Consider the following 54946-nt stretch of genomic DNA (forward strand, 5'->3'; position numbering starts at 1 on the left):
TCGGCGACGAGCACATCGACCCCCGCGTCGACGAGCCGGGTCGCGCGGTCCCAGGCGTCACCGAAGTAGCCGACCGCGGCACCGACCATCAACCGGCCGTGTGCGTCCTTCGAGGCGTGCGGGAACTGCTCGGACTTGACGAAGTCCTTCACCGTGATCAGGCCCGCCAGGCGTCCGTGCTCGTCGACGAGCGGCAACCGCTCGCGCTTGTGCTGGCGCAGGATCCGAGCGGCGTCGTCGTGCCCGATCCCGATCGGTGCCGTGATGAGCGGCATCGGCGTCATGACCTCGTCGACCTTGGTCGTGGCCCAGTCGCCCACCGGCACGAAGCGCAGGTCGCGGTTGGTGATGATGCCGAGCAGCTTCTGGTCCGCATCGACGACGGGCGCGCCCGAGATGCGGTACTCGCCGCACACCTCGTCGAGCTGCTCGAGGGTGGCGTCCCGGGAGATCGTCACCGGGTTCGCGATCATGCCCGTCTGGGTGCGCTTGACGAGGTCGACCTGGTACGCCTGGTCCTCGATGGACAGGTTGCGGTGCAGCACGCCGAGACCACCCTGGCGAGCGATGGCGATAGCCATCCGCGACTCGGTGACGGTGTCCATGGCCGCGGACAGCAGCGGCACCGCGATGTCGAGCTCGCGGGTCAGTCGGGTGCGGGTATCGACCTCGGCCGGGACGACGTCGGTCTCACCCGGGAGCAGCAGCACGTCGTCGAAGGTGAGCCCGATCGACGCGAACTTCGCCGGCAGGCCGTCGGAGAAGAACTCGTCGGACACTGCGGCTCCAAGCTGTAGGCGAGCTGCCATCGTACGTCCGTCGCGCTCACATGTTGGCGCAGTGGTGGGCGTCGTTTACCGTGGGGGTCGTGACGCACACGGCGGGGGTTCGATGAATCTCGACGACGGCCCGCTCGACCCGTTCCGCGGCGATCCGAATGACCCGGCCGCCGCCCTCGACGATGCTGCCGACACCTACGCCGCGCCGCCACTCACCGACGAGGAGCGCGAGGACGTTCTGGCCGACCTCACCGAATTGCAGTCGTTCCGCGCGATCCTCGCGCCCCAGGGTGTCGACGGAATCACCGTCGACTGCGCCGATTGCGGCGAGCAGCATTTCTTCGGCTGGGCCCTGATGGCGGCGAACCTGCAGGCCCTGCTCGGCGAGGGCCGTACGCACGTGCACGAGCCTGCCTACGCTCCTGACCCGGACGCCTACGTCAGTTGGGACTACGCCCGCGGCTACAACGACGCGGTGCAAGAGCTCTCGCAGCGTCCCTGAGCTACCGCAGCGCCGCGACGTTCCTGACAAAATCGGACGAGTCGTACCTCCAGCAAGAATTTCTTGCTGAATTCGTGTAATGCCGCGTCACCTTTCGTCGATTCAGTCTTTGGACCTCCTAACGACCACAGCCGAGTGGTCCCGGTCCCGAAAGGTCAGGACATGGCCGACGAACGACGGCTCCCCACTCCGCGTGAGGGCGACTGGGATTGGCAGATGGACGCCGCGTGCCGCGGCCAGGACACGTCGAACTTCTATCACCCCGAGAACGAGCGCGGGCCGTCGCGCGTGCGCCGCGAGATGCGCGCCAAGGCCGTCTGCGCAACCTGCCCGGTCGTCCAGAACTGCCTGCACTGGGCCTTGGCCGCCCGCGAGCCGTACGGCGTCTGGGGCGGGCTGTCGACCGAGGAACGCGAGACGCTGCTGATCGGCAAGTCCGCCTGAGCTCCTGCGCAACCCAACACGCGAACGGGGCCCGCAGCATGCGCTGCGGGCCCCGTTGCGTTGGTCGTGCTAGTGGCTGTGCCCGTGCCCGCCGTGGCTGTGACCGGCCTCGTCCTCGGACTCGGCCGGCTTCTCGACGATGGCGCTCTGCGTCGAGAGCACCAGCGAGGCCACCGACGCGGCGTTGGCGAGCGCGGCCTTGGTGACCTTGACCGGGTCGACGACGCCTGCCTGGAGCAGGTCGACATATTCGCCGGTCGCGGCGTTCAGGCCGTGGTTCTCGGCGAGTCCGGCCACCTTGGCCGTGACGACGTAACCCTCGAGGCCGGCATTGCTGGCGATCCAGCGCAGCGGTTCGACGAGCCCGCTGCGCACGATCGCGACGCCCGTCGCCTCGTCGCCGGACAGCCCGAGGTCACCGTCGAGTGCGGATGACGCGTGCACGAGAGCGGCACCGCCACCGGCGATGATGCCCTCCTCGACCGCCGCCCGGGTGGCCGAGATCGCGTCCTCGATGCGGTGCTTGCGCTCCTTCATCTCGACCTCGGTGGCCGCGCCGACCTTGATAACGCCGACCCCGCCGGCCAGCTTGGCCAGCCGCTCCTGCAGCTTCTCGCGGTCCCAGTCGGAGTCGGTGTCCTCGATCTCCTTGCGGATCTGGCCGACCCGCGCGTCGATGTCACTCTGCGACGCCGACCCGTGGGTGACCGTCGTCGTGTCCTTCGTGACCGTGACGTGCCCGGCGGTGCCCAGCGAGTCGAGCTGGACCTGGTCGAGCTTGAGGCCGACCTCGGGCGCGATGACCTCGGCGCCGGTGACGATCGCGAGGTCCTGCAGGAACGCCTTGCGGCGGTCACCGAAGAACGGCGCCTTGACCGCGACGGCCTGGAAGGTCTTGCGGATCGAGTTGACGACGAGCGTGGACAGCGCTTCGCCGTCGACGTCCTCGGCGATGACCACGAGCGGCTTGCCCGCCTGGGCGACCTTCTCGAGCACCGGCAGCAGGTCGGCGACAGCCGAGATCTTCTGCGTGGTGATGAGCAGGTACGGATTGTCGAAGCTCGTCTCGCCGGACTCAGGGTCGGTGACGAAGTACGGGCTGATGTAACCCTTGTCGAACTGCATACCCTCGGTGAACTCGAGCTCGGTGCTCATCGTCTGGGCTTCCTCGACGGTGATCACACCGTCCTTGCCGACCTGGGTGAACGCCTCGGCGATGAGCTTGCCGATGGTGGCGTCCTGCGCGGAGATGGTCGCTACGTGCGCCACCTCCTGCTCGCCGTTGACGGGCTGCGCGGCCTTGTCGAGGGCCTCGGTGACGGCCGTGACAGCAGCGTCGATGCCTCGCTTGAGCGCAACGGGGTTGGCGCCGGCCGCGACGTTCTTGAGGCCGGCGTTGACCAGGGCCTGGGCGAGCACGGTGGCCGTGGTCGTGCCGTCGCCGGCTACGTCGTTGGTCTTGGTGGCGACGGACTTCGCCAGCTGCGCGCCGAGATTCTCGAACGGGTCGTCGAGCTCGATGTCGCGGGCGATGGTCACGCCGTCGTTGGTGATCGTCGGCGCGCCGTAGGACTTCGCCAGCACGACGTTGCGGCCCTTGGGGCCGAGGGTGACCTTGACGGCGTTGGCCAGCTTGTCGACGCCGCGCTCGAGCGCACGCCGGGCCTCCTCATCGAAGGTGAGGGTCTTGGCCATGATGTTCCTTTCACAAGTGTGGTCCGGTGATTGATCCGGGGAAAAAGCCGAACGCCCCGGTCACGCAGAGCGCGCCGGGGCGGATCGGGTCGTGCTCGGTGTGCTCGGTCGAACTACTTCTCGATGACGGCGAGAACGTCGCGCGCCGAGAGCACGAGGTACTCCTCGCCGGCGTACTTGACCTCGGTGCCGCCGTACTTGCTGTACAGGACGGTATCGCCGACGGCGACGTCGATCGGGACGCGGTTGCCCGAGTCGTCGATGCGGCCGGGGCCGACGGCAAGGACGGTGCCCTCCTGGGGCTTCTCCTTGGCCGTGTCCGGGATGACGATGCCGGAAGCGGTGGTCGTCTCGGCCTCGTTGGCCTGCACGACGATGCGGTCCTCGAGCGGCTTGATGCTGACCTTGGTGGCGGTCACGATGTGACTCCCCTTCTGCAGGTGATGACTGGTTCAGTCAACTGGCGTATGAGCGGAGCCGGCTGCCGTCGCGGGGGTCAACCGATCCTCCTAGACTGGCACTCTAACGCGGTGAGTGCCAGCTGTCGACGGCGGGGTGGTCCGCTGGCGCTGTGGACAACCGTCGGGTGACGTCCTGCAGCCACCATGCTCGCAACCGTGGGCTGGGCAGAGATTGCGCGGGCGCAGGACGGCGCGATCACCCACCGGCAACTTGCGACGGCGGGGTTCAGCCCGTCGGCAACCCACCGACTGACGCGGGCGGGCGCGATCGAACGGCAGGAACGCGGGGTCTACCTGGTCCGCGGCGCCCCGTACACCTACCGCGCCAGGCTCTGGGTGGCCGTGTTGTGCACCGGAGGCGTCCTCGGGTTCGGTACGGCCGGTCATCTGTGGGGCACGGTCGACGAACCGCCGCCGCTGATCGACATCGTGCTGCCGCCGACCCGGCACGTGAGTCGCCCGCACGGCGTGCGGATTCACCGCGTGTACACGCCGACCTCGAGGATCACCACCCGCGAAGGTCTGCCGGTGACCACCCGGGCGGCAGACCTTGCTCGACCACCTGGGCCGTCTGCGGTCAGGCGAGGCACAGCGGTTGGCCGATCGGGCGCTACAGCGGGGATGGCTCACGCTTTCCGATGTCGAGCACCGCCTGACCGAGCACCCGGGACGTACCGGCAACACCCGACTGCGCGAGGTCGCGACCACCTGTGGGGACGGCGCGGCCGCACACTCCGAGCGGCTTCTGCACCGGTTGCTGCGTCAGGCCGGCATCGACGATTGGCTGCCGAATCATCCGGTGTGGTTCGAGGGAGAACTCGTCGCAGTGGTCGATGTCGCGATCCGATCGGCCCGGCTCGCCATCGAGGTCGACGGCCGGGCGTTTCACACCGACGTCGACCGCTTCCAACGCGACCGGCAACGGCAGAACGCCCTGGTTGCACTGGGGTGGACCGTGCTGCGCTTCACCTGGGCCGACCTGATCGAGCGACCTGGGTACGTGGTGGCCACGATCCAGGGTCACCTCCCCTGATCGTGGAGTGTTCCGCCCGGTTACCGCACTCAACACTCCACGATCGGTCAGGGATCGGCCCTGGTCCAGGTAGCACCCGCGTCGCGCGTCGTCCAGATGGTCCGCCCACCGTCGGTGACCAATCGCCCAACCGTCGTGGTCTCGAACCCGGCGAAGGTGATGCCGGCCGAGATGTCGACCGACGCGTCCGCAGTCCACGACGCGCCGCTGTCGGTGGTGCGGTAGAGCGTTGTCCCGCCGGCAATGAAGGTCGTCCTCGAAACGGCAGCCACGAAGGGGGCGGCCTGTGCTGCGGCCGGCAGCAGGCGATCGACCGACAGCGATCCGGTAGGCGTCCCGAGGACGAGGGCCGGACGCCCGCCGGACGTGGGCGTGCAAACCAGCGCCACCAGGTCGTTCGAGGCGGCCGCAACGCCGGTGCTGCTGATCACGCCGGCGCCGGACGGGCACGGCACGCCGCGGTTAGTCCAGTTATCGCCGTCGTCGCCGGAGGTGAACAGTTGCGACGCGCTGGGTTTTGCCGGGTTGTCGAGGCCCACGATATAGGCGGCCTCGCGCGTGCGGACCAGCACCGCAGCGGTCAGCAGGCTGCCTGGGCCGGACAGCGTGCGTACCGTCCACAACGGGCTGCCGATGGCGGCCGTCGAGACGGAGATGACATCCCGCCTCAGGCTCAGCCGGATGACGTTGCCGTTCAGGGTCTCCAGCGCGTCGGCGCCGCCGGCGAGCTGCGTCCAGTGCACGGCGCCGTCGCGGGTCATGAACAACGCGTTCGGACCGTAGGCGTAACCGACCGAGTCGGTGGCGAAGCGGATGTCGGTGACGCACTTGTCGGGCGGGCAGCCGGCGCTCACGCCGGACACGTCGAACGGGGTGTCGGCGCGGCCCGCCCACGTCGTGCCGTCGGTGCTGCGTAGCAGCGCGGTGCACCGTCCGGAGCCGCTGAGGCAGTCGGCCGAGGCCAGGGCCCAGCCGGAGTCTGCGCTGGTGAAGGTCAGGTCGACGATCCGGACGTTGCGCAGCGCCGGCGTCGACCCGGTGGCCGTGGGGCTCGGGGTCGGGGAGCTGTTGCGCGGCGTGGGAGCCGGGGTCAGCACGGACGGCACCGGCACCGGCAACGAGTCACTGCTGTCCGGCGCGTGGTCGGAGCGGCCGGGCTGCACGATCGCCAGCACGACGGCAACGATCGCCGCCACGCAGGCCGCGGCCAGCAACGGCGTGCCGAAGGTCGTCCAGGGGTGGCGGACCCGGCGCTGCTCGCCGACGGCCAGCAAGCGCTGAGTCAACGCGTGCGCGTCCGGAGCGTCGTCTGCCCGTGCCGAGAGCGAACGCCGCAGCCCGCGTTCGAGCGGATCGGTGTCGTGGGGTTCGGTCATGGTGCCATCTCCGCGCGAAGCGTCGCGAGCCCGCGACTGATGAGGCTGCGCACCGTGCCGACGCGGGCGCCCAGGGCGGCGGCGATGTCGGTGTCGCTGAGGTCTTCAAAGTAGCGCAGCACGAGAGCGGCGCGCTGGCGTTCGGGCAGGTGAGTGAGGCCGGCCCAGATCTCGTCGCGGTCGGCGACCTGCGCGACCGGGTCGTGGTCGTCGGCGCGCTCGGGCACGTCGGCGTAGGCGAACTCGCGGCGTGCCGCCCGGCGTCGCTGGTTGATGTACTGGTTGGCCAGCGATCGGCGGACGTAGGCGATCGGCACCTCGGCCGCCTCGACCTTCGTCCACCGTGGCAGCAGCCGGACCATCGTGTCCTGGACCAGCTCCTCGGCCGCGAGCGCGTTGCCGGTCAAGACGTAGGCCATCCGCAGCAGGGCTGGTGTGTGCAGGCGGACGAACGCCGCGTACCCGGTGTCCGGATCGGGCACAGCGAGGTCACGGGCGCCTGGGTCGGTCGGGCGGATCACCAGCACCTCCATGCCCAACAGACAGTGCGGAGTGCCGAAACGTTGCGTTGCGGTCAGTCCAGCGGTCGGTAATGCGTCCCGTCGTCGTCCAGGCGCCATACCTGCCGGGTGCGCGACGGCGTGGGCACGCCCTTGGCCTGCAGCGTGCGCCAGAGCGGGCGGTGCCAGGTGGTCATCGGGATCGACGGCACGACCTGGACGTACCGGGGGCGGTGCACGAGCGGCAGCTTGCCGAGCGGTTGCTCGAGGTCGGCGCTGGTCAGCTGGGCACCCGAGCGGACCGTGACGGCCACGACGACGACGTCACGCACGTCGTCATCGTCGCCCTCGGGGACGCCATAGGCCACGATCAGGTCGACGGCCGGGACAGTGGCCAACGCATAGCGGGCGGCGGACGGCAGCGCGGGGCCGTGGGCGGTGTCGACGATCTCGGACAATGAGCCGGCGAGCCACAGATCGCCCTGACCGTCGCGTAGGAACAGATCGCCCGACGATTGCCACGCGTCGCCGCTCTCGAACACCCCACGCATCGGCGTCCCGGCGCTGGACTCGGCCGAGTGCACGCGGGCCAGCAGCAGGCCGATCTCGTCCACCAGGCACTCCCGGGCCAGGCCGTCGGAACCCAGGCGCAACCGTTTGGTCGCGAGGTCGAAGGACGCCACCCGCACCTCAGCGGTGCCGGGCAGCGGCTTGCCCATCGAGCCGGCCGTGCGGCCCTTGACGTTGGCCAGGATCGCCTCGCCCTCGGCGGAGGCGTAGAACTCGACGATCTTCGTCGTCGGGAACCGCTCCGCGACGCGGCGCCCGAGATTGCGGGGCATGCCCGAGCCGATGAACATCCGGATCGGGTGGTGCTGCTCGGCCGGGTTGGGCGGCGCGTCGACGATGTCGTGCAGCGACGTCCAGGTGTAGGCGACGTGGGTGGCGCCGTAGCGGCGCACCTCTTCCCAGAACGTGTCGGGGTCGTCGTGGCTCGCCAGCGCGAACCGCGCGCCCGAGGCCACCGCCCCGCCGATGCTCATCAGCAGCGCGGACGAGTGGTGGATCGGCGTCGTGCTGAACACCGTGTCGCCGGGGCGCAGCGAGGCAGCAGACGCGGTCCCGAGTGCCGACAGCGCCCACCGGCGGTTGGTGATCTGCAACGCCTTCGTGCCGGCGCCCTCGCCGGTGAACAGCACGAAGGCGACATCGGTGGCCTTGTGCGGGTTGGGGCTGAACCACCCGGGCAAGGGCACCTGGTCGGGGTCGATGCGCTCCATGTCCAGGGCGCGGGGGTGCAGCTTTCGCCCCTCGCCCCCGCCCCCCAGCACGGCCCACTCGACGTCGGCGAGCTCATCCAGGGGATCGAGGTGCTCGGGGTCGGAGATCACCCGGCCGACGCGGCCCAGCGCGATCTCCCGCTTGGTGTCGCCGTCGGGCCGCAGCAGCACCGCGGTGGCGCCGAGCCGGCTGACCGCCGCGATGACGGTGAACGCGCTGGGGCGGGTGGCCATCAGCACCCCGACGCGGTCGCCGTGCCGCACCCCGATGTCGATCAGCCCGCGCACGACGTTGTCGACGCGACGCTTGAGGTCGTGCTGGCGGTACGCGCGATCGCCGAACAGGAAGGAGATGTCCTCGGGCGCGCGCCGGGTCTGTTCGTCCAACAGCAGCCCGAGCGAGATCTGGGTGTGCGGCTCGAGCTGCTCGATGCGGCTGAGCCGCGGCAACTGCTGGGGTGCGTCGCGGACGATGCCGCGCACGAGCCGGGTGACCCGCTTGCCCTGCTGGACGGCGATGCGTCCGGCGCCGACGCCGAGCTCGATGGCCTGACCCACCGCGGCCATGCTCGCGTCTGGGCGCGGGCCGCGTCCGGGTGTGACGGTGTCTGCGAGGACGATCTCGTCGGGAAGCGGGGCCTGCTCCTGGCGCCAGCGCACCCACGACGAGACGTCCGGCCAGGTGCGTTCGTTCGCGGTGGAGCCGACGACGAGCCCGAAGTGCCCCACCGGTAGCGACACCTCGTAGACGGTCGCCCGCGGCGCCGCGCGCCTGATCGCGCGCACCGAGTCCGGGTGGCCGATGGTGTCGCGGCTGCCCAGGAAGGTGAGCACGGGCAGCTCGATGTCGGCCAGCGTGACGAGCCGGTCGTCGATGACGAAGCCGCCCTCGAGCATCCGGTTGTGCGTCACGAACTGCTCGAGCAGCTCGGCGATCGCCGGCCCCGAGTAGGCCGTCCACCCATCGCCGTCGAGGAAGCGGCGCTGCCGCTCACGGGGCAGCAGCGAGTCCCGGTCGGTGAGGGCGAGCAGAAACTGGACGCGGTCCTGCAGCGACTTGGCCGGCGTCAGCATCTTGAAGGCCGAGCGCGAGAACCAGCCGGGGACGGCGATCTTGCGCAGCAGGCCCGACTCGACGATGTCGTTCGCCAGGCGTGACACCACGTCCGGCGAGATCGGGATGGGCAGCGGCGCGCGGGTGTCGACGGGCGAGCCGAAGGTGACGAGGCTGTCGATGTCGCGCCCGCGCCGGTAGGCCGCGGCCTGGTAGGCGAACATGCCGCCCTGCGAGTACCCGGCGAGCACGACCGGCCGGTCGGTGGCTTTGACGACGCGATCGATCGCGTCGCTGACCGCGAGGACGTGGTCGGTGAGTGTTCGCTCGAGGCCGCCGGGCTCGCGGTCGGGATGGCCGAAGTCGACGACCCAGGTGTCGAGGCCCTCGGCGTGCAGCGAGCCGACCGCGGTCGTGTTCGGTGAGACGTCCCAGACCTCCGTGGTGACCATCAGCGGCGGGATCATCAGCAACGGAGTGGCGCCGGGCGGGACGTCGTCGGCGAAGTAGTGCCGTAGCCGGTAGTTCTGCTGCTCGGCCTCGACGGTGAAGGGCGACTGCTCCTCACCGGTGTCCAGCCCGCCGAACCGGACGAACTCGGCGACGTTGCGGGCCGTGTGCTGCACCCGCTGGGCATAGCGCACCACGGCGCTACCGGTTTCCGCGCTGTGGCCCGTTGCGTCCGTCATCTGGTGAAGGGTGGTCTGTACCGGCGCCAGGTGCAAGCGGTGATCATCGGTGCACGCGTTCGAAGGGCCAGGCGTGGGGTGACCGGGCCAGCAGTTCGGGCGGGACGTCGTCGAGCCCACGCCCGGTCGGGTCGATGACCACCACCCGGCCGTCGCGGCTGCGGTACACATCGGCGCTCGGGTCGGCGGCCGTTCGGACGTAGTCGATCAATTCCTCGAGGCGACCGTCGGCGGCCTCCGCCTCCCACATGATCGTCATCAGCTGAGCTGGGCGGAGCTGAGCTCGACGGTGGGGATGGCCGAGAAGTCCGACGGCGACGGCCGGGCGCCGTCGCGCACGAGCAGGTCGCCGATGGCGGCGATCATGGCGCCGTTGTCGGTGCACAGCCGCATCGGCGGGATGCGCAGCTCGACGCCCGCCGCCGCACAGCGCTCCTGCGCGAGGCTGCGGATCCGGCTGTTGGCGGCCACTCCCCCGACGATCACCAACGTGTCGACAACCTGGTCGCGGCAGGCTCGCAACGCCTTGCGGGTCAGGGTGTCGGCGACCGCCTCCTGGAAGCTCGCCGCGATGTCCTGCGTCGTCACGGCCGGGTCGTGAACGCCTTCGACGTAGCGCGCGACGGCCGTCTTCAACCCGCTGAACGAGAACCCGAGCGGCGGGTCGTTGGGGCCGGTGAGCGGGCGCGGAAATCTCACGGCAGTGGGGTCGCCCTCGCGGGCGGCGCGGTCGATCGACGGGCCGCCGGGGTAGGGCAGCCCGAGCAGCCGAGCCACCTTGTCGAAGGCCTCGCCGGCGGCGTCGTCGAAGGTGTCGGACAGGTGCACGATCGGCGTGCGGACGAGGTCTCGGACAAACAACAGCGACGTGTGCCCGCCGCTGACGATCAGCCCGATCGAGCGGTCGGGCAGCGGGCCGTGCTCGAGGGTGTCGGCAGCGGCGTGCCCGGCCAGATGATGCACGCCATACAGCGGGACATCGAGGGCGAGGGCGTACGCCTTGGCCGCCGCGACGCCGACGTGCAGCGCCGTGGCCAGGCCCGGGCCGGCGGTGACAGCGATCGCCCCGACCTCGCCGAGGCCGAGGCCGGCGTTCTCGAGCGCCGCGCGCACCGTCGGCACCATGGCCTGGACGTGCGCGCGCGCCGCGATCTCGGGCACCACGCCGCCGAAGCGCGCGTGCTCGGCCATGCTCGAGGCCAGCGCGTCGCCGAGCAGCACGCCGTCGCGCACCAGGCCGACGCCCGTCTCGTCGCAGGACGTCTCGATCCCCAGCACGATCGTCATGGGGCCAGCTTGAGCTGCATGACGACGGCGTCGACGCGGCCGTGCTCGTAATAGCCGCGCCGCACGCCGACGTCGTCGAAGCCCTCGCTGCGGTACAGGCTGCGGGCGGCGACGTTGTCGACCCGGACCTCGAGGTAGACGTCCTTGGCGCCCTTCGCGGCGGCGGCGTCGAGCAGGCCGGCGAGCAGGCGGCGGGCCAGGCCGGTGCGGCGGGCGCCGGGGACGACACCGACAGTGAGCACCTCGGCCTCGTCGGCGACCACCCGAACGCCGGCCCATCCGAGCAGCGCCGCATCGTCCGACTCGGCGACCAGATACGTGCGGTGCCGGTGGTCCGCGAGCTCGTCGCGGTAGCCGCCGCGCGTCCAGGCCTCGGGCCCGAACATGCCGCGTTCGAAAGGCATGAGCAGGTCGATGTGGGCGGGCGTCATGGCCACGATGCGGACGGAGTCGATCACTGCCGCACCGCCTTCGGGGCGCCCGGCACGACGGCGTCCGGGCGGCGCAGGTAGAGCGGCGGCAGCGGATCGGCCGGCGCGCCCGACTCGATGCGCGGCTGCGCGAGCCGCACCAGGGCGACAGGGTCGGGGTGGTGCGCCGGGCGGCGCTCGAGACCGGGCCAGTCGTACAGCTCGGGACCGGCCACCGAAGTGACGCCGTCGAGCGGAACGTCCTCGGGCCGGGCCACGCCGGGCTCTCCGACCCGGACGCCGTGTTCGTAGCGCGCCCAGTAGACCTCCTTGCGCCGCGCGTCGGTGGCGACGAGCAGCGCCGGGTCGTCGGGGTACAGCGCGCCGATGGCGTCCAACGAGCAGACGCCGTAGGCCGGGACGTCGAGCGCGTGGGCGAGCGCGGCGGCGGTGACGAGGCCGACGCGCAGCCCGGTGAACGGGCCCGGTCCGGTGCCGACCACGATCACGTCCAGCTCGGCGGGGGTGAGGCCGGCGTCGACGAGCACCTCGGCGATGGACGGGCTCAGCAGCTCACCGTGCCCGCGGGCGGCGATCGGGGTTCGCGAAACGACGAGCTCGAGATCGGTCGTCACGACGGCTGCCGTCACGGCGGGCGAGGAGGTATCGATGGCCAGGGCAAACATTGCGCCGGTCAGCCTAATTGCTGCAAGCGCTGCGCCCAGTCGCCGCCGTGCGGGCGGAGCAGGGCCGTGCGCTGGTCGGTGTCGGCGGCCCGGGCGAGCTCGATGAGCAGGTGCGCGTCGGCGAGCCGCTCGGCGACGCCGGCGCCCCACTCGACCGCGGTCACGGTGTTGCCGGCCTCGACGTCGAGATCGAGATCATCGACCTCGGCAAGCGAACCGAGGCGGTAGGCGTCGACGTGCACCAGCGCCAGGCCGTCCGGGCGTCCGGGCTCGTGGACGCGGGCGATGACGAAGGTGGGCGAGGCGACGCGACCCTGCACGCCGAGCCCGGCGCCGATGCCCTGCACGAGCGCCGTCTTGCCCGCGCCGAGTGGGCCGCTGAGCACGAGCAGGTCACCGGCGCGAAGCAGCGCAGCGAGCCGCACGCCGAGGTCGTGGGTGTCCTGCGCGGTGGGCAGCACGAAGCGTCGGGCGCCGGTGGCCAGGTTCAGCTCGGGCCCGGGCCGGCGGCCGGGGCCAAGCATGGGTCCGAGTGTCATCGTGGTCCGAGAGTCATGCGTAGACGCGGGCCACGCGGGGGCCGATGCGCGTGACGATCTCGTAGTGGATCGTGCCGACCGCGTCGGCCCAGTCCTGGGCCGTGGGCTCGCCGTCGGCGCCGCTGCCGAACAGGACGACCGGGTCGCCGGGCGCGACGTCGAGGTCGCCCACGTCGATGATGATCTGGTCCATGCACACCCGTCCGGCGAGGGTGAACCGCTCGCCGTTCACCCACACCGGGCCGACCCGCGACGCGTGCCGCGGCACTCCGTCGGCGTAACCCAGCGGCACTAGCACCAGCGTGGTGTCGCGGTCCGTGACGTACTCGTGGCCGTACGAGACGCCCTCGCCGGCACGCACCCGCTTCACGCTCGCGGCCGCGGCGCGCAGCGTCATGGCCGGGGTGAGGCCGAAGTCGCCCTCGACCGGCGACAACCCGTAGACCGCAATGCCGGGACGGACGAGGTCGTAGTGCGTGGCGGGCAGCGTCAGCGTCGCGGCCGAGTTGGCGATGTGCCGCAGCTGCGGTTCGACGCCGAGGTTCTTGGCCGTGGTCAGCGCGTCGTCGAACACCGTCAGCTGTTTGGCGATGGTCGGGTGACCGGGCTCGTCGGCGTAGGCGAAGTGGCTCCAGACGCCGACGACCTCGGCTTCGCCGCCGGCGCGCGCCTTGGCCGCGGCGGTGACGAGTTCGGGCCAGTCGTCGGGATAGCAGCCGTTGCGTGACAACCCCGTGTCGATCTTGAGGTGGACGCGGGCGGGTCGGCCGAGTTTGCGAGCGGCCGCCCTGACGACGTCGAGCTGCCAGAGGCTGCTGACCGACAGGTCGACGTCCGCGGCCAGCGCCCGGGCGATCGTCGGCGCCTCGTCGGGCGTCCACAGCCAGGACAGCACGGGCACCGTGATGCCGCCGGCGCGCAGGACCAACGCCTCATCGACGATGGCGGTGCCCAGCCACGTCGCCCCGCCCGCGAGCGCGGCCTGAGCGCTAGGCAGCAGCCCGTGTCCATAGCCGTCGGCCTTGACTACCGCCATCACCTCGGCGGACGTGCCCGACGCCATCTTCGCGACATTGTCGGTGATCGCGCGCAGGTCGATCACGGCCTCGGTCCGTTGCATGGGCCCATTGTCCGACACCCGGGCCATCCGGAAGCACCGGGCTGAGTCAGGTCATCCGACGCGGTCCGCGAGCCTGCGCGCCGCGGTCAGGCCGGCCGCGAGCAGGGTCCGCCCGTTGTACTGACCGAGCACGACCCCGGTGATCTCGATGCGCCTCCCGTGCACGCTGCGCCGAGTGCGGAAGACGAAGCACCCACCCGCCGCCCTGGTCGAGCCGGTCTTGACGCCGACGAAACCGTCGGTGCCGAGCAACGTGTCGGTGTTGTGGACGGTGCCGGCCACCGGCAGGCGAAATCTCGTGAGCCTCACCAGGCCGGCGAAAGCGCGCACGCGGAGCGCGACGATCGACAGCTTGAGCTGATCGACCGCGGTCGAGACCGTGCCGGCGTCGAAGCCGCTGGGATCGGTGTAGACCGTGTGCGTCATGCCCAGCGCGCGGGCGGTGCGGTTCATGGTCCGGACGAAAGCACGTACGCTGCCGCCGACCCGTCGGGCCAGCATGACGGCAACGTTGTTGGCGGACGGCAGCAGAACGGCAGCCAACGCCTGCCGCTCGGTCAGACGCTCGTGTTCAGCGACCGGCACGAGCGATTGGTTCTGACTGCGTCGCCGGGCGGTGTCAGCCACGTCGGCAAGCGTCACCGTCATCGAGAACCCCGGCGCGGCGGCGGGCAGCGGCCACGCACGGAGGACCAGGTAGGCCGTCATCACCTTGGCCACGCTGGCGACGGGTCGCGCCCGCTGGTGGGGGCCGGCATGGACCACCTCGCCAGTCAGCACGTAGGCCGCCTGGCCGTGAGCTGGCCAGATGCTGGCGTCGCGAGCACCCGCGCCCGCCGGGGTCGCGGCGACGACCAGCATCGCCGCGATCAGCGTGACGATCAGGCCCAGCGTGACCCCGGCACACGTTCTCACCGCGACACGGTGACGCCGGTGCCGATCGGAGCCCAGCGGTAGAACCACGCCATCGTGGCGCCCGGCAGGTGGATGCAACCGTGCGATCCCTGCGTGCGGTAGCGGGCGCTGCCGTAGGCGAAGCGCTGCCACGGCGAGTCGTGCAGGCCGTAGGCACCGCTGTACGGCATCCAGTAGTGCACGAAGTAGACGCCCCCGGCGGCCGGGCGCAGGTGGGTGTCGCGGGTCTTTGCATAGATGCGCCAGCTGCCGGTCGGGGTGCCGTCGCCCTTCGCGGTGGCACCCGTCGTGACGAAGGACGTGCGGATCAACTGGCGGTACCTGCACATCCAGGCGAGCTGTCGGTGCAGCACGATCCGGATGCGATGTGCCGAACGGTTGCCCCCGCAGGCATTGCCCGACGAGCTCGCCCACACCAGCGCTGCGTGATTGCTGATCCGCAGCACACCGTCCGACCCCAGCCACAACACATTGGCCCCGCCCGAGCCGTAGGTTCCGCTGCGCCACAACGCACGCGAGCCGGACCACAGCACGACGTCGCCGTTGGACTGCACCCGCAGCCGGGCCGACGCGCCCCGCGTCCTCGTGCTCCACACCCGGCCGGTCGGTCCGGTGACAACGAGGTTCCCGCCGCTCGTCACCTGCGCGCGGAACCGGTGATCATGCGAGAACAGGGTGGTGCCCAGTTGCAGCCCCTGGCCCGCGGCGACCGACGTCACGGGCTTTGCGGCCGCGGCGGCCGGCGGCGCGCCGACGAGGCATACCAGCGACGCTGCGATGCAAGCGAGCAGGGCGACGTTGATAACCGCTGCGTTGCCTTGGCGCAACGCGCGCTGGGCGATCGCCGTCAACATGACAGCACCGTAGCCAACGGAACCGCCGCGGGGGTGGGCTAGCTGGTGCGGATCGTGTGGAGGGCGTGGCGGACCGCATGCAGGACGTCCATGGACGACGGCGGGCCGTCGGCAGCTGCGAGCTGTCCAGCCACCCCGTGCACATATGCGCCCACTGCAGCAGCGAGCGGCGGCTCGAGGCCGGCCGCAAGCAGCGAGCCGATCAGCCCGCTGAGCACGTCACCGCTGCCAGCGGTGCCGAGCCACGGCGTCCCGGTCGGGTTCACCCAGGCGCGACCGTCGGGGGCGGCGACGATCGTGCGGTCGCCCTTGAGCAGGACGACGGCGCCGAGTGATGCTGCAGCAGCGCGCGCTGATCCCAACCGATCGGCGGACGGGCCGTCGGCGATGCGGGCGAACTCGCGATCGTGCGGGGTCAGCACCGTGGCCGACGCACGACCGTGCAGCAAATCGGGATGCTCGCCGAGCACGGTGATGCCGTCGGCGTCGACGAGCACCGGGGCGTCGGTGGACAGCACATCGGCCAGCAGGTCGCGGGCGTCGTCGTCGGTACCCATGCCGGGACCGGCCACCCAGGACTGCACGCGCAGCGCGCTCGGCTGCGCGCCCTCCTGCACGACGACCTCGGGGTAGGCGGCGCGGATTGCCGCAGCGGCCGTGCCGGCGTAGCGCACCATCCCCGCGCCACCGTTGATGGCCGAGCCGGTCGAGAGCACGCCGGCGCCGGGGTAGGCGGCCGAACCGGAGACCAGCCCGACCACGCCGCGGGTGTATTTGTCGTCGCTGCCGCCTGGCGTCGGGAGCAGGGCCGCGACGTCGGCGGACTCGAGCACCATCGTGTCGGGCGGCGGCAGCGTCTCGTCCAGACCGATGTCGACGAAACGCAGCTCGCCGGTGTGCCCCGCGCCGTCCCCCACGACCAACCCCGGCTTGAGCGTGCCGAACGTGACCGTGACGTCGGCCCGTACGGCATGTTCTCCTGCTGCACCGGTGTCGGCGTCGACGCCAGAGGGGATGTCTACGGCCACCGTGAGCACGCCCTCGGCCGCCGCGGCAAGCGGTACCGCGGCCGGTCGCAGATCGCCCGAACCGCCGATCCCGACGATGCCGTCGAGCACCAGGTCGCCACCGGCGACGACGTCCGGCGACGGTTCGGCGACCCGTCCGCCTGCTGCCCGTAGTGAAGCCAAACCGCCGGCGTGCGCGCGGTCGGGGGTGAGCAGCAGCGCCGTCACCAGCGCCCCGCGCCGGGCCAGGTACGCGCCCGCGTACAGCGCGTCACCGCCGTTGTTGCCGGCGCCGACGAGCAGCACGACCTGCGCTCCATAGACCCGGCCGAGCAACCGGGCGCACTCGACGTAGAGCCCGTACGCCGCCCGCACCATCAGCGCCCCGTCGGGCAATGTCGCCATCAACGCGTCCTCGGCCGCCCGGACCTGCTCGACGGTGTGCACCCCACGCATGGCTGTCTCCTCTCGTCTCACCTTCGGTGATCAACAGCGCCAATACGTCAGCATTAGACGTTTTCGCGCTGTTGATCACGGGAGGGGTGTTCAGTCCCCCTCGGCGATGACGGTGGCCGACGCGATGCCGCCGTCGTGCGCCAGCGACACGTGCCACCGGGTGACGCCGAGCGACAATGCTCGCGCAGCCACCGTGCCGCGTACGACGACCGACGGCCTACCCACGTCGTCTACAACGACCTCGGCGTCCGTCCAGAGCATGCCGCCGCCCGCGCCCAGCGCCTTGGCCAGCGCCTCCTTGGCCGCGAAGCGGGCAGCCAGCGACTCCGCGGAGCGGGGCGCCCCGGACACCGTCACCCGCTCGGTGTCGGTGAACAACCGATCCGCCAGCCGCGGCGAGCGTTCGAGGGCGGCGGCGAACCGCGCAACGGGCACGACATCGATGCCGACGCCCACGATCATGCAGTGGGCGACCCGGCGGGGGCCGGCTCGCCGGGCTCGGGCGCGTAGTCCGAGAGGTGACCAGGGAAGGCGGACTTGCCAGGGTTCAGGAACGCGAAGGCGTTGTTCACGGCGGTGGCGACCTCGCCGAAGCCGGTGGCGATCAGCTTCACCTTGCCCGGGTAGTCGACGATGTCGCCAGCCGCGTAGATGCCCGGCACCGACGTCGAGCCCGCGGTGTCGGTCATGATCTGCCGCTTCTGGATGTCGATGCCCCACTCCATGAGCGGCCCCAGGTTGGCAGTGAAGCCGAGTGCGGCGATCAGCTTCGTGCACGGCAACGTCTCGGGCTCGCTGCCCTTGGCGGTGATCTCCACATGGTCGACGTCCGGATCACCGTGCACGCCCGACACCTGAGCGTCGGTGATGATGCGCACCGACGAGCGACGCAGCAGCTCGACCGAGTGCTGGTGGGCTCGGAACTCACCGCGCCGGTGCACGACGGTGACGGACCGGCCGACCGGCTCGAGCATCAGGGCCCAGTCGAGGGCAGAGTCACCGCCGCCGACGACGACGATGTCCTGGTCCTCGTAGGCACGAGGTTCGGGGACGAAGTGCACCAGCCCGCGGCCGAGGTACTCGGAACCGGTGGGCAACGGGCGCGGGGTGAACGTGCCGATGCCGCCGGTGATCACGATGGCGCGGGCCTCGATGCGGTGCCCACTGGCTGTCGTCACCGCGAACGCACCGTCGCCGCGCTCGAGCCCAACCGCCTGGTGGCCCAGCATGTAGGCAGGTTTGAAGGGCGCGGCCTGCTTGAGCAGCTGCTCGACGAGCTCGCGGCCCTTGATCGCCGGGAACCCCGCGACGTCGAAGATCGCCTTCTCCGGGTACATGGCGGTGATCTGCCCGCCCGGCTCCTCGAGCGAGTCGAGCACGGCCGTCGACAGCGTCCGCACCCCCGCGTAGTACGCGCCGAACAGGCCGACCGGCCCGGCCCCCACGATCAACACGTCGACGGAATCCAGGGTGGCAGTGGTCACGATCGTCCTCGCTTCGCTCGATCCGATCGGCCGAGCCATACGCCCATGGTTCGCTCGCAAGCTTCGCTCACGCCTTGAACCTAGACGACAGCTATTCGACCGTCACGGACTTCGCGAGGTTCCGCGGCTTGTCGATGTCACAGCCGCGGGTCTGCGCGATCTCGGCCGCGAGCACCTGCAACGGCAAGGTGGTGACGAACGGCGACAGCAACGTCGGCACGCGCGGCACCGCGATGAAGTCGGCCGCGAGCTCATGGGCGGCGGTGTCCTCGGCCTCGCCGATGACGATCGTCCGCGCGCCGCGGGCCTTCACCTCGGCGACGTTCGACAGCATCTTCTGATGCAGCAGCGGCCGGCCGGTCGGCGACGGCATGATCACCACGACGGGCAGCCCGTCCTCGATCAACGCGATCGGCCCGTGCTTCAGCTCGCCCGCCGGGAAACCCTCGGCGTGCATGTAGGCCAGTTCCTTGAGCTTGAGCGCGCCCTCGAGCGCCACCGGGTAGCCGACGTGCCGGCCGAGGAACAGCACGGCCCGCGACGACGCGATCTCGCGCGCCAGCTCGCGGACTGGTTCAAGCGTGGCCAGGACGTCCTTGATCGCCGCCGGCATCGCGCACAGCGCGTCGTACTCACGGATGATCTCGTCGCCGTATTTCGTGCCGCGCGCCTGCGCCAACGCCAGCCCGACGAGCTGCACCGCGGCCACCTGCGCCAGGAACGTCTTGGTCGCCGCGACGCCGATCTCGGGGCCGGCGTGCGTGTAGAGCACGGCATCGGACTCGCGCGGGATCTGCGCGCCGTTGGTGTTGCAGATGGCCAGCACCTTCGCGCGCTGGTCAACGGCGTGCCGGACGGCCTCGAGCGTGTCGGCGGTCTCGCCCGATTGGCTGATCGGCACGACGAGCGTCTGCCGGTCGAGCACCGGGTCGCGGTAGCGGAACTCCGAGGCCATCTCGACCTCGACCGGGATCCGCGTCCAGTGCTCGATGACCTGCTTGCCGATCAGCGCCGAGTGGTACGCCGTGCCGCAGGCGACCATGAACACCTTGTCGATGTCGCGCAGCTCCTGCGGGTCGAGGCGCTGCTCGTCCAGCACGATCTGCCCGCCCACGAGGTGACCGCGCAACGTGTCGGCGACCGCCGTCGGCTGCTCGGCCATCTCCTTGAGCATGAAGAACTCGTAGCCGCCCTTCTCGGCGGCAGCAAGGTCCCAGTCGACGTGGTAGGCGTTGCCGTCCACCGGGTTGCCGTGGAAGTCGGTGATGACGTAACCGTCGCGGCTGATCTCGACGACCTGGTCCTGCCCGAGCGCTACCGCGTCCCGGGTGAACTCGATGAACGCCGCGACGTCGCTGCCGAGGAACATCTCGCTGTCGCCCACCCCGACGACCAACGGCGAGTTGCGACGCGCGGCCACCACGACGTCAGGCTCCTCGGCGTCGACCAGGACCAGCGTGAACGAACCGCGCAGGCGCAGGCACACCGCGCGCAACGCATCGGCCAGCGATCCGCCGTGCTTGTGCAGGTGGCCGGCGACCAGATGCGCGACGACCTCGGTGTCGGTCTCGCTCTCGAGCTCGACGCCGTCGCGCTCGAGCTCAGCACGCAGCGCACCAAAATTTTCGATGATCCCGTTGTGTACGACCGCAACCCGGCCTGCGCTGTCGGCGTGCGGGTGGGCGTTGTGGTCGTTCGGCGCGCCATGGGTGGCCCAGCGGGTGTGCCCGACGGCCGTGTTGCCGGTGATGGCGCGGGCGGCAAGCTCCTTGTCCAGGTTCTCGATCCGGCCGGCCTTTTTGGCGATCTGCAGCCCGTCGGGGCCCAGCACCGCGACGCCCGACGAGTCGTACCCGCGGTACTCGAGGCGCCGCAATCCCTCGACGACGACGTCCAGCGCCGGGCGCGGACCGACGTATCCCACGATTCCGCACATGCCGAACAGCCTAAGCCGTGTAGCTCGGTACTCAGGAAACCTGTACCTCGGATGTGCAGTGTGCTTCGCTGCAGATCATGACGGAGATCACCGCCGCTACCGGCGCCCCCGCGAGCCTCAGCCGCGGCACCCTGATCGCCGCGGCTGGCGCCGTGGCGGTGGCCCAGATCGGGTTGTCGATCCCGGCCGTGATCAACGGGTTCATCAACCAGGACCTCGGGCCGTCGGCCACCCAGCTCACCTGGATCTCCGACGCGTTCCTGGTGCCGGTCACGTTGCTCGAGCTCTCCTTTGGCGTGGTCGGTGATCTGTTCGGGCGCAAGCGGCTGCTCGCCGTCGGCGCTGCCCTGATGGTGGTCGGGGGCCTGATCGGGTTCTTCACCCCGTCCGACGGGGTGGGCGTGTTGCTCACCGGGCAGGTCATCGCCGGCGTCGGCGCCGCGGCGATCTTCCCGACCTCGGTGGCGATGCTCGCTGCCGGCACGCACACCGCGAAGCAGCGCGCACACGCCATCTCGATCTGGGCCGCCGCGCTCACCGGTGCCGGGTTCATCTCCCCGGTGCTGGCCGGGGTGCTGGCCCGCATCCACCACTCCGGCGGGGAGTTCTCCAGCTGGCGCTACGCGTTCCTGGCGATGGCGGTACTCGCCGCGGTCAGCGTCGCCATCACGCTCGCCGCCGCGCAGAACTCCTCCGCGCCGCAGGGCCGCTCGCTGGATTGGCCCGGGCAGATCACCATCGCGGTGTCGCTGTTCGCGCTGCTGTACGCGGTGATTCAGGGCGCGGACGACGGCTGGGGCAGTGTCACGGTGGTCGGCGGGTTCGTCGTGTTCGTGGTGTTCATGGCGCTGTTCGTGGCCATCGAGCGACGGGTCGATCGTCCGCTGCTGCGGTTGGAGCTGTTCAGCAATCGGGTGTTCGCAGTCTCGGCGGTGGTCACCGTCATCGGCATGTTCGCCTATCTCGGCACGGCCTACGCCACCAGCATCCGGCTGTCGGCGATCCAGGAGTACACCCCGCTCAAGACGTCCATCGGCTTCTTCTGCCTGAACGTCATGGGCGTGGTGCTCTTCCCGGTCAGCACCCGAATGATCGAGCGCTACAGCCCCGGCTGGGTACTCGCCGCGGGCATGGCCATGATCGGCATCGGCGACCTCGTGCTCTCGGCCATCCCGGCCACGAACCTGTCCATTGCCGCCGTGGCCGCGCCGTTGCTCGTCATTGGTGCCGGTTTCAAGCTGGCGGTCACCTCGATCACCGTGGTCGCGGTCAACAGCGTCCCTACCTCGAAGGCCGGGATGGCCAGCGGCGCGACGAGCATGCTGCGCGACGGCGGCTTGACGCTCGGGCCGGCCGTCGTGGCCGCGATCGCGCTGACCAGCGCCGCGAACGCGGTCCGGGACAAGGTCGCGTCGACGCCCTCGCTCAAGTCGGCGCTGAACTCCTTCTACGCCGCGCCCGACCACGTGCCCGCGGCGCAGCGGGCCGGCGTCGAAGGCGCGGTCGCGGCAGTGAAGTCCGGGCCGCTCGGGCAGAACGGTGTGCCCGCCCAGGTGCCCGGCCCGGACGGCAAGTTGATGCCGTTCAACCCCCTCAAGGACGTCGCATTCCACGCGCTGTCGCACGGTTATGCCATCGGTTACCTGATGTGCGGCATCGCCGCACTGGTTGCTTCCTTGATCGCCGCGACGATGCTCGGCGGTCGCCGCCACCAGGACTCGTTCGACGAGCCCGACACGGTGGGGGTCAGCTGACCCGTCGGTCAGGGCTCGGCCACGCCGCTGGATGACGGCGTGGCGGTGGGCGTGGCGGTCGGCGACGCGGTACCCGAGGGCGACGCGGAGCTGCTGGCCGGCGCCGATGGGGTAGTGGTCGTCGCCGGCGCGGTCTGGGTGACGGTGGGCGTGGTGACCACGACCTTGGGCGTCACCGTGACGTACACCGTGGGTGCCGTCGGCGGGACGGTTCGCACGGTCTCGTGGCCGAAGAAGCTGGTGCCGCCACCGGAATCACCGCGCACGACGTCGCTGATCGGCCGGCCGGCCACTACCTCGACGCCGGTGACGACGGCCATGAGCACCACGAACACGCCGATTGCACCGAGCGCCGCGCGCTTCCAGATGGCGGTGCCGGACGGGTGCGGGCTCGGGCGTCGCGGACGTGGCCGCGGGCTCGGCAGGGTAGGTGGCGTCTCCTCCCGTGGGTGCCCAGGCAGGGATCGGGTGATCACCGGGGGCAACGGCACGACTTCACGCACCCGATCGCGGGTGGTGCGCAGCGAAGTCGTGTAGACGGCGTTGCCGACGGCGGTCAGGACGCTCGCCAGGGCGGCACCGATGACCGTGCCGGTGACGCCGAGATAGGACGCGGCCACCGTGGCGGTGATCGCGGCGAGCGCGGTGCCGACCAGCTGGGTGGCCGAGAGCCCAAAGCTGGGCAGGGCTCGTCGGGCGGGGCGGTTCGAGGTGGACTCGTCGTCGGTGTCGGTGTGTTCGGTGTCGGGATCGAGGTCAGGGTTGAGCTTGGTGGTCACAGTGCAAGAAGCCTTCGGTACGGGACGAGCGGCGGCTCGGCAGTGAACCGTCGCGAACTGTCCATGGTGGTCGGTGCACCTGGGTGGCTGCCAGGAACGCTCAAGGCCGGTTCAGGCTCGGCCCGCCCGTGAGGTATGTCCCCGTTGACGTCGCGGGGCGCGGCGAGCAGTGAGCACCGAGCTGCTCACGCTGTACTGGACAATCGGACGCGCCATCCTCGACCGACAGCCGAGAACGGCTGGTCTCGCAAGGTCCTGCTCAACCAGATCCACGGCCAGGTGCACCTGCGCACGGGTGCAGCCCCGAGCCGTCGCCAACTATGTCGTCGCTCCCGATGAGGCCGCTGCGCTCTCCTTCCCGGTCCCGCCGACCTTGAGGCCATCCTGTCCGCTCCCCTAGCCGGCCACCCCGGGACCCTAGGCGACGCTCTGCCCGACGAGGAGAATGACGCCGTCGGCGGTTCGTCGAGGTCACGCCCGACCCCGATACGGTGCAGCCATGGCTTCCAGTAATCCGCAGCTTCCGCCGCTCAGCGAGACCGAGCGCCACGCCTGGGAGAACCCGGGGGCGTTCGAGGCTGCCGCCGGGGTGCACCGCATTCCGCTGCCACTGCCCGGCGACGCGCTGAAGGCCGTCAACATCTACGCGATCCCCGACGGCGATAAGGTCGTCCTGATCGACGGCGGCTGGGCGATGGCCGAGTCCGCCGAATTGCTCGCCGCCGGCCTGAAGGCGCTCGGATACGGCCTGGGCGACGTCAGCGATTTCTACGTCACCCACCACCACCGCGACCACTACACGCAGGCGGTCACCCTGCGCCGCAAGTACGGCAGCGCGGTCTCGCTCGGCGAGGGTGAACGCGAGGCGCTCGAAGTCATCCGGGCCAGCACGGATCTGCCCAACGCCGCACGCATGCGCGACGCCGGCGCCGCCGACCTCGCCCGGCAGATCGAGTCCTGGGCCAGCGGCACCAACCGCGGCGCCGAGCTCGCCGACTACGAGGATCCCGATCACTGGCTGGCCGACGGCGTCGAGTTGCCGCTGTCGACCCGCACCCTGCGTGTGATCGCGACGCCCGGCCATACCCGAGGGCATGTTGTCTTCCACGACCCCGAGCACGACACGTTGTTCGCCGGCGATCACGTGCTGCCGCACATCACGCCGTCGATCGGGGTCGAGACCAACCGGCCGCCGTCACCCCTGCGCGACTACCTGGCCTCGCTTGCGCTTGTCCGGGCCATGCCCGACGCGCGGTTGCTGCCGGCGCACGGACCGGTCACCGGCTCGGTGCACGAACGCATCGATGAGCTTCTCCAGCACCACGCCCAGCGGTTGGAGATCACCGCCGAGGCGCTCGACCACGGCGCCAGCACCGGCTTCGACGTCGCCCGGGCCACGCCCTGGACCCGGCACCTGCGTCGCTTCGACGACCTCGACCTGTTCAACCGGATCATGGCCATCAACGAGACCGTCGCCCACCTGAAGGTCCTCGTCGAGCGCGGGCTCGCGGGCGAGCAGCGCCTGGACGGCGTCACTCATTACGCCCGGACCTGACCGCTGCCATCAGCCCCGTCTCCCAGGTGATCAACTGCGGATTTCGACGGCTGGACGACGCGAATCCGCAGTTGATCACCCGGGGGAGGAGGCGGCTCAGACCGCGGCGACGACCTTGGCGAGGTCGCCGGCGATCGAATCGGCCTGGTCCTGTGTTCCGGCCTCGACCATGACGCGGACCAGTTGCTCGGTGCCGGACGGGCGCAGCAACACGCGGCCGGAGTCGCCCAGCACCACCTCGGCGTCGGCCACCGCGTCGGCGACCGCACTGGACGCGGCGACCGTGGCCCGGTCACTGACCGGCACGTTGACGAGCGTCTGGGGCAGCCGCTGCACGACCGCGGCCAGCTCGGCGAGCGAGCTGCCGGTGTCGCACATCCGGGCCATCACGTGCAGCGCGGTGAGCAGGCCGTCGCCGGTGGTCGCGGCGTCGGTGAAGACGAGGTGCCCGCTCTGCTCGCCGCCCAGGGCGAGGTCGTGCGCGCGCAGCGCCTCGAGTACGTAGCGATCGCCGACGGCGGTAGTCAGCACCTGTACCCCGGCTTTGCGCATGGCGTGATGGAACCCGAGGTTGCTCATGACGGTGGCCACCACCGTGTCCTGACGCAGCCGCCCCCGTTCGTGCATGGCGAGGGCGCAGACCGCCAGCAGCTGGTCACCGTCGACGATTGCACCGGAGGCGTCGACGGCCAGGCATCGGTCGGCGTCACCGTCGTGTGCGATGCCGAGGTCGGCGCCGCTCGCCCGGACGGCCGCGATCAGCCCGTCGAGGTGCGTCGAACCCACCCCGTCGTTGATGTTCAACCCGTCGGGGTCGGCGGCGATCGCGGTGACCTGCGCGCCGGCACCGCGATAGATCTCGGGCGCGACGAATGACGCCGCGCCGTGCGCGCAGTCGACGACGACCTGCAGTCCGTCGAGGCGGGCCGGCACCGCCCCCAGCAGGTGCGCGCCGTAGCGCTCGACGGCGTCGTCGGAGTTGCGCAGTCGCCCGATCAGCGCGCCGATCGGCCGGGTGAGCGGGCCGGTCTCGACCTCGGCCTCGATCTCGTGCTCGATCTCGTCGGGCAACTTCTGCCCGCCCGCGGCGAACAGCTTGATCCCGTTGTCCGGCATCGGGTTGTGCGAGGCCGACAGCACGACACCGAGGTCGGCGCCGTAGGAGGCGGTCAGGAAGGCGACGGCCGGCGTCGGCAGCACGCCGACGAGCAGCACGTCGGCTCCGGCCGAGGTGAGCCCGGCGACGACTGCGGCCTCGAGCATCTCGCCGCTGGCGCGGGGGTCACGCCCCACGACCGCGACCGGACGGTGTGCCGCGCTGTGGGCAACGAGTACCCGTACCGCCGCGCCGGCGACGGCCATGGCGAGCTCCGGGGAGAGATCGCCGTTGGCCAGTCCCCGGACCCCGTCCGTGCCGAACAACCCCACGCTGGGGCTTAACGCTTGGAGTACTGAGGTGCCTTGCGGGCCTTCTTCAGGCCGTACTTCTTGCGCTCCTTGACCCGCGGGTCGCGGGTGAGGAAGCCCGCTTTCTTCAGCGCCGGGCGGTCGTCGGGCTCGATGTTGATGAGCGCGCGAGCGATACCCAGGCGCAGCGCACCGGCCTGACCGCTCGTGCCGCCGCCGACGATCGAGGCGAGGACGTCGTACTGGTCGGCCTTCTCGAGCGTCACGAACGGCTCGCGGATGAGCTGCTGGTGGACCTTGTTCGGGAAGTAGGCCTCAAGCGTGCGGCCGTTGACCTTGAACTCACCCGAGCCCGGGACGAGTCGGACGCGCGCGATCGCTTCCTTGCGACGGCCGACGACGGGTGCGGTGGGGTTGGGGTTGCTCACTGGCTTACCTGCTTGATCTCGAACGGCTGCGGCTTCTGCGCCGCGTGCGGGTGGTCGGGTCCGGCGTAGACCTTGAGCTTCTTCAGCTGGGCCCGGCCGAGGGTGGTCTTGGGGAGCATGCCGCGGACGGCGAGCTCGATGACGCGCTCGGGCTTGGTCTCGAGCAGCTGGCCCACGGTGCGGCTGGACAACCCACCCGGGTAGCCGGAGTGGCGGTAGCGCAGGTCGTTCAGCTTGGCGCCGGTGAGCGCCACCTTCTCGGCATTGACCACGACGACGAAGTCGCCCGTGTCGACGTGCAGGGCAAACTGCGGCTTGTGCTTGCCCCGCAGCAGCGTGGCCGCCTGCGAGGCCAGTCGGCCGAGGACGATGTCGTTGGCGTCGATGACGTGCCAGTGACGCTCGATCTCACCCGGCTTCGGGGAGTACGTGCCGGTCTTGGGCATGGAGCTGCTTCTCTCGTTCGGTCTTCACGCTGCACTGCAGACTTGCTGCGCAGTTGGCGCCCCCACGGTCATCCGCGTCAGCCGTGTCGAGCACGGTGATCGATGGACCCTGGAGCATGGCCGGTGGACGCGGACCAGCCGCGCACCAACGTCGAACTGTACCGGCGGCACCAGGACGAGCCAAATCCCGACGTCCCTGCGTCCACCAGGCGGCGCACGGCAACGCTCGTTAGGCTGTGCCGGTGAAGAGCAGCGAGACCGCGCGCCCTGCGGTGTCGTCGCGTCTCGTCCCGGCCGGCGTCGGGTTGCTGCCGCTGGTCTGCATCCTCGGCATCGTGGTCATGCTCGGCGTCGCGGGCCTGTCGTGGAACACCTCGCCGTACTACGGCAAGCCGACGGCGAGCACCCCGAGGACGGCGAAGAAGCAGGTCAATGTCGGCACCATCCCGGTGCACGCCAAGCCCGTTGCGGCGGCACTCGCACTGTCGCCGAACCGCATCGACATCCCGCGCCTCAAGGCCGTCGCCCCGATCGTCAAGGTCGGCACGACCCCCGACCGGGAACTGCAGATCCCCGAGAACCCGAAGATCGTGGGTTGGTGGAGCCCCGGCGCGAAGCCTGGCGCCGGCAAGGGCACGGCGATCCTCGCCGGGCACATCAACTATGCCGGGGTCGACGGCACGCTGAGCCGGATCGGACAGCTCAAGCCGGGCGACGAGGTCGACCTCTACGGCACCCAAAACGCCGGCCACAAGTCGAAGGTCGAGTTCACGGTCACCGGCGTGCGGACGTACCACAAGACGAAGCTGCCCTACCAGCAGATCTTCGATCAGAGCAGCGTCGGACGGATCGCGATCGTCACCTGCGGCGGACCGTTCGACCCGTCCACCGGCAACTATCTCGACAACATCGTCGTCTTCGCCGTCCCTAGTTGAGTGTCGGGTTACGCGTCGAGTGTCGAGTTATAACCCGACACTCGACGCCGTAACCCGACACTCAACCGGGCGGAGCACCTACCGCGGCCGCGCCACGCGGGTCTCGTCGAACACCGGCTCGGTGGACTCGTACACCCGTCCGTCGCCGCCGAAGACGAGGAAACGGTCGAACGAGCGCGCGAACCAACGGTCGTGGGTCACTGCCAGCACTGTGCCGTCGAAGGTCTCGAGCGCCTCCTCAAGCGACTCCGCGCTGAGCACGTCGAGGTTGTCGGTGGGCTCGTCGAGCAGCAGCAACGTGGCACCGGACAACTCGAGCAGCAAGATCTGGAAGCGGGCCTGCTGCCCGCCGGACAGCGAGCCGAAACGCTGATCGCCCTGCTGCGACAGGCCGTAGCGCCGCAGCGCGCCCATCGCCCGGCCGCGATCGACGCCGCTGCGCCCACCCTCGCCCTCCCACAGCAGGTCGACGAGCGAGCGTCCCATCCACGCGGGGTGCGCGTGCGTCTGCGCGAACAGGCCGGGCACGACGCGGGCGCCGAGCTTCCATCCGCCGCTGTGCTTCACCTCGTCGCCGCCGAGCAGACGCAGGAAGTGCGACTTGCCGGCGCCGTTCGCGCCCAGAACGCCGATGCGCTCGCCGTAGAATATCTCCGCGTCGAAGGGCTGCATGAGCCCGGTGAGCTCGAGGCCCTCGCACACCACGGCCCGCACGCCGGTGCGCCCGCCGCGCAGCCGCATCGCAACCTGCTGGTCCTCTGGCTTGTCCGGTGGCGGCCCCTCGTCTTCGAACCGTTCGAGACGCCGGGCCTGGACGCGGTACTTCTGCGCCATGACCTCGCTGATCCGCGACTGGATCTTGAGGGTGTTGACGAGGTCCTTGAGCCGGGCGTGCTCCTCCTCCCAGCGACGGCGCAGCTCGGCCATCCGGTCGTGCCGATGTGTCCGCGCCTCGTGATAGCTGGCGAAACCGCCTCCGTGCACCCAGGTCGTCCCGCCCTCGACAGTGACGACCCGGTCGGCCACGACGGCCAGCAGCTCTCGGTCGTGGCTGACGAACAGCACCGTCTTGGGCGTCTCGCGTAGCCGCTGCTCGAGCCAGCGCTTGCCGGGGACGTCGAGGTAGTTGTCCGGTTCGTCGAGCAGCAGCACCTCGTCACGTCCGCGCAGCAGTAACTCGAGGGCCAACCGCTTCTGCTCGCCCCCGGACAGTGTGGTCAGCTCGCGGTACTTGCAGCTCTCGTACGGCACGCCCAGCGCGGCCACCGTGACGGTGTCCCACAGCACCTCTGCGTCGTAGCCGCCGGCCTCGCCCCACTCGGCGATGGCGTGGGCGTAGCTGAGCTGGGTGGGTTCGTCGTCGTGCTCCATCATGGCCAGCTCGGCGTCCTGCAGGGTCTGCCAGGCCTGTGGGATCGGCACCGGCGACAGGCCGACAAGGAAGTCCTGCACGGTGCTCGAGTCGCGGACCGATCCGATGAACTGGCGCATCACGCCGACCCCGCCGACGCGCGTCACCGTGCCCGTCTGCGGCGTCTCGTCGCCGGCGATGAGGCGCAGCAGCGTCGTCTTGCCGGTGCCGTTCGCGCCGACCAACGCCGCCTTGACGCCCTCGCCGACACGCAGGCTGGCCTCGGTCAGCAGCGCCCGCCCGTCGGGCAGGACGTGCCCGATGCCGGCGGCTTCCACGTAACCCATGTGCACCAGTGTCCGGGACGTAAGGGCCGCCGCGCACCCGACTTCCGCCCCGGCATACTCAACCGCCATGACGACGGTCCTGCTGCTCGTCATCGCCGCGGTGCTGGCCGTCGGGGATTGGGTGGCCGTCCATCGACGCCTCCCCCGTCTCGAGGGCCTGCTCAAGCCGGCGACCTTGGCCCTCCTCGTTTCAGCCGCGGCCACCGCCGACCTCGGCGACGCCAAGCCGTGGGTAGTCGTCGCGCTGGTGCTGGGCCTGCTCGGCGATGTTGCTCTGCTCGCTCCCGCCGGGCCACCCGGTGCGCCTCCCCGCCCGGCGTTCCTTGCCGGCCTCGGCGCCTTCCTGCTCGGCCACCTGGCCTGGATCGCCGCCTTCCTGACGCGCGATGTGCACGGTCTCGCGTTCGCCGTGGGCGCGGTGATCGCGGTGGGCATCGGCGGAGTCGTGCTCGGGCCGGTGCTGGCCGCCGCCCGGCGGGACGCCGGGTTGCCCTTCGCAGCGATCATCGCCGCATACGCGGTGGTGCTCGCACTCGCGGCCGCATTTGCCGCCGGTACCGGCGTGCTCGCCACCGCAATCGGTGGCGTGCTGTTCCTGCTCTCGGACGCGACCCTCGCTCGTGAACGGTTCGTGCGGCCCATCCCGCACGGGCGGGTGATCGTCATCGTCAGCTACCACCTGGCGCAGGGTCTGATGGTGATCGGGCTCGTCCGATCTTTCTGACAGCGGCATCTACGCTGCGTCCATGCCCCGTCGCCCGACCCGCACCGTCCCCACGGTGATCGTCCCCGGCTGGAACGGGTCGGGTCCCGGCCACTGGCAGACGTGGCTGGGCCAGCAGCTCGAGGACGCCGGGCGCGAGGTTCGTCGGCCCGCCTTCGCCGACGTCGATCACCCTGCGCTCGAGCCGTGGCTGACCGATCTGCGTGCCGCGCTCGACGGCTTACCCGCCGACGGCTTCGACGTCGTCGCCCACTCGCTCGGGGCCGTGCTGTGGCTGCACCACGTCGCCGGTTCGACGGGTGCACCGCGCCCGGCCCGGGTGGCGCTCGTGTCGCCACCGAGTCCCGCGTTGGACGCCGTTGAGGTCGCCGAGTTCTTCCCGCCGCCGCTGGACGTCGACACCGTTCGTCGTGGGGCGGACGGCACCGTCCTTATCGCCGGTGACGACGACCAATACCTGCCCGAGGGCATTGCCGACGCCTACGGGCGGCCGCTGAAGATGGCCACCACGGTGGTCGCCGGCGGCGGGCACCTGAACACTGAGTCCGGCTACGGCGCGTGGCCGGCCATGCTCGACTGGTGCGGGCGCGGCAACCTCGCGTTCTTCTGAGCCGGTGACCAGCCGGGCGGCGCGAACACGTAGCCGAACCGCTCACGCCAGCTGCGCGCAGCCCGCACGTCGCGGACGATCGCGGCGTACTCGTGGTACTGCAGGCGGAACAGGTTGTGGCTGTCGATGTTCTTCGTCAGGCCGTAGCGCGGGCGGTGCGTCTCCTCGGCGTACGAGGCGAACAACCGGTCCCAGACGATGAGGATGCCGCCGTAGTTGCGGTCGAGGTACTCGGGGTCGCTGCCGTGGTGGACTCGGTGGTGCGAGGGCGTGTTGAACACGAACTCGACGGGCGCCCACATCCGGTCGACGCGCTCGGTGTGCACGAAGAACTGGAAGATCAGGTTCACGGAGAACGCGGTGAAGATCAGCCACGGCGGCACCCCGAGCAGCGGCAGCGGAACCCAGACGACCAGCTCCCACCACGGGTTCCACTTCTGCCGCACCGCGGTCGACAGGTTGAACCCCTGGCTGTTGTGATGCGCCTGATGGGCCGCCCACAGCAGGCGGACACGGTGCGCGCTGCGGTGCTCGAGGTAGAACAGCAGGTCGACGCCGACGAGCACCAAGACCCAGGTGTACCAACGGTCGGCGGGCAGCCGGAGCGGCGTGAGTTCGTACAGCGCGGCGTAGCCGAGCAGCGCCCCGATGCGTGCCACGCCGTTGACGAGCAACGACCCGACACCCATGCCCAGGTTGGTGCGGACGTCGCGCAGCTCGTACGCGCCGGCCCCGCGCTCGTCCTCCTCGAGGAAACGCAACGCCAGGAACTCCAGTGCCATGAAGAGAGCGAAGAACGGAATGGCCACGACGACCGGATCCCGCAACGTCTCGGCGAACGCCACCGGGCACACCTCCTGCGCTAACTGACTCTTGAGTCACTTACCGTAGGGTAAGATCGCTCCTATGTCCACTGCGATCATCGGGACGAAGGGCGTTCCCCGTCCCGAGCGCGAGCAGCAGATCGTCGCGGTGGCCGTCGGCGAGTTCGCGGCGGGCGGCTACGCGCGGGCCTCGATGGTTGCGATCGCCCGGCGCGCCGGGATCTCCAAACCGTTGATCTACCAGTACTTCGGCTCGAAGGACGGGCTGTACCTCGCCTGCCTGCACGACGTCGCCGGGGCGCTGATCGCCCGTCTCGACGAGGCAGAGCTCGACGTCGACGACACCGTGGCCTCGCGTATCCACCCGCTGCGGGCGATCTTCACCGCGCTCGAACCGCAGCGTGACGCGTGGCGGCTGCTCTTCGACGCAAGCGTCCCCGCCGCCGGCCCGATCCGGTCGGCGGCGTCGGCCTACCAGGCCCGGTTGGCCGAGCTGGCGGCCAGCGGTTCGGAGCGCTTCCTCGCCGCCCGTGGCCCGCACAGCACGGCCGACGCCTCCGCGTTGACCGCGGTGTGGATGGGCCTGGTGACGTCATTGGTCACCTGGTGGCTCGCGCACCCGGACGTGTCGGCCGACGCGATGACGGCGCGCTGCGAGCGCCTGCTCACCGCCGTCCTGACCTGACCCGCGCCGATTGTGGAGTCTTTCGCCCGCTATGCGGGCGAAAGACTCCACAATCCGGCGCGGGTCACGTGTCGCGGCGGGCTCTCGTCTGCTGAGCGCGGGCGGCCAGCTGATCGTCGGGCGGGTAGCCGACCTCGACGAGGGTCAACCCGTGTGCGGCAGCGACCCGGACCTCGTCGGAGCGGCGGTCCCGGGTCAGCAGCGAGCCCGGCCAGGACGGATCGCGGAACCCCTCCCCCACCGCGATCAGCGCGCCGACCAGCGAGCGCACCATCGAGTGGCAGAACGCATCGGCGACGACGGTGCAGGTGAGCTCGCCCCCTACCCGTATGACGTCCAGGCGCTGCAGGCTGCGGATGGTCGTCGCGCCCGGCCGGTGCCGGCAGAAGGCAGCGAAGTCGTGCAGTCCTAGCAGATCGGCCGCGGCTGACGCCATCCTCTGCTCGTCCAAGCGGCGCGGCCAGCCGAGCACGAATCCCCGCCGCACCGGGTCGGGGCCGCCGACCGCATCGGTGATCAGGTACTCGTATCGGCGCCACAACGCCGAGAAGCGGGCGTCGAACTCGGGCGGCACAGCGCGCACCGTCCGCACGCGGACGTCGCGCGGCAAGACGCCGGCCAGGCGACGCAGCAGCAGCTCGCGCTCGGATGCCCAGAGCACGGACGGCAGATCGACGTGCGCGACCTGCCCCGTGGCGTGCACGCCGGTGTCGGTCCGCCCGGCCACCCGCAGCGACACAGCGGACCGCCGCAGGACCACGGCCAGCGCGTCCTCGAGCACCGCCTGCACCGTCCGCCGATCCGGCTGACGCGCCCAGCCGAAGAAGTCGGTCCCGTCGTAGGAAATGTCGAGGCGGACCCGCTGCTGCGGGTCCGCCTCGAGGAACGTGCTGTCGTGCAGAGTTACTTCTCGGTCGAGGTGTCCGGCTTGTCAGCGGCCGGAGCCTCCTGGCCACCAGCCTGCGGCTCGTCGCCACCGATGACGTCGGTGACGGCGTCATCGGCATCCTCAGCGTCGCTCTCGCCGAGACCCAGCGCTGCCAGCCCCTCCTCGGAGTCCACCGCGTCGGTCGGCGCGTTGGTGGCGGTGGCGTCGGAGACGACCCCGGCCGCGGTGGCCGACTCGCCCGCCGCGTCCTCGGCGATCTCCTTGGTGCGTCCGGTCGGCGCCTTGAGCGGCGCGGTGCGGGTGCCGCGAGCCTTCTCGGCCTCGGCCACGACCGTCTTGAGCTCTTCGCAGATCTCGATGATGGCCATCGGAGCGTTGTCGCCCTTGCGCGGGTTGGTCTTGATGATGCGCGTGTAACCACCCGGACGCGTCGCCATCGCCGGACCGATCTCGGCGAACAGCTTGTGCACGACGTCCTTGTCGCGAATGACGGTCATGACCTGACGGCGCGCGTGCAGGTCACCGCGCTTCGCGAACGTGATCAGCTTCTCGGCCAGCGGACGCAGCCGCTTGGCCTTGGCCTCGGTGGTGGTGATGCGATCGTGCTCGAAGAGCGACGTCGCGAGGTTCGCCAACATCAGCCGCTCGTGCGCAGGGCTGCCGCCGAAGCGGGTTCCCTTGGTGGGCGTGGGCATTTCGTGCTCCTAGGAGAAGGGAGAAGGACCGACTACAGCTGTTCGGTCTCGGCGTAATCGGTGTCGTCGGTGAAGTCGTCCTCACCGTAGGACTCGACGGAGGTCGGCAGAGCGAATCCGGGCGGGCTGTCCTTGAGGGCCAGACCCAGACCGGCAAGCTTGACCTTGACCTCGTCGATCGACTTCGAACCGAAGTTGCGGATGTCGAGCAGGTCGGCCTCGCTGCGCCCGACGAGCTCACCCACAGTGTGGATGCCCTCGCGCTTGAGGCAGTTGTACGAACGCACGGTGAGGTCGAGGTCCTCGATCGGCATGGAGAACGCCGCGATGTCGGCGACCTCGGCCGGCGACGGGCCCACATCGATGCCCTCGGCCTCGATGTTGAGCTCCTTGAACAGTCCGAACAGTTCGACGAGGGTGTGGCCGGCGCTGGCCACCGCGTCCCGCGGCGTGAGCGAGTGCTTGGTCTCGACGTCCACCACGAGGCGGTCGAAGTCGGTGCGCTGCTCGACGCGGGTTGCCTCGACGTTGTACGTGACCTTCAGGACCGGCGAGTAGATGGAGTCGACCGGGATGCGGCCGATCTCCTGGCCGGGCTGCTTGTTCTGCACGGCGGTGACGTAGCCGCGGCCACGCTCGACGACCAGCTCGATCTCGAGCCGGCCCTTCTTGTTGATCGTGGCGATGTGCAGGTCCGGGTTGTGGATCTCGACCCCGGCCGGCGGTGCGATGTCGGCGGCCGAGACGTCACCGGGGCCCTGCTTACGCAGGTACATGACGACGGGCTCGTCGCTCTCGGAGCTCACGACGAGTTCCTTGAGGTTCAGGATGATGTCGGTGACGTCTTCCTTCACGCCCTCGACGGTCGTGAACTCGTGCAGCACACCGTCGATGCGAATGCTGGTGACGGCGGCACCGGGGATGGACGACAGCAGGGTCCGGCGCAGCGAGTTGCCGAGCGTGTAGCCGAAGCCAGGCTCGAGCGGCTCGATGACGAAGCGCGACCGGTTGTCGGCGATCGGCTCCTCGGCCAGGGTGGGGCGCTGAGAGATCAGCACAGGGTTACTCCTTGTGTTCGTGGGCGACCGCTATATGACGCCCGACGTGTGTGCGCCCGCCGAGTTGTCCGCTCCCCAACCCGTCAAAACGGGTGCTGGGGCGGACAACTTCGCGGGGGGTGGTGCTACTTCGAGTACAGCTCGACGATCAGCTGTTCCTGGACCGGGATGTCGATCTGGGCGCGCTCGGGCAGCTGGTGCACGAGGATGCGCAACCGGTTCGGGACGACCTGCAGCCAGGCCGGGACGGGCCGGTCGCCGACGGTTTCGCGGGCGACCTGGAACGGCAGGGTCTCGAGCGACTTGGGCTTCACGTCGATGATGTCGTACGGCGTGACGCGGTAGCTCGGGATGTCGACCTTTGAACCGTTCACCAGGAAGTGGCCGTGGCTGACGAGCTGGCGGGCCTGGCGCCGGGTGCGGGCGAGGCCCGCACGGTAGACGACGTTGTCCAGACGGGACTCGAGGATCTGCAGCAGGTTGTCGCCCGTCTTGCCCTGGCGACGCACCGCCTCGCCGTAGTAGCCACGGAACTGCTTCTCCAGGATGCCGTAGCTGTACTTGGCCTTCTGCTTCTCCTGCAGCTGCAGGAGGTACTCGCTCTGCTTGATGCGGTTGCGGCCGTGCTGGCCGGGCGGGTACGGACGACGCTCGAAGGAGGCGTCGCCGCCCACGAGGTCGACGTTGAGCCGGCGCGAGATGCGCGTGGCGGGACCGGTGTAGCGAGCCATCAGACCCTCCGTCGCTTGGGCGGACGGCAGCCGTTGTGGGGCTGCGGCGTCACGTCGGAAATGGTGCCGACCTCGAGGCCGGTCGCCTGCAGGGAGCGGATCGCCGTCTCGCGGCCCGAACCCGGGCCCTTGACGAAGACGTCGACCTTCTTCAGCCCGTGCTCCTGGGCTTTGCGGGCGGCGCTCTCGGCGGCCATCTGCGCGGCGAACGGAGTCGACTTTCGCGAACCCTTGAAGCCGACGTGGCCGGCTGAGGCCCAGCTGATCACGTTGCCCTGCGGGTCGGTGATCGACACGATCGTGTTGTTGAAGGTGCTTTTGATGTGCGCCTGGCCGAAGGTGACGTTCTTCTTCTCCTTGCGGCGCAGCTTCTTGGCACCCGTCTTACGTGCGGGACCCGGCATTACTTCTTACCTGCCTTCTTCTTGCCCGCAATGGTCTTTTTCGGACCCTTTCGGGTGCGGGCGTTCGTCTTGGTGCGCTGGCCGTGCACAGGCAGGCCGCGGCGGTGCCGGATGCCCTCGTAGCAGCCGATCTCGACCTTGCGGCGGATGTCGGCGGCCACCTCGCGGCGCAGGTCACCCTCGACGCGGAAGTTCGCGTCGATGTGATCGCGCAGTTTGACGAGGTCGTCGTCGCTGAGGTCGCGGGCCCGCAGGTCCGGGCTGATGCCGGTGGCCTCGAGGGTCTGCTTCGCGCGGGTTCGGCCCATGCCGTAGATGTAGGTTAGCGCGATCTCCATCCGCTTCTCGCGGGGGAGGTCGACGCCGGAAAGTCTTGCCATACGGGCGGTACTCCTGATTTCTCGTGTCGAAGGTTTGGTAGCGCAGCCGTTCCCTGATCACCCCGCCCGGGGTGGGGCTCCGGCCTTCGTCCGGAGGTGAACCCGCGATCTGACGGCCGCGGGTGGCGTGCGCACTGTGTTGATGCGATGGTTCTGCTAGCTGAAGAAGATCAGCCCTGGCGCTGCTTGTGACGCAGGTTGTCGCAGATGACCATGACCCGACCGTGGCGACGGATGACCTTGCACTTGTCGCAGATCGGCTTGACGCTCGGCTTGACCTTCACGGCCCTGCCCTTCTGATGATGTGACGTGGCTTGTGCTTTGCGGGGGGTGTTGGGGGCAGAGCCCCCAACTGGTTACTTGTAGCGGTAGACGATGCGGCCACGGGTGAGGTCGTAGGGCGAAAGTTCCACCACGACCCGGTCCTCGGGGAGGATCCGGATGTAGTGCTGCCGCATCTTGCCGCTGATGTGGGCGAGAACCTTGTGTCCGTTGCTCAGTTCCACTCGGAACATCGCGTTGGGCAGCGGCTCGACCACGCGGCCTTCGACCTCGATGGCGCCGTCTTTCTTTGCCATGTCCTCCGCATTTCAGTGTTCATCGGTAGTTCGGTAATGATTCGATCCGGCGCCGCCGTGAGGGATGCTCCGCCCTTCGGTCCGCGGCCACGAGAGTCATAGTGGACACAGTGAAGTAGGGCGACGAGCGCCAACCGGTAACTGTACCGTCGTCGCCACCCGGAACCAAAAACGAGCTCTACGGTGGTCCGATGCCGCGTCTGGATCGTGCGTCCGCCGAGCTGTGGGCCCGCAAATGGGCGTGGTATCAGCGTTCGCGCCTGCCGTGGCGGCGGGCGCAGCTGCACTACGAACTGGCCACGCGCCAGGCGTTCGCCCGCGGGCCGGTGCACGGCAACGCCCTACAGCTGCTGCGCGAGCGCCGCCTCGAGCTGGGTGCACACGTCCTGCTCGAGCCCGGGGTGTGGCTGACGTCCGACACCGGGCGCATCGCGATCGGCGGCGGCTCGATCCTGAACCTCAACGTCATGATCGCCGCAGTCGAGGAGGTGACCATCGGCGAGCACTGCATGCTGGCCAACGGCTGCCTGGTCACCGACGGCAACCACCGCGTCGACGACCCGGACGTGCCGGTGCCGTGGCAGGGCTTCACGACCAAGGGCCCGGTGACTATCGGCGACAACGTCTGGCTGGGCGCGAATGTCGTGGTCACCAGCGGCGTACGCATCGGCCGCCGCGCGGTCGTCGGCGCCAACTCGGTCGTGGTGGAGGATGTGCCGGACTTCGCGATAGTGGCTGGTGCCCCGGCGCAGGTCCTGCGCACGATCAGCTACGGCTGACGCGGTTAGATGCCGCTATGCAATCCGGTTGGCGGAGCAAGATCAACACGACGCTCAGCGGTGCGACGGGCTACCGCGTCACGAAAGCGCCCGTCACCAAAGCCGCCGCGGAACCGCGTCGCACGGCGACAGACGCCCCGGTACGGGTGGTCGTCGCGACCACCCTCGACCTCGAGGACTTCCACGAGCGCAGCGATCTCGGGCGCAGCCTCGCAAGCATCCCCACCGCGCTGCGGCCAGAGCTGACGGTGTACGCGGGCAACAGAGGCGCGACCGTCCGCGGGTTGCCCGGCCTCTACAACGAGGCGCTCGAGTCCGCAGCCGAGAACGAGCTGCTCGTGCTCGTGCACGACGACGTGCACCTGCACGACTGGTACCTCGCCGCGCGGGCCCGGGAGGCCATGGCCCGCTTCGACGTCGCCGGCATCGCCGGGGCGGTGCGCAGCGACCCGGCCGACCCTTCGTGGTACTTCACCTTCGGCCCCGACCTGACGCGCGGGCCCAGGCAGCCCGCTGCCAACCTGTCCGGATCGGTGAACCACGGACCCAAGGACGCCCCGAAGGTGCAGGTGTACGGACGTGCGCCGGCCGCGTGCGCGCTGCTGGACGGTGTGCTGCTCATCGTCCACGCTGGTCGCGCCCGCGCGGCGGGGGTCCGGTTCGACGAGCAGTTCCGCTTCCACCTGTACGACCTGGACTTCTGCCGCACCGCCCGCCGACAGGGCCTTCGCCTGGGCACCTGGCCGATCAGCATCACGCACGGCAGCCGTGGCGCGTGGGACTCGGAGGCCTTCACCGACGCCGCCCAGGTCTACCTGACGAAGTGGGCGAGCTGATGCTGGTCAGCGTCGTCGTGCCGGTCTGGAACCCCGGGCCCAATTTCGAGCGCTGCATCGCCAGCCTGCTCGCCCAGACGATCTCGCGCGACGAGTACGAGATCGTGCTGGTCGACGACGGGTCAACAGACGGCACGGCCGACGTGCTGGATCGTCTCGCCGAGCAGCACCCGCGCCTGGTCCGGGTGCTGCACATCCCCAGTTCCGGGTGGCCCGGGCGGCCGCGCAACGTCGGGATCGACGCGGCGCGGGGCGAGTTCGTCCACCTCGTCGACAACGACGACACGCTGCCCCCCTACGCGCTGCAGGCCCTGGTCTCCGCCGCGGTCGAGCACGACGCCGACGTCGCCCTCGGCCGGCCGGCCAGCGACTTCCGCGGCTTAAACCACGCCCTCTACGGCCGGCCGTCCTGGTGCGGCACGTTGTGGGACGAGCCCGACCTGACCACCACCCTGACGCCGCACAAGATGTTCCGGCGCGCCCTGCTCGTCCGCTACGGCATCCGGTTCCCCGAGGGCCCGGTGCCGCTGGAGGACCAGATGTTCGTCATCCAGGCCTACGTCCACGCCCGGCGCATCGCCGTGCTCACCGACCGCGTCTACTACTCCTACCTGCGCCGGGTCGGCTCGGGCCGCAACGCCGGCGACCGGCCCATCGACGCATTCGGCCAGTCGCGCGCGGTCGAGAAGGTGCTCGACCTCATTACCGATGCGGTCGAGGACCCCCAACGTCGCAATCGGCTGTTCCGCCGCTTCTACCGCGTCAACCTGCTGGCCCGGCTCAGCGATCGCAGCACTCTGGCCGCCGACGACACAGCTCGCGACGAGCTCGTCGCCGAGATCCGCCGGCTGGCCGTCGAGCGGTTCGGGCCGGGCGTCACCGACAACGTCGGTGCGGCGCACCGCATCCAGGGTCGGCTGCTGCTCGACGAAGACACACCCGGTCTGCTGGCGCTGGCCGCCGAGTACCAGGCCATCGGCCTGCGGCTGGACGCCCACAACGTGACGTGGCGCGGCGACGTCCTGCACTTCGACCTCGACGGCGGGGTGGTGCGGCACGGCGAGCTGTTGACGGCAGAACGGACGGACCACGGCTGGGCGCTGCCGGCCGACCTCGCCCCCGGCGTCGCAGTGCAGGACCGGCTGCTCGACGACACGCGTGACGAGCCGTACTTCGAACTGTCGCTCGTGTCCCGGGCGACCTCCGCGTCGTTCGCAGCCAAATCAGATCTGCACCTCGTGATTGACCCGAACGGTGTGCTGCGGGTGCGTGGACACGTGGCCATCGACCCGCTGCGCGTGCTCGCCGGTGGTCCGCTCGAGGACGGCGTCTGGGACCTGCGCGGGCGGATGCGCTTCGCCGGATGGAACCGGGCCTGCGTGATCCGCACCCCGGACCGGGGTGAGTCGACAGCGCCACGGACGCCACTGACGCCCGCCCACCTGGCCGACGACGGTCGGGCCGTCATCGCTTTTCTCGAGCCGCCCACCGGCATGCTGACCCTCGACGTCGGGCAGTGGACGGTGTCGCTGGCCGAACAGCTTGCCGGCACGGCGCAGCTGCACAGCCTCGGGCGCCGCCGGGTGGAGCTGCGGGTGGCCGCCGACTCTGCTGCCGGCTCGCTGCCTCGTGCTCAGCTGCTGCTGCGTCCGACGCAGGGCGGGACGGCCGCGGTGCTGTGCGTCGAGGGATCGCTGCGCGCGGACGCCGACCGCGAGGGCTGCGCCACCGCGCTGTTCACGCTGCCCAAGCCAGTGTCGGCAGGGCAGTGGGAGGCGTGGCTGCGGCTGCCCGACGGCGTTGTCGACGTCGCGGCCCCGCTGCCCTGGCGCGTCGATACGACGGGCGACGTGCTGACCGTAAGCGCGAGCGAGCCCGCACGTAGTTAGCGACCGCCGGGCACTGCGCGGCGCAACACGCCTCGGGTTCGACGGATCAACCGGCGGGACACCGGAGGCAGCCGTCCGACCTTCACGATCAGCGCATCCGACGTGCCGTCGCTGGTCAGCTGGTACGTACATCCCTGCCAGACGTACCGCTCGGTGGGCAGGTCGGCCGCGACGAGCGGGCCCCGGGTGGTACCCAACCGGCGCTGCCGGCGAACCCCCTGTTGGACGACCCGCAGGTGCGCCCGCCAGGACCCCGGCTGCTCGCTCAGCCGCCCCAGGTCGACGCGGGCCGACCACCCCCCCCACGCAAGACGGGTCAGAGCCGGACCTTTGGGGTGGACGAGTTCTGGTCGGCGCATCCGGACGGCCGGCACCTCGACCCGGGCATCGTTCGGACCCCTGAGCTCGATGGTCACCTCGTCGTCCGTGGTCGCGACCAGCAGGCCCAGATACCCCTGCCCGGACAGCCGCAACCCGCCTGCCTGCAGCTGCGCGGTGTCGAGGTTGGCGCGCAGCACCACCCGCTCGGTGAGGTCGTAGATGTGGTCCGGCACCGCCCACCGCGGGTCACGGAACCCGGGCAGCCATGCGTACACGTGCTCGCCGTCGACGAACGTCGGCAGGGCCAGCTGGCTCGTCAGATTGGACCCGCCCGCCCAGGTGGCCTGTGGCCTGCTGGGGTGCAGCACGCCTGACGCGTTGTCGTGCGCGAGCGTCCACGCGGCGTCGAACGCGTCCTCGCGCAGCAGGCGGACGAACACCTCGACGCGCGGGTTGAGTCCCGCCTCGGCCCCCTCCGGCACGTGCTTGCGAACCGCATCGGCGAGCTCACGCAGGTCCTGCGGGTCGGCGTCCTCGCCGTCGACGGTGCAGCGCATCACGACGTCGTGCACGTCGGCGCGCAGCAGGTGCCGGAACCCGTGCGGCCGGTCGGCTTCGGGGGAGTCGCCGACCTCGCGCGCGAGCTCACTGATCGCAGCAGCGGCCGCCCGCAGCGTGGCCGACCCGACCGTCACCACGGGCTCTGCAGTCATAGCGGCAGACTCTAACGGTGCACCGTGAGAGCCTGTTCGGCGTGACCGCGGACCAGACGAGTGAGCAGTCCACCACGCCGGTGCGCGGACTGGGCACCCCCGACCCAGCCGGCTTCCACCTGCTGCGCGACGTCGGGTCCAGTTACCGCGACGGTGCCGAAGCCGCGGTGCTGCGCATCGTCTCGGACGCGACGGATGTACGCAGTGACAGCGACGAGCTGGTGCGCGCGGCGTCGGGCTGGGCACAGCGCTATCACCTCGACCCGGCGCGCGCGAACGTCATCCGCAGCGTCGACCTGCCGGCTGATGCGCGGGTCCTCGAGATCGGGGCGGGCTGCGGCGCGATCACGCGCTACCTGGGCGAGCAGTGCGCGGTGGTCGACGCCCTCGAGCCCGTGCCCGCGCGCGCGGCGGTGGCGAGCGCCCGCTGCCGCGATCTGCCCGGCGTGGCGGTCCTTGTCGGAGAGCTCGACGACGTGCCGGCCCAGGCGAGCTACGACGTGATCGTCGTCGTGGGCGTGCTGGAGTACGTCGGCAACGGCACCGCCAACCTGCGTCCCTACCAAGATTTCCTCGACGCCGTCGCGGCCCGCCTCGTCGACGGTGGCGTCCTGATCCTGGCCATCGAGAACAAGCTGGGCGTGAAGTACCTCGTCGGTTCGCCCGAGGATCACACCGACCGGGTGTGGGACGGCCTCGAAGGGTATCCGCGGGGCGGGCAGGCGCGGACGTTCTCCCGCCGCGAGCTCGAGCAGCTGATGCAGCGCAGCGGGCTCACCTCCAGCACCCGGATCGCCTTCCCGGACTACAAGATGACCCGGGCCGTCCTCGGGGACGGGTTCCCGGACGACGCTCGCTCACTGCTGCACCGGGTGCCGGACTTCCCGAGCCCCGACTGGCGTACGCCCCGGCCGCGTATCGGTGACGAGCGTGCGGTGTGGCGCCAGCTCGTCGACGCCGGTCTCGAGCTGGAATTCGGCAACTCGTTGCTTGTGCTGGCGGCCAAGAACGGTCGCGCGTCGAACTGGCCGGACGAGCGGTTGGGCGTGTTCTTCAGCGCCGGGCGGCGTCACGAACTCGAGATGCGCACCGACGTCGAGTCGATCGACGGTCGGGTGCAGTTCCGTCGCGCGCCCCGCAGCGCCGACGCCGGCCCGTCGCCGTCCGGGGTGTGCGTGCTGCCCTCGACCGCCGCGTTCGAGCCGGGCACCGATGTCACTGAGTACATCGCCCGCGGCGGCCCGGACGCGTTCGGCGAATTCGCCGACGCCTGGCTGGAGCTGGTGGATCGCGCGGTTGCCGACGACCCGGGCGCCGCCATCGACCTGGTCCCGCACAATCTCGTTGTCGACGGTGACGGTCGGCTGCGGCCGATCGACCTCGAGTTCACGGGCTACCCGGTGACCCGCGAGCAGGTGGTCCGCCGCGGCGTCTATCACCTCGCGAACCGGGCCGCGCCCCTCGCCGCGCCCGAGCGTTGGGCACCGGACCGCACCGTCGGGGACCTGATGGTCAGGCTCGGGACGTATGTCGGCCTGCCGAACGACGGTTCGTGGCTCGAGCCGATGATGGCCGACGAGCTGGAGTTCTACGCCGCGGTGCGGGCGATCCCGTCCGGACCCGACGGCCCGCAGCGCTGGCGGGCCGGCAACGTCGCGTGGCTGCGCGGAAACGTGGAGCGCACGCTCGCATCCCTGCCGCTCGGCGACCGAGCCTGGCAGCAGGCGACCCGCGCCGAGGCGGCGTTGAGCAAGCAACGACGCCGGGTGCAAGAGCTGGAAGCCGCTTTGACGAAGGCCCGAGCCGTGGCTGCGAAGTCCGAGCGCGCCCGCCGTCGCCTCGCTGCTGCGCCCGAGGTGCGCGTCGCGCGGCGCCTGCGACGTGCTGTTGCCCAGGCCCTGCCGCGTGGCACCACGCGTGGCGGGCTGGCCCGTCGCGTGGTGTCCCGTTCGCGCGGACGCTGACGGCGCCCCCAGGCTGCGCCGCGGCACGTCGAAACCCACCACCTGCACCGGGACTGTCGCTCGCATGCACGAACGTCACGAGGTGTGCCCGCACTTATGGCTACAATTTTTCAATGATTGCCGTGCCGCTGGGCGAAGCCCGCGATCGCCTGTCCGAGTACGTCTCTGATGTCGAACGTACGCATGAGCGCGTGACCATTACTCGGCATGGACATCCCGCCGCCGTTCTGATCGCTGCTGATGACCTTGCCGCCATCGAAGAGACCCTAGACATTCTTGGAACCCCCGGTGCACTCAACGCGATTCGGGAGGGCCAGGCCGACGCCGCGGCGGGTCGATTCGTCGACAACGGCGAGATCAAAGCCCGCTACGGAATCGGGTGAGCGATTCCTTCCACGTTCAGATCACCGCCCGCGACTTACAGCGGCTGCCAGAGAAGATCGCTACCGCCTGCGTTGAGTTCATCTTCGGCCCGCTGGCTCAGAACCCTGCACGAGTGGGAAAACCGCTGCGGGAAGACCTGGCTGGCATGCACTGCGCTCGCCGTGGCGATTATCGAATCTTCTACTCGATTGTTGAAGAAGGTCACCGGGTCGAGATCCTGCACATTGATCGACGAAGCGACGTTTACCGATAGCCCGACGGATCCCGGATAAGATTCGGACAATCGCTGCGCACAAGCCTGGAGTCCTCGCCCCCGCCCTCGTTGTCGCGGACCTGACGGGCAGCCGCAACGACTTCGGGTTCGGCGCTGGTTCGACCGGCTACGTGTCGCCCTGAGCAGCAGGACGCCGAGGTCCATCGTCGCGGGCGATCTACCGACAGTGCGACTCCCCCGCGACATGCCGGTGGATGTTGTCGATCGACTACACAACAGCTAAAGTTCGCGAACGGCTACATTTGCTTCGGAGTCGTCGAGCGGCGACAGGAGGTGCTCGTGCACGTCAGCACAGCGCGGGACCTCGGTTTGCTCGTGCGTCAGCGACGGCAAGACCTCCGTCTCAGCCAAGCTGACCTGGCCACCCGCGCTGGGGTTGGCCGTCCCTGGGTAGTCGCCGTCGAGAAGGGTCACGCGCGCGCTGAACTCGGCAAGCTACTTGCGCTGCTGGCAGAGCTTGGTTTGGCGGTCGATCTGTCGGCAGCGGGCCAACCCAGAGCTGGCGACCATTCCGACGCCGTCGACCTCGATGAGTTACTGCACGAGCACGACCGGCGCAGCAGCACATCCTCAAACCACCGATGGAATACCTGGCTGACCAAGAGCTGAACGAACACCTGTGTCTACGGGCCGCGGGGCAGCTCGGTATGCGAGTAGCCCACTCCGAAGTCATGACGTTCGGCGCGGAGCGGGCGATCGTCTTGGAGCGCTACGACCGCATCGTCACCGAAGACGGAGCCGTGCTGCGCGTCCATCAGGAAGACATTTGTCAGGCCCTGGCCGTGTACCCCGCTCGTAAGTACCAGCGCGAGGACGGCGGCCCCGGCGCGACGGACGTCATAGACACGCTGCGCACGCACCTGCCGCCGACGCAATCACGAGGTGCTGTCGAGACCTTCTGCCCGGCACTCGCCTACAACTGGGTGATCTATGGCCCCGACGCGCCCGCCAAGAACTACTCACTACTGCTCTCGGGCACCTCGGTGCGACTTGCTCCGCTCTACGACATCTTGTCGGTGGTCCCGTACCCCGATCGCTTCAACCTGCGGACGATGGCAATGGCCATGGCGATCAACGGTAGTATCGAAACGCCTCGATCACCGGTGCGGACTGGCAGGCATTTGCAGACCGGCTAGGCGTCGATCGCGATGAGATGGCGTCTTGGGTGCAGGACGTCCTAACCCGTGCCCCTGACGCGCTTGCCGATGTGGTGCGCCACGAGCAGGACTGGATAGCGGACGTGCCGATGGCCGCTCAACTGGTCGACGGTGTGGCCGAGAACAGTCGACGTCTGCGACGCTGGATCGACCCGCCCGTTACGAGCTAGTCGCGCCGCAGGCATCATCTACCGCAGAGTTGTCGATCGGCGTCAACGAGGCCCTCTCGCACGTGAGCACGGCGCGCGACCTCGGTCTGCTCGTGCGTGAGCGCCGACAGAACCTCCACATGACCCAGGCAGACCCGGCCGCCCGCGCTGGAGTTGGCCGTCCCTGGGTCGTCGCCGATGCTCCGTAGGGTTGCGGTCGTGACGACCGTGCCGACTTGGGCTGCTTTGCCGTGAGCATCGGCACGCCCGTGCTGACATTCGTCGGGGTGTTGATTGCTCAGCGAGTGATGCGGGTGGGAGCGAAAGAGCTTGAGACACGGTCGAATCGTGAGGAGACGATGCGGAACTTGCGCTGGGCCGCTGAGATGTCCGTGTCGGACGACTTGGCCCAGGCCAGGCTCGGACTGGCTCAGCTCCGGGCCCTGGATGAGTCCAAGATGCTGGATGCCGAGCAGCAGGTCTTCATTGATGCCGCTCTTGATGCCGTGCTCATTCACCCGGTTGAGGAGATCGACGAGGCGGGCGGTGATGCCGAGGTCGTCCGAGTCGAGCCTGATGCCACCGCTGGGCCTACTGGCGGTGGCGTTGTGCCTCTACGATCAGACGCAGACGGTAGTGACGATGGGGGTGGCGACTGATGGCTAAGAAGAAGATCTTCGTGACCCCTGCTCAGACCGACGCCGCTCGCATGGTTGTGGCACGCAGTGCAGTCACGGGCCGGCACGTGTCACCATCGGTCAGCAAGATTGCCGAGGCAGCGGCACACCCCGCCAAGACGGTTGCTGAAACCTCGCCAACACATGTCGGCGTTTCCTCGTCCTCATCGGGCCGTGGCGGGACCATCAGGTCCGCCGCAAGATCAGCTGTCACCGGAAAGTTCGTCACCAAAAGGCCTTCGCCCGGCTCTGCTTCGAAGTCGAGGTAGCGGTCTGAGGCTCGGAAGGTGGACCGGGGCTGAGCAATACATGCGCTGGCGTTCTTCGCGACGAGACGGCGTCATGGGTGCCCGACGTCGTGACCCGCGCTCCTGACGGGCTCCAGATGTGTGTGCAGTGAGCAGCAGTGGATCGCTGACGTCCCGATGGCCGCTCAACTGTCGACGGTGTGGCCGAGAACAGTCGACGTCTGCGGCGCTGGATCGACCCGCCCGTTACGAGCTAGTCGGCCCGCCTGACTGACGACCCGTCCAGCACCGCAGCCAGCTGTTCCGGCCGCAGCGCGGTGTCGCGTAGCTCCTCGAGACGCCGTGCAATACGCTCGTCGGGCACGAGACGGCCGCGCTGCAGGCCGTCCAGCAGCGAATCGGCGGTAAGTTGCCGCGTCCGCCAGGCCCGCTCCAGCGTGCCGTCGAGCAGCCGGTCGTGGTCCGCACGCCAGTGCCAGCCGAACGTCGACGTCAGGTCCGGGTTCGCCGCAAGGCTCCGGCCACCGATCTCGATCTTGTGTGCGAACTGCTCGTAGCTGCGGTCGGGCACGTGCAGCACGGTGATGGGCTGGGCGGGCCAGGTCTCGCCGAGCCGCGCACCGCGCAGTTCGTGATTACCCTGACGCACCTCGATGTCCGGGTCGGCCCGGTGAGCGACCTTGTTCCCGATGCGACCACCGCGCTGGTGCAGCGACAGCAGGTCGCGGACGACGAGGCGGTTCGGCCAAGCGCCGCTGCGGTGAGGGTCGGCCACCAGGTTCTCCCGCGGCGCCGGCACCGTGCCGTACCGGGCCGGCAGTACGGCCAACGCGTTCGTGAGGCTGGTCCCGTCGCGGGGCCACCAGAATTCGTCGGCGTCGGCGTTGATGACCCAGTCGGCGCCGTGCTCGGCTGCCGCGAGGCGAGCCATCCGGGTTACCCATTGCGCTTGGGCGTAGTTCTGCTCCGGCTCGTGCAGCAGCTGCAGGACACCAGCGTTTTCGTAGTCGGCAAGCACCTCGACCGTGCCGTCCTGCGAGCCGTTGTCAGTGGCCACGATGAAGTCGACGCCGGCTGCGAGGTGGTGTTCGATCATGGCCGCCACGACGTCGACCTCGTCACGGACGAGCAGGGTCAGCACAAGCCTCATGGCGACGAGTCCGCGAGCAGGGTGCGCGCCAGGTCGAACGCCTCATCGCCCGAGTCGGCCCAGTGGGTCAGGGTGCTGGGATGGGTCCAGGTGCGGTAGGCGCCCGAGACCTTGCCGTAGGAGTTGTCCAGCACGACGTGCGGGATGCCGGCGAGCAGGGCCATCAGGTGGCCGTGCAGCTTGTCGGTGACCAGTACCCGCCCGCGGACGAGGATGGACAGTCCGCGCAGCACGTGCCCCTCGCCGTACGGGACGAACGTGGCGCCCAGCGGCCGCCAGGCGTGTCGGGCCCACCGCTCGTCGGTGCGGCACCGCTCGAGCAGGCGGGTATTCACGGCGCGCCCCGCGCGGTTGACGGGTGGCCAGACGTATTCGGGTTCGACCTTGCCGAGCCACTCGATCTCGCGGACCTTGAGGTCAGTAGGCAGAGTGCCGTGGTCGACGTACTCCGGGTCCTTGGGTCGACGGTGCAGCCACAGGACGTCGGTCGACGGGTCCGCCGACAGGCGCGGCAGTCCACGCAGCGCCAGCGCAGCGTCTGGTGCGAGCATCGAGGCAGCGTCGAACTGCTCGGACGCCAGGTCGTAGCTGGCCTGGTCGCGCAGCATGAGGGTGACGTCGCCGTGCTCGGCGACGAGGCGACGGTTGCGGTCGAGGTTGCGCTGCTCGCGGAAGTGGATGCTCTGCGGCAGTTGGATGACGCGCCGACCATGCAGCTCGGCAAAGACGCGTTCCCGCAGCCCCTGCTGTCCGGCGTAGAGATCGCCGAAGTTTCCGCCGCCGTTGAGCAACACCGGACCGTCTGGCAGCGCTGCCGCGAGCGCTGCAGGGCTGTAGGTGCACCACGCGCAGCGGTAGCAAATCCGCACCCCAAGCCGACGCAACGAGGCTCGCGCCCCCAGCCACAATGCTGAATCGCCCGGATTGCCGTGATTCGGAAAGTTCAGCAGCGCCACCTCGGTCGCGCCTGCGAGGGCCGTGCCCAGCTGTTCGTCGAAGCGGTCGGCGAGACCGGCCAGCAGTGCCGAGTCCTGGTGCGGCATGGGAGTGAGCACGGGGTCTGACTCTAACGGCGCAGCGGGCGCCGACCCGAAGGCCGGCGCCCGCTGTCATGCGGTAGAGCGGTGATCAGACCAGCTTCTCGAGAACCTCGAGCTGGTAGATGAACTGCGCGCTCGCCTGGCGTGACGACCCAGCGGCAGGGTGGAACCCGCCGTCGGAGTAACCCTTGGCGATGCCGTTCTTGCTGGCCCACTCGATGTCACCACAGAAGGTGTTGCTCGAGCTGACGTCCTTGAACGGGGACGGCGAGGTGCACAGGGCGTCGCCGCCCGTCTTCGGGTCGACGCCGCGGAACTTCTCATCCACGCGGTACAGGAATGCGGCCTCGGCCTGGCGGCTGACAGTCGCGCCCGGCTTGAAGGTCCCGTTCGAGTAGCCGTTGACGACGCCCAGCGAGGACAGCGCATTGATGTCCTGGCAGAACGGTGAGCTATTCGAGACGTCCGAGAACGAACTCGGGTTCGCCGTGGTGCATGCGCCGGTCGGCGTCGTGAAGCCGCCCTTGTTCAGCACGCCCGCGGCGAAGTGCACGAACGCCTGGCGGGTGACCGTCGTGCCTGGGCGGAAGGTGCCGTCGCCGTACCCGCCCAAGATGCCGTCGGCCGAGAGCGCGTAAATCGCCTTGCCAAACTGGCTGCTCACGGCGACGTCCGAAAACAGCACCGGGATGGTGATGGTCTGGCTGACGTCATGCACCACCACCGCCGGGGTGCTGGCCGTGGCCGGTGCGGCGGTACTCGCTCCGCCCACGCCGTTGTTGGCGATGATCGTGAACGAGCCCGGCGACGCGTCAGTCTTCGCCAGGTCGACGGCGCTGCCGGTGACCGTGCCGGTGGTCGAGTTGAACACCAGCTTGTCGTTCAGCGCGTACAACTTGTCGCCATTAGCGGCGGTGGTCGGCGACACGGCGGTGGCAGTGGTACCTGACGCACCGCTGTTCGGCTTGTTGTCGTAGACCTTGACGCTCGGCTTAGGCGCACCGGGCGACAGCACCGTAGTGCTATAGGCCTGATGCACCGTGGCGGGGCCGGGCACATTGAACTTCGGTGCCGATGACCCTGCTGCAATGGTTGAGGTGTCCGGACCGTCGCTGGCTGACGGTGTTGCGGCGCTGTTGACGGTCAGCGTCTCGTTGGACGTCAGGGTGCCGCTGGTGACGCCAGGCGCCGTCACGCTGAGCGTGAACGGGATCGAGCCTGACGTGCCGTTCGCTGCGATGGCGTTTCCAACGGTCACTGTGCCGCTGAACGTGCCGTTCGACGGCGTGAACGCAGAGGCCATATCGCCCTGAGGTAACCCACTGATCGAGATCGCGCTGGTGCCGGTGGGGGCGCTGATCGTGAAACCCACCGTGGCCGTCGTGATTGCGGCGTCGCCGGCGCCGATGACGATGGAACCGGCGGCGCCGCCGGCGCTGCTATTCCCGACAACCTGCGGGAATGTGACATTCAGGGTGGGCGTAGCGGCCGCCGCCGCCAAGGTTGGGGCGACAAGCGAAACCGCGACGAGGCCAACAGCAGCGCACGACGCGATCGTGAGCCGACGCGCAGGCGTCCACTTGCTGGAGGGTGATTCGATCAAGGTAGTTCCTTCCTTTCAGCCGTGCTCTTACGTGAACGCCGAGTACACAAGACGAACGGCGCGAGCCGACCATACCTAGTGAGTTCGGCCGTGGCCCGGCGACACCACCGAACTTGGGCGGATCAACTCAAGTCGGCGGCTGCGAATCGCGAACGGTAGGTCTTATCGGCATAGCGGTGGCATTCCTCGTCTCTCCACCGGTACCGCTGGAAGTGTCATGACGATTGCGCCGGACACCGTCGTGCAGCGAGAGTGCAGATCGCGCCTACCACGAAGCAGGGGACTGTACAATCTGCCGACTTGAACCGTCGTCAATGAGCCCAGCGTTGGGCAGGCGATACCTACCCAACGGGATCTCGCTACAGACCGGGTTCGATTGATAGCGAGCGGCGTGCTGTCACATCGCTTTGTCTGGCTCTCTTGTCCGCACGGCAGCGGTGACCTAGATCACGATAACTTCTTGGAGCAACGCGGCGTCAGGGCGCGAGCCGGCCGGCCCATTGACAGCTACGGCCGCGACGTCAAATATATGTTCGACGAAACTCGGGGGATCACATGAAGCAGATTAAACGTGTCATAACGGGCGGCGCCATCGCCGCCCTTGTTACGGCATCAGCATTGGCGGCGCCCGCAACCGGCGCTTCGGCATCACCGGGCCAATCCGTCACGGATTTGGCGAGCGGCGTGACGGCCACCCAGCTTGCCCAACAGTTGACCGGGTCCGGCATCTCTATTTCGAACGCTACGTACACAGGCGATCCGCACGCGGCTGGATCGTTCTCCGGCCTCGGAGCTACGGGGATACCCGCCGGGATCGCGCTGTCGTCAGGGTCGGTCTCTAATAACGGCGACCACGTCAGCAGCATTCTCGGGCCAAACACTAGCGACGGCATATCGACCGAGTGGGACACACCCGGCGACCCAGACTTGAACGCGCTTATTGCGCCGGATACCACCAACGACGCTGCAGTCCTGCAGTTCGACTTTGTCCCGACCGCAAGTTCGGTGTCGTTCAAGTATGTGTTCGGTTCCGACGAGTACAACGAATTCATCAACAGTTTCAATGATGTGTTCGGGTTCTTCATCAACGGCGTCAACTGCGGGACAGTTGGTAACCCACCGCAGCCGGTGACAATCGACGACATCAACGGTTCTGTCAATCCCTCGCTGTACCGCAATAACGACCCCAGCGACCCTGGTCAGCCGTCAATCGATACCCAGTTGGACGGTTTGACCACAGTTTTGACCTGCGTATCCGCAGTCCAACCGAACGTGATAAACCACGTCAAGCTTGCGGTTGCCGACGCTCAAGACACAGCAGTCGATACGTCTGTCCTGCTGCAAGCCGGAAGCTTTACCACCGCTGTTGGCCCGACCGCGGGCGGGTGTGCCCCGTTCTCGGACGTAAACGGCACCAACCCGTTCTGCCCAGAAATTGCGACGACCTCTGCGCAGGGCGTTGTCCGCGGTTTCCCGGATGGATCCTTCCACCCTGGTGCGACCGTCTCCCGCCAGGCGATAGCAAGCTTCCTTTACAACCTCGCACACCGCGATGAAGCGGCCTCATGCTCGAGCGCACCATTCTCAGATGTCGCTAAGACCAATCCGTTCTGCCCCCAGATCAGCGGACTTGTCAAAGCGCACGTGCTGTCCGGGTACAGCGACGGCAGCTTTCATCCAAGTGCGGGTGTTAGCCGCCAAGCGATGGCATCGTTCTTGTACCGACTCATCAACCCCGGCAAGGCGGTGCCTTCATGCACAAAGGCCGCCTTCACCGACGTGCCAGCTTCGAACGAGTTTTGCGGCGCGATCCAATGGTTGGTCTCGAAAGGCATTGCTGACGGATATGACAACCACACCTTCCAACCGGAATCGATAGTGTCGCGGCAGGCCGCCGCAGCGTTCCTCTACCGTGCGGGGTTTGTTCACTAAGAGGGGTGGCCTTCGGGCCGGCAGGTCAGGACGGGTGCCGATCTTCGGATCGGCACCCGTCTCTTCGGAACCGAGTAAGCGAACGGCAAGCTTCTCTCGGGGCACCGCGAACGCACGCCTTCGCCGTAACCCCGCGACGCGCTCGACAGCTTGCCTTGATCGCTGATCGGCCGTGGTGATGCATGGAGTGCATCTCACCGAGCGGCCGGGTTCCAGTGGCGGTCGCACACAGCACGCGGGTGTCCCTCGCGGGCGACTGAGTCGCCGAGTGCGGTCGAGGTAGGTCTTAGCCCCTGAAGTAGGTCGCCTCGGCGGCCCAATCGGTGCCGTCCGCTTCATCAGCGAGCAGGACCACGTCCATGCTAAGAACGATCGGGCATAGCTGACTATTGCCGGCCACGGCCCACGACGCGGGTGACGTGGTCGCCGAACACCATCTGGCCGCACCCGGTGACGAGTCGATCCTGGACGCGCACTTCGGGGGGCCGCTACACGGTCGAGCGTTGTCAACGGCCAAGTCTTGGTGCCCGCTGGTGGCCAGGTAGAAGTCCCCACTCCGCGCGGTGGATCAGGTCTGTTTCGTTGTGCGGCCTCCGTTCTGGCGGGCTTGCTTCATGCGGTAGCTGTCGCCGTTGGTGATGATGGTGTGGCAGTGGTGCAGGAGTCGGTCGAGCAGGCTGACGGCGGTGGTGTGTTCCGGCAGAAACTTGCCCCAGGATTCGAAGGTCCATTGCGAGCCGATGCCGAGCGAGCGGCGTTCGTAGACGGCGGCGACGAAGCGGAAAAGCAGTTGCGTGCCGGTGTCATCCAGCGGGGCGAAGCCGAGCTCGTCGATGACGATTAGCTCGTTGCGGAGCAGGTTCTCGATCACCCGTCCGACCGAGTTGTCGGCCAGCGCGCGGTAGAGCGTTTCGACGAGCTCGGCCGCGGTGAAGTACCGAACCCGGTGGCCCGCCTCGACCGCGGCGACGCCGAGCGCGACCAGCATGTGGCTCTTGCCGGTGCCGGCCGGGCCGATGAGGCAGACGTTTTCGCCGGCCCAGATCCATCCATGTTGGCGAGGTAGTCGACCGTTGCTGGCGGGATCGAGGAGGCGGAGACGTCGAAGTCGGGGAGCCGTTTAGTGACGGGAGCGCCGCGGTCCGCATACGGGTGCGGGCGTTGGACTCGTCGCGGGCGGTGATTTCTGCCTTAACCAGGGTACGCGGGAACTCCTCCGGTGACCAGCGCTGCGTCTTGGCTGTCACGAGCAGCTCCGGCGCCTAGCGGCGCATCGCGGCCATTTTCAACCGGCGCAGCCCGTCGTTGAGATCGGCTGCGAGCGGCGGCGGCGCGGTGCTCACTGCTCAGCATCGCGTATCGCGTAGTCCGACAGCGGCCTGGTCGGGACGGTCGGCAGGGTCATGACAAGCGCCTGCCCGGTGGCTCGGGGAGCCGGTGCGGCGCCGCCAGCGGCGAGGATGGAGCGGACGTCGCCGGCGCGCCAGCGTTGGAACTCGACCGCCCGGGCCAGGGCTGCGAGCAGCGCCGTCGGGCCGTGGGCGTCGTGCAGGATCAGGATCTGCTCGAGCTCGGTGGCCAGCTTGCTGACGCCAGCGGCGGCGGCGCCGATCAAGTACTGCTCGGCGACCTCACCGAGGGCCAGGAACCGTTTCTCCGTCGCGGTCTTGGCCCGCGGCGCCCGGGTCGGCTTGTCCGGCCGGCTGCTGCCGTAACTCTCGTTGAGGATGCTGACCTCCCCGGCTCGACGACGCGATGGTCGGCCGCCACTTCACCGGAGAGCCGGTCAAACACGTGCACCCGTTCGGCGTTTTCAACCCGGACGATGACGACCTGGACGCTCGCGCCGACCAGGCGGGTCGGGACCGAGTATCGGGCCGAGCCGAACCGCACGGCAGGACAGCATATCGACCTTGCAGCTGGCCGGCCGCAGCCCGATGCCGCCCGGGCGCAGCGACGGCAACTCGCCCAGCAGAGCGCGTTCCTCGACCAGGCGGTCGGCCGGGACCGCGCAGATCTCCGAATGCACCGCGATTTTGACCTGCCGCACCAGCGCGCAGCTTCGAAGTTCGCGGCGGCGACGTCGTTGGCCGTGACGCCGGTCGGGATCATCAGGTCGTACTTGGCGTAACCGACCAGGTTCTCCACGATCCCCTTTTGACTCCGGGTCGTGGGCGTGACAGAAGTCGGGACGGAACCGGTAATGCGTGGCGAAGCGGACATAGTCCGGCGTCGGCACCACCAGATTGGCCACGACGCCACCTTTCAGGCAGCCCATCCGGTCGGCCAGCACGATCTCCGGAACCCCGCCCAGGGCCTCGAAGCACTGGGCCAGCATGCCCAGCGTCGCCTCGGCCCGTTCGTTGTCAGCGACGCGGACGAACCGCCTGCGACCACACGCCAGCACCGCGCAGAACACGTGCAGCCCGTTCTCGACGCCCCAATCGATGACCAGCGTGTCCCCGGGAGTCCAAACAGCCGGTCGGCGGCCGCGGCGATTCCCCCGACGCCACAACGCTTTCTGGCTCGCCACCAGCCGGCGGAAGTTCCGCGCCGACCCGCCATACCCCGCAGTACCGGCCTCCGGCAACAGCCGCTTGGCGCTGATTCTGCCCTCGGTCTTGCGCACCCGCTCGGCGACCAGGTCCTCGACGCCGTCGTAGTTGCGGCTCCGCTGCTTGCGCTCAGGCGCCGGCGTCGCCGCAGACTCGAGCAGGTTGTGACGGACCAAGATCCGCTTCAC

The 54946-nt window shown here is 69.4% G+C and carries 56 protein-coding genes and 3 pseudogenes (2 of these 59 running past the window's edge); 21 read left to right on the top strand and 38 right to left on the bottom strand.

Features of this window, described 5'->3' with window-relative positions; all coding sequences use genetic code 11:
• Window positions 1–809, bottom strand: the 5' portion of a protein-coding gene (gene guaB, locus ACFFC4_RS01345; RefSeq protein ID WP_375497000.1) for an IMP dehydrogenase. It extends 745 nt beyond the left edge of the window; the window shows 809 of its 1554 coding nt (coding positions 1–809); its start codon is at window positions 807–809; its stop codon lies beyond the left edge, outside the window.
• An 82-nt stretch (window positions 810–891) separates the two neighbouring features.
• On the opposite strand from guaB, the gene ACFFC4_RS01350 reads away from it, so the two are divergent.
• A complete protein-coding gene (locus tag ACFFC4_RS01350; RefSeq protein WP_375497002.1) occupies window positions 892–1281 on the top strand; it encodes a DUF5319 family protein in 390 nt (129 codons plus the stop codon).
• 162 nt (window positions 1282–1443) lie between these two features.
• Window positions 1444–1725: a WhiB family transcriptional regulator gene (locus ACFFC4_RS01355; protein ID WP_375497004.1), complete on the top strand. Its 282-nt coding sequence runs from the start codon at window positions 1444–1446 to the stop codon at window positions 1723–1725.
• Between the two features lie 69 nt (window positions 1726–1794).
• On the opposite strand, the gene groL is transcribed toward ACFFC4_RS01355, so the two are convergent.
• Window positions 1795–3420, bottom strand: coding sequence for a chaperonin GroEL (gene groL / locus ACFFC4_RS01360; protein WP_375497006.1), 1626 nt, complete (start codon window positions 3418–3420; stop codon window positions 1795–1797).
• 113 nt (window positions 3421–3533) lie between these two features.
• Complete coding sequence (groES, locus tag ACFFC4_RS01365) at window positions 3534–3842, bottom strand: co-chaperone GroES (RefSeq protein ID WP_375497166.1); 309 nt, start codon at window positions 3840–3842, stop codon at window positions 3534–3536.
• Between the two features lie 183 nt (window positions 3843–4025).
• Here groES and ACFFC4_RS01370 point away from each other — a divergent pair.
• Window positions 4026–4169, top strand: a pseudogene (locus tag ACFFC4_RS01370) (type IV toxin-antitoxin system AbiEi family antitoxin domain-containing protein); the annotation flags it as partial.
• Window positions 4170–4476: 307 nt separating this feature from the next.
• Window positions 4477–4914, top strand: a complete 438-nt coding sequence (locus ACFFC4_RS01375; protein WP_375497008.1) for an endonuclease domain-containing protein — start codon at window positions 4477–4479, stop codon at window positions 4912–4914.
• 47 nt (window positions 4915–4961) lie between these two features.
• Here the strand turns inward: ACFFC4_RS01375 and ACFFC4_RS01380 are convergent, their stop codons facing one another.
• The 15 genes from ACFFC4_RS01380 to glmS all read right to left on the bottom strand — a co-directional run bounded on the left by ACFFC4_RS01380 (window position 4962) and on the right by glmS (window position 20507).
• Entirely contained in the window at window positions 4962–6290 is a 1329-nt protein-coding gene (locus tag ACFFC4_RS01380) for a hypothetical protein (RefSeq protein ID WP_375497010.1), read from the bottom strand.
• Window positions 6287–6811 (bottom strand): SigE family RNA polymerase sigma factor, encoded by a 525-nt coding sequence (locus ACFFC4_RS01385; protein ID WP_375497012.1) that lies wholly within the window; start codon window positions 6809–6811, stop codon window positions 6287–6289. Before ACFFC4_RS01385 ends, ACFFC4_RS01380 begins: the two co-directional genes overlap by 4 nt.
• Before the next feature lie 53 nt (window positions 6812–6864).
• On the bottom strand, window positions 6865–9813 hold the full coding sequence (locus ACFFC4_RS01390) for an AMP-binding protein (protein WP_375497014.1): 2949 nt from the start codon (window positions 9811–9813) through the stop codon (window positions 6865–6867).
• Between the two features lie 43 nt (window positions 9814–9856).
• Window positions 9857–10072 carry a hypothetical protein gene (locus ACFFC4_RS01395; protein ID WP_375497016.1) on the bottom strand — a complete coding sequence of 72 codons (216 nt, stop codon included), beginning with the start codon at window positions 10070–10072 and terminating at the stop codon, window positions 9857–9859.
• Window positions 10072–11100 (bottom strand): tRNA (adenosine(37)-N6)-threonylcarbamoyltransferase complex transferase subunit TsaD, encoded by a 1029-nt coding sequence (tsaD, locus tag ACFFC4_RS01400; protein WP_375497018.1) that lies wholly within the window; start codon window positions 11098–11100, stop codon window positions 10072–10074. Before tsaD ends, ACFFC4_RS01395 begins: the two co-directional genes overlap by 1 nt.
• Window positions 11097–11558, bottom strand: coding sequence for a ribosomal protein S18-alanine N-acetyltransferase (gene rimI, locus ACFFC4_RS01405; RefSeq protein WP_375497020.1), 462 nt, complete (start codon window positions 11556–11558; stop codon window positions 11097–11099). Before rimI ends, tsaD begins: the two co-directional genes overlap by 4 nt.
• Window positions 11555–12196: a tRNA (adenosine(37)-N6)-threonylcarbamoyltransferase complex dimerization subunit type 1 TsaB gene (gene tsaB, locus ACFFC4_RS01410; RefSeq protein ID WP_375497022.1), complete on the bottom strand. Its 642-nt coding sequence runs from the start codon at window positions 12194–12196 to the stop codon at window positions 11555–11557. Before tsaB ends, rimI begins: the two co-directional genes overlap by 4 nt.
• Window positions 12197–12204: 8 nt before the next feature.
• Window positions 12205–12720, bottom strand: a complete 516-nt coding sequence (gene tsaE / locus ACFFC4_RS01415; RefSeq protein ID WP_375497024.1) for a tRNA (adenosine(37)-N6)-threonylcarbamoyltransferase complex ATPase subunit type 1 TsaE — start codon at window positions 12718–12720, stop codon at window positions 12205–12207.
• A gap of 28 nt (window positions 12721–12748) precedes the next feature.
• Window positions 12749–13855 carry an alanine racemase gene (gene alr / locus ACFFC4_RS01420; protein ID WP_375497026.1) on the bottom strand — a complete coding sequence of 369 codons (1107 nt, stop codon included), beginning with the start codon at window positions 13853–13855 and terminating at the stop codon, window positions 12749–12751.
• 51 nt (window positions 13856–13906) lie between these two features.
• Window positions 13907–14770, bottom strand: a complete 864-nt coding sequence (locus ACFFC4_RS01425) for a D-alanyl-D-alanine carboxypeptidase family protein (protein WP_375497028.1) — start codon at window positions 14768–14770, stop codon at window positions 13907–13909.
• Window positions 14767–15624: a L,D-transpeptidase family protein gene (locus ACFFC4_RS01430; protein ID WP_375497030.1), complete on the bottom strand. Its 858-nt coding sequence runs from the start codon at window positions 15622–15624 to the stop codon at window positions 14767–14769. The genes ACFFC4_RS01425 and ACFFC4_RS01430 overlap by 4 nt, the downstream gene beginning before the upstream one ends.
• 38 nt (window positions 15625–15662) lie before the next feature.
• Window positions 15663–17087 (bottom strand): NAD(P)H-hydrate dehydratase, encoded by a 1425-nt coding sequence (locus ACFFC4_RS01435; RefSeq protein ID WP_375497032.1) that lies wholly within the window; start codon window positions 17085–17087, stop codon window positions 15663–15665.
• Between the two features lie 90 nt (window positions 17088–17177).
• Window positions 17178–17549, bottom strand: a complete 372-nt coding sequence (locus ACFFC4_RS01440) for a holo-ACP synthase (protein ID WP_375497034.1) — start codon at window positions 17547–17549, stop codon at window positions 17178–17180.
• Entirely contained in the window at window positions 17546–18571 is a 1026-nt protein-coding gene (locus ACFFC4_RS01445) for an NAD(P)/FAD-dependent oxidoreductase (RefSeq protein WP_375497036.1), read from the bottom strand. Before ACFFC4_RS01445 ends, ACFFC4_RS01440 begins: the two co-directional genes overlap by 4 nt.
• A 91-nt stretch (window positions 18572–18662) precedes the next feature.
• Window positions 18663–20507 (bottom strand): glutamine--fructose-6-phosphate transaminase (isomerizing), encoded by a 1845-nt coding sequence (gene glmS / locus ACFFC4_RS01450; protein ID WP_375497038.1) that lies wholly within the window; start codon window positions 20505–20507, stop codon window positions 18663–18665.
• A gap of 77 nt (window positions 20508–20584) precedes the next feature.
• Here glmS and ACFFC4_RS01455 point away from each other — a divergent pair, with 77 nt between their 5' ends.
• Window positions 20585–22261 (top strand): MFS transporter, encoded by a 1677-nt coding sequence (locus ACFFC4_RS01455; protein ID WP_375497040.1) that lies wholly within the window; start codon window positions 20585–20587, stop codon window positions 22259–22261.
• A gap of 8 nt (window positions 22262–22269) precedes the next feature.
• Here the strand turns inward: ACFFC4_RS01455 and ACFFC4_RS01460 are convergent, their stop codons facing one another.
• Window positions 22270–23040, bottom strand: coding sequence for a hypothetical protein (locus tag ACFFC4_RS01460; RefSeq protein ID WP_375497042.1), 771 nt, complete (start codon window positions 23038–23040; stop codon window positions 22270–22272).
• Between the two features lie 499 nt (window positions 23041–23539).
• On the opposite strand from ACFFC4_RS01460, the gene ACFFC4_RS01465 reads away from it, so the two are divergent.
• Window positions 23540–24595 (top strand): MBL fold metallo-hydrolase, encoded by a 1056-nt coding sequence (locus ACFFC4_RS01465; protein WP_375497044.1) that lies wholly within the window; start codon window positions 23540–23542, stop codon window positions 24593–24595.
• A 96-nt stretch (window positions 24596–24691) separates the two neighbouring features.
• On the opposite strand, the gene glmM is transcribed toward ACFFC4_RS01465, so the two are convergent.
• Genes glmM through rplM form a run of 3 tightly spaced genes read right to left on the bottom strand, consistent with a single transcriptional unit; the run spans window position 24692 to window position 26876 of the window.
• Window positions 24692–26023: a phosphoglucosamine mutase gene (gene glmM / locus ACFFC4_RS01470; protein WP_375497046.1), complete on the bottom strand. Its 1332-nt coding sequence runs from the start codon at window positions 26021–26023 to the stop codon at window positions 24692–24694.
• 8 nt (window positions 26024–26031) lie between these two features.
• Window positions 26032–26430 (bottom strand): 30S ribosomal protein S9, encoded by a 399-nt coding sequence (gene rpsI, locus ACFFC4_RS01475; protein WP_375497048.1) that lies wholly within the window; start codon window positions 26428–26430, stop codon window positions 26032–26034.
• A complete protein-coding gene (rplM, locus tag ACFFC4_RS01480; protein WP_375497050.1) occupies window positions 26427–26876 on the bottom strand; it encodes a 50S ribosomal protein L13 in 450 nt (149 codons plus the stop codon). Before rplM ends, rpsI begins: the two co-directional genes overlap by 4 nt.
• 242 nt (window positions 26877–27118) lie before the next feature.
• Between rplM and ACFFC4_RS01485 the strand changes: the two genes are divergently transcribed.
• Window positions 27119–27811 carry a class F sortase gene (locus ACFFC4_RS01485; protein WP_375497052.1) on the top strand — a complete coding sequence of 231 codons (693 nt, stop codon included), beginning with the start codon at window positions 27119–27121 and terminating at the stop codon, window positions 27809–27811.
• A gap of 78 nt (window positions 27812–27889) precedes the next feature.
• Here ACFFC4_RS01485 and ACFFC4_RS01490 read toward each other — a convergent pair whose 3' ends face one another.
• Complete coding sequence (locus tag ACFFC4_RS01490; RefSeq protein ID WP_375497054.1) at window positions 27890–29509, bottom strand: ABC-F family ATP-binding cassette domain-containing protein; 1620 nt, start codon at window positions 29507–29509, stop codon at window positions 27890–27892.
• 67 nt (window positions 29510–29576) lie between these two features.
• On the opposite strand from ACFFC4_RS01490, the gene ACFFC4_RS01495 reads away from it, so the two are divergent.
• Entirely contained in the window at window positions 29577–30233 is a 657-nt protein-coding gene (locus ACFFC4_RS01495) for a lysoplasmalogenase family protein (RefSeq protein WP_375497056.1), read from the top strand.
• Window positions 30234–30255: 22 nt separating this feature from the next.
• Entirely contained in the window at window positions 30256–30843 is a 588-nt protein-coding gene (locus ACFFC4_RS01500) for an RBBP9/YdeN family alpha/beta hydrolase (RefSeq protein ID WP_375497058.1), read from the top strand.
• On the opposite strand, the gene ACFFC4_RS01505 is transcribed toward ACFFC4_RS01500, so the two are convergent.
• The gene (locus ACFFC4_RS01505; RefSeq protein WP_375497168.1) at window positions 30783–31625 is read right to left on the bottom strand and encodes a sterol desaturase family protein; all 843 of its coding nucleotides are present in this window, start codon (window positions 31623–31625) and stop codon (window positions 30783–30785) included. The two genes, ACFFC4_RS01500 and ACFFC4_RS01505, sit on opposite strands and share 61 nt — an antisense overlap.
• Before the next feature lie 124 nt (window positions 31626–31749).
• Between ACFFC4_RS01505 and ACFFC4_RS01510 the strand changes: the two genes are divergently transcribed.
• Window positions 31750–32352: a TetR/AcrR family transcriptional regulator gene (locus ACFFC4_RS01510; RefSeq protein WP_375497060.1), complete on the top strand. Its 603-nt coding sequence runs from the start codon at window positions 31750–31752 to the stop codon at window positions 32350–32352.
• A 64-nt stretch (window positions 32353–32416) separates the two neighbouring features.
• On the opposite strand, the gene truA is transcribed toward ACFFC4_RS01510, so the two are convergent.
• The 8 genes from truA to infA all read right to left on the bottom strand — a co-directional run bounded on the left by truA (window position 32417) and on the right by infA (window position 37087).
• A complete protein-coding gene (truA, locus tag ACFFC4_RS01515; protein ID WP_375497170.1) occupies window positions 32417–33253 on the bottom strand; it encodes a tRNA pseudouridine(38-40) synthase TruA in 837 nt (278 codons plus the stop codon).
• A 2-nt stretch (window positions 33254–33255) separates the two neighbouring features.
• Entirely contained in the window at window positions 33256–33936 is a 681-nt protein-coding gene (gene rplQ / locus ACFFC4_RS01520) for a 50S ribosomal protein L17 (protein ID WP_375497062.1), read from the bottom strand.
• 32 nt (window positions 33937–33968) lie between these two features.
• Window positions 33969–34994 carry a DNA-directed RNA polymerase subunit alpha gene (locus ACFFC4_RS01525; protein ID WP_375497064.1) on the bottom strand — a complete coding sequence of 342 codons (1026 nt, stop codon included), beginning with the start codon at window positions 34992–34994 and terminating at the stop codon, window positions 33969–33971.
• Window positions 34995–35119: 125 nt separating this feature from the next.
• Entirely contained in the window at window positions 35120–35725 is a 606-nt protein-coding gene (rpsD, locus tag ACFFC4_RS01530; RefSeq protein ID WP_375497066.1) for a 30S ribosomal protein S4, read from the bottom strand.
• Window positions 35725–36129 carry a 30S ribosomal protein S11 gene (rpsK, locus tag ACFFC4_RS01535; protein ID WP_375497068.1) on the bottom strand — a complete coding sequence of 135 codons (405 nt, stop codon included), beginning with the start codon at window positions 36127–36129 and terminating at the stop codon, window positions 35725–35727. The genes rpsD and rpsK overlap by 1 nt, the downstream gene beginning before the upstream one ends.
• Window positions 36129–36509, bottom strand: coding sequence for a 30S ribosomal protein S13 (gene rpsM, locus ACFFC4_RS01540; RefSeq protein WP_375497070.1), 381 nt, complete (start codon window positions 36507–36509; stop codon window positions 36129–36131). The genes rpsK and rpsM overlap by 1 nt, the downstream gene beginning before the upstream one ends.
• Before the next feature lie 170 nt (window positions 36510–36679).
• Window positions 36680–36793: a 50S ribosomal protein L36 gene (gene rpmJ, locus ACFFC4_RS01545; RefSeq protein WP_119951654.1), complete on the bottom strand. Its 114-nt coding sequence runs from the start codon at window positions 36791–36793 to the stop codon at window positions 36680–36682.
• A 72-nt stretch (window positions 36794–36865) separates the two neighbouring features.
• Window positions 36866–37087: a translation initiation factor IF-1 gene (infA, locus tag ACFFC4_RS01550; protein WP_027139599.1), complete on the bottom strand. Its 222-nt coding sequence runs from the start codon at window positions 37085–37087 to the stop codon at window positions 36866–36868.
• 191 nt (window positions 37088–37278) lie between these two features.
• Between infA and ACFFC4_RS01555 the strand changes: the two genes are divergently transcribed.
• The 3 genes from ACFFC4_RS01555 to ACFFC4_RS01565 are packed head-to-tail and all read left to right on the top strand — an operon-like array spanning window position 37279 to window position 40591.
• Window positions 37279–37866, top strand: a complete 588-nt coding sequence (locus ACFFC4_RS01555) for an acyltransferase (RefSeq protein WP_375497072.1) — start codon at window positions 37279–37281, stop codon at window positions 37864–37866.
• Window positions 37867–37883: 17 nt separating this feature from the next.
• Window positions 37884–38702, top strand: a complete 819-nt coding sequence (locus tag ACFFC4_RS01560) for a hypothetical protein (protein WP_375497074.1) — start codon at window positions 37884–37886, stop codon at window positions 38700–38702.
• Entirely contained in the window at window positions 38690–40591 is a 1902-nt protein-coding gene (locus ACFFC4_RS01565; protein WP_375497076.1) for a glycosyltransferase family 2 protein, read from the top strand. Before ACFFC4_RS01560 ends, ACFFC4_RS01565 begins: the two co-directional genes overlap by 13 nt.
• Here the strand turns inward: ACFFC4_RS01565 and ACFFC4_RS01570 are convergent.
• Entirely contained in the window at window positions 40588–41625 is a 1038-nt protein-coding gene (locus ACFFC4_RS01570; RefSeq protein WP_375497078.1) for a hypothetical protein, read from the bottom strand. The genes ACFFC4_RS01565 and ACFFC4_RS01570 overlap by 4 nt on opposite strands.
• Before the next feature lie 17 nt (window positions 41626–41642).
• On the opposite strand from ACFFC4_RS01570, the gene ACFFC4_RS01575 reads away from it, so the two are divergent.
• The 7 genes from ACFFC4_RS01575 to ACFFC4_RS01605 all read left to right on the top strand — a co-directional run bounded on the left by ACFFC4_RS01575 (window position 41643) and on the right by ACFFC4_RS01605 (window position 46212).
• Window positions 41643–43589: a methyltransferase domain-containing protein gene (locus tag ACFFC4_RS01575; RefSeq protein ID WP_375497080.1), complete on the top strand. Its 1947-nt coding sequence runs from the start codon at window positions 41643–41645 to the stop codon at window positions 43587–43589.
• Window positions 43590–43702: 113 nt separating this feature from the next.
• Entirely contained in the window at window positions 43703–43972 is a 270-nt protein-coding gene (locus ACFFC4_RS01580; protein ID WP_375497082.1) for a type II toxin-antitoxin system Phd/YefM family antitoxin, read from the top strand.
• Window positions 43969–44226 (top strand): type II toxin-antitoxin system RelE/ParE family toxin, encoded by a 258-nt coding sequence (locus tag ACFFC4_RS01585; RefSeq protein WP_375497084.1) that lies wholly within the window; start codon window positions 43969–43971, stop codon window positions 44224–44226. The genes ACFFC4_RS01580 and ACFFC4_RS01585 overlap by 4 nt, the downstream gene beginning before the upstream one ends.
• Before the next feature lie 294 nt (window positions 44227–44520).
• Window positions 44521–44856 carry a helix-turn-helix domain-containing protein gene (locus ACFFC4_RS01590; protein ID WP_375497086.1) on the top strand — a complete coding sequence of 112 codons (336 nt, stop codon included), beginning with the start codon at window positions 44521–44523 and terminating at the stop codon, window positions 44854–44856.
• Window positions 44829–45383: a HipA domain-containing protein gene (locus ACFFC4_RS01595; protein WP_375497088.1), complete on the top strand. Its 555-nt coding sequence runs from the start codon at window positions 44829–44831 to the stop codon at window positions 45381–45383. Before ACFFC4_RS01590 ends, ACFFC4_RS01595 begins: the two co-directional genes overlap by 28 nt.
• A gap of 17 nt (window positions 45384–45400) precedes the next feature.
• Window positions 45401–45574: a hypothetical protein gene (locus ACFFC4_RS01600; RefSeq protein WP_375497090.1), complete on the top strand. Its 174-nt coding sequence runs from the start codon at window positions 45401–45403 to the stop codon at window positions 45572–45574.
• 230 nt (window positions 45575–45804) lie between these two features.
• Window positions 45805–46212 (top strand): hypothetical protein, encoded by a 408-nt coding sequence (locus tag ACFFC4_RS01605; RefSeq protein WP_375497092.1) that lies wholly within the window; start codon window positions 45805–45807, stop codon window positions 46210–46212.
• A gap of 519 nt (window positions 46213–46731) precedes the next feature.
• Here the strand turns inward: ACFFC4_RS01605 and ACFFC4_RS01610 are convergent.
• The 3 genes from ACFFC4_RS01610 to ACFFC4_RS01620 form a co-directional block, all read right to left on the bottom strand.
• Window positions 46732–47628 carry a glycosyltransferase family 2 protein gene (locus ACFFC4_RS01610; RefSeq protein WP_375497094.1) on the bottom strand — a complete coding sequence of 299 codons (897 nt, stop codon included), beginning with the start codon at window positions 47626–47628 and terminating at the stop codon, window positions 46732–46734.
• The gene (locus tag ACFFC4_RS01615; protein ID WP_375497096.1) at window positions 47625–48683 is read right to left on the bottom strand and encodes a polysaccharide pyruvyl transferase family protein; all 1059 of its coding nucleotides are present in this window, start codon (window positions 48681–48683) and stop codon (window positions 47625–47627) included. Before ACFFC4_RS01615 ends, ACFFC4_RS01610 begins: the two co-directional genes overlap by 4 nt.
• A gap of 73 nt (window positions 48684–48756) precedes the next feature.
• Window positions 48757–50271 (bottom strand): S-layer homology domain-containing protein, encoded by a 1515-nt coding sequence (locus tag ACFFC4_RS01620; protein WP_375497098.1) that lies wholly within the window; start codon window positions 50269–50271, stop codon window positions 48757–48759.
• A gap of 555 nt (window positions 50272–50826) precedes the next feature.
• On the opposite strand from ACFFC4_RS01620, the gene ACFFC4_RS01625 reads away from it, so the two are divergent.
• Complete coding sequence (locus ACFFC4_RS01625) at window positions 50827–52203, top strand: choice-of-anchor L domain-containing protein (RefSeq protein ID WP_375497100.1); 1377 nt, start codon at window positions 50827–50829, stop codon at window positions 52201–52203.
• Window positions 52204–52771: 568 nt separating this feature from the next.
• Here ACFFC4_RS01625 and istB read toward each other — a convergent pair.
• Window positions 52772–53546, bottom strand: a pseudogene (gene istB, locus ACFFC4_RS01630) (IS21-like element helper ATPase IstB).
• Window positions 53543–54946 (bottom strand): annotated as a pseudogene (gene istA / locus ACFFC4_RS01635) (IS21 family transposase) (it continues 99 nt past the right edge of the window). Before istA ends, istB begins: the two co-directional pseudogenes overlap by 4 nt.

It is taken from the genome of uncultured Jatrophihabitans sp. (assembly GCF_964244045.1).
GTDB lineage: Bacteria > Actinomycetota > Actinomycetes > Mycobacteriales > Jatrophihabitantaceae > Jatrophihabitans.

What these genes read in the sequence shown, in the direction of transcription:
- ACFFC4_RS01350 (WP_375497002.1), top strand. Translation starts at nt 892, where the DNA reads ATGAATCTCGACGACGGCCCGCTCGACCCGTTCCGCGGCGATCCGAAT.
- ACFFC4_RS01355 (WP_375497004.1), top strand. Translation starts at nt 1,444, where the DNA reads ATGGCCGACGAACGACGGCTCCCCACTCCGCGTGAGGGCGACTGGGAT.
- groL (WP_375497006.1), bottom strand. Translation starts at nt 3,420, where the DNA reads ATGGCCAAGACCCTCACCTTCGATGAGGAGGCCCGGCGTGCGCTCGAG.
- ACFFC4_RS01380 (WP_375497010.1), bottom strand. Translation starts at nt 6,290, where the DNA reads ATGACCGAACCCCACGACACCGATCCGCTCGAACGCGGGCTGCGGCGT.
- ACFFC4_RS01390 (WP_375497014.1), bottom strand. Translation starts at nt 9,813, where the DNA reads ATGACGGACGCAACGGGCCACAGCGCGGAAACCGGTAGCGCCGTGGTG.
- ACFFC4_RS01395 (WP_375497016.1), bottom strand. Translation starts at nt 10,072, where the DNA reads ATGACGATCATGTGGGAGGCGGAGGCCGCCGACGGTCGCCTCGAGGAA.
- tsaD (WP_375497018.1), bottom strand. Translation starts at nt 11,100, where the DNA reads ATGACGATCGTGCTGGGGATCGAGACGTCCTGCGACGAGACGGGCGTC.
- tsaB (WP_375497022.1), bottom strand. Translation starts at nt 12,196, where the DNA reads ATGTTTGCCCTGGCCATCGATACCTCCTCGCCCGCCGTGACGGCAGCC.
- tsaE (WP_375497024.1), bottom strand. Translation starts at nt 12,720, where the DNA reads ATGCTTGGCCCCGGCCGCCGGCCCGGGCCCGAGCTGAACCTGGCCACC.
- alr (WP_375497026.1), bottom strand. Translation starts at nt 13,855, where the DNA reads ATGCAACGGACCGAGGCCGTGATCGACCTGCGCGCGATCACCGACAAT.
- ACFFC4_RS01430 (WP_375497030.1), bottom strand. Translation starts at nt 15,624, where the DNA reads ATGTTGACGGCGATCGCCCAGCGCGCGTTGCGCCAAGGCAACGCAGCG.
- ACFFC4_RS01435 (WP_375497032.1), bottom strand. Translation starts at nt 17,087, where the DNA reads ATGCGTGGGGTGCACACCGTCGAGCAGGTCCGGGCGGCCGAGGACGCG.
- ACFFC4_RS01440 (WP_375497034.1), bottom strand. Translation starts at nt 17,549, where the DNA reads ATGATCGTGGGCGTCGGCATCGATGTCGTGCCCGTTGCGCGGTTCGCC.
- glmS (WP_375497038.1), bottom strand. Translation starts at nt 20,507, where the DNA reads ATGTGCGGAATCGTGGGATACGTCGGTCCGCGCCCGGCGCTGGACGTC.
- ACFFC4_RS01455 (WP_375497040.1), top strand. Translation starts at nt 20,585, where the DNA reads ATGACGGAGATCACCGCCGCTACCGGCGCCCCCGCGAGCCTCAGCCGC.
- ACFFC4_RS01465 (WP_375497044.1), top strand. Translation starts at nt 23,540, where the DNA reads ATGGCTTCCAGTAATCCGCAGCTTCCGCCGCTCAGCGAGACCGAGCGC.
- rplM (WP_375497050.1), bottom strand. Translation starts at nt 26,876, where the DNA reads ATGCCCAAGACCGGCACGTACTCCCCGAAGCCGGGTGAGATCGAGCGT.
- ACFFC4_RS01490 (WP_375497054.1), bottom strand. Translation starts at nt 29,509, where the DNA reads ATGGGTTACGTGGAAGCCGCCGGCATCGGGCACGTCCTGCCCGACGGG.
- ACFFC4_RS01495 (WP_375497056.1), top strand. Translation starts at nt 29,577, where the DNA reads ATGACGACGGTCCTGCTGCTCGTCATCGCCGCGGTGCTGGCCGTCGGG.
- ACFFC4_RS01500 (WP_375497058.1), top strand. Translation starts at nt 30,256, where the DNA reads ATGCCCCGTCGCCCGACCCGCACCGTCCCCACGGTGATCGTCCCCGGC.
- ACFFC4_RS01505 (WP_375497168.1), bottom strand. Translation starts at nt 31,625, where the DNA reads ATGGCACTGGAGTTCCTGGCGTTGCGTTTCCTCGAGGAGGACGAGCGC.
- ACFFC4_RS01510 (WP_375497060.1), top strand. Translation starts at nt 31,750, where the DNA reads ATGTCCACTGCGATCATCGGGACGAAGGGCGTTCCCCGTCCCGAGCGC.
- rplQ (WP_375497062.1), bottom strand. Translation starts at nt 33,936, where the DNA reads ATGCCCACGCCCACCAAGGGAACCCGCTTCGGCGGCAGCCCTGCGCAC.
- rpsD (WP_375497066.1), bottom strand. Translation starts at nt 35,725, where the DNA reads ATGGCTCGCTACACCGGTCCCGCCACGCGCATCTCGCGCCGGCTCAAC.
- rpsK (WP_375497068.1), bottom strand. Translation starts at nt 36,129, where the DNA reads ATGCCGGGTCCCGCACGTAAGACGGGTGCCAAGAAGCTGCGCCGCAAG.
- rpsM (WP_375497070.1), bottom strand. Translation starts at nt 36,509, where the DNA reads ATGGCAAGACTTTCCGGCGTCGACCTCCCCCGCGAGAAGCGGATGGAG.
- infA (WP_027139599.1), bottom strand. Translation starts at nt 37,087, where the DNA reads ATGGCAAAGAAAGACGGCGCCATCGAGGTCGAAGGCCGCGTGGTCGAG.
- ACFFC4_RS01555 (WP_375497072.1), top strand. Translation starts at nt 37,279, where the DNA reads ATGCCGCGTCTGGATCGTGCGTCCGCCGAGCTGTGGGCCCGCAAATGG.
- ACFFC4_RS01560 (WP_375497074.1), top strand. Translation starts at nt 37,884, where the DNA reads ATGCAATCCGGTTGGCGGAGCAAGATCAACACGACGCTCAGCGGTGCG.
- ACFFC4_RS01570 (WP_375497078.1), bottom strand. Translation starts at nt 41,625, where the DNA reads ATGACTGCAGAGCCCGTGGTGACGGTCGGGTCGGCCACGCTGCGGGCG.
- ACFFC4_RS01580 (WP_375497082.1), top strand. Translation starts at nt 43,703, where the DNA reads ATGATTGCCGTGCCGCTGGGCGAAGCCCGCGATCGCCTGTCCGAGTAC.
- ACFFC4_RS01595 (WP_375497088.1), top strand. Translation starts at nt 44,829, where the DNA reads ATGGAATACCTGGCTGACCAAGAGCTGAACGAACACCTGTGTCTACGG.
- ACFFC4_RS01600 (WP_375497090.1), top strand. Translation starts at nt 45,401, where the DNA reads ATGGCGTCTTGGGTGCAGGACGTCCTAACCCGTGCCCCTGACGCGCTT.
- ACFFC4_RS01610 (WP_375497094.1), bottom strand. Translation starts at nt 47,628, where the DNA reads ATGAGGCTTGTGCTGACCCTGCTCGTCCGTGACGAGGTCGACGTCGTG.
- ACFFC4_RS01625 (WP_375497100.1), top strand. Translation starts at nt 50,827, where the DNA reads ATGAAGCAGATTAAACGTGTCATAACGGGCGGCGCCATCGCCGCCCTT.